Here is a 55,977-nt window from a genome sequence, read left to right on the forward strand (position 1 = left end):
TCGAAGGATCCACCTGGTGGCCGCGCCTACGTTGGAGGCACGCGCTCACTCAGGTCCGTCGTACACCACTCTGCTGGGACTCCACTGGGGCGGTTCACACCCACCCTGCAGGGCGACGGCGTAACGACAGCATCGAGGAGCTCCCTACGAGGGGATGAGCAAGAGAAGTGGGCAGGCAGGCAAGGCCTCGCGCGCCGTAAGACAGCGCAGTGTCAAGCACACGCCAATCACACATTATCCTGCTTTGCGCCCAGTTGCTCACGCTCACATAACAATCCGCCCGAAGAGCGATCCCACTCGGTCGTCACATGGAGGCGGCACAGGACTTAAGACCCCAGGCGAGTTGTGCGCTGAATTGAGCGAAAGGATCCTGCCCGGCGTGCTAGCTCTCACCACCCAAGGCCGCCGACGCTGACGGTGGGCATGAGCGCGGGCCCGGCCTGCGGCGTGATGGTCTGGGCGGCGCTCTTGTCGAGGGCCGCGGCGTGCAGCCACGCCTCAAGGATTTGGCGGGCGGACTGGCGCCAGAACGCGTCGTCGTGGTCCCGCGGTTGCCGTCCTCGCTGCCGGCCACCCGGGTCGCGGCGGCGGGTAGCGACCGAGAGGGTCCTCGCAGCGGGCGATCGGGTTCCAGGCCACCTCGGTGTAGCCCTCGGTGGTCCGGTCGCTCGGCGGGCTGAAGGCGACCACGCGCACGACGGTGCGTCCTTGGCGCGCGGAGACGGTCGCTTCGGACAGGTCGACCTTGGCCGACCGATCAGCGCGGCGCCCGGCACTCCGCGGGCGACAGGAAGCGCTCGCGCGCTATGGTCCGGACGGCGCTCTGAAGGGTCACCTCGCAGAACGCGACCCAGCCGACACGGGGAGGTGGCGTGGCCGTTCGACCAGGCATCCTCGGCATCGATGAGGGCACCACCGGCACGCGCGCCGCCGTCGTTCTCGCGGACGGCTCCATCGGGCCGGTCTTCTACGAGCCACTAATGGTCTCCACGCCGGACGGCCGACGGGTCGAGCAGGACGCCGGCGAGATCTGGGCGAAGACCAGCGACGTCGCGCGGCAAGCCCGCGCCTGGGCCGAGGCGAACGGCGTGCAGCTCGCGGGGCTCTCCATCGCCAACCAGCGGGCAACGAGCGTGCTGTGGGACCTCCGCGACGGGACGCCGCTGGCCCCGGCCGTCGTGTGGCAGGACCGCCGGTACGCCGACGAGCTCGCGGACCTCGCGGCCGAGTGGGACGACCGGCTGATCGCCGCGACCGGGCGGCCGGTCGGCACGCGGTCCCCGCTGCTGTGGCTCACCCGCTGCATCCGCGAGGTGCCCGCCGTCGCGGACGCGTTCCGTGCGCGCCGGCTCGCGTTCGGCACGGTCGACGCCTGGCTGCTGCACCAGCTCACCGCCGGGCAGACCCGCACGTTCTCGGCCACCAACGCGCAGTCGATCGGTGGGCTCGTCCTCGACGACCTGACCTGGCTGCCGGGCTGGTTGGCGGCGCTCGGCGTCCCCGGCGGCGTCCTCCCGGTCGTCACCAACGACGCGGGAACGCTCGGCACCACCGATCCTGGGGTCCTCGGGGAACGGCTCCCGATCGCCGCAGCCGTCGGCGACCAGCACGCCGCCTGGGTCGCACTGGGCGCGGACCGCGCTGGCGACACGACCGTCGTGCACGGCACCGGCAGCTTCGTCAGCATGCTCACCGGGGCCCCGCCGGCGGCGTCGCACGAGATCGACAACGCGCTGTACGAGATCGCCTGGCGGACGCCCACCGACAGCCGCGATGCCGTCGAGGCGTTTGCCGCCACCACCGGCGCGGCCGTCGACTGGCTGTGCACCGGGATCGGGCTGTTCAGCGGCCCGGAGCAGCTCGGCGCGCTCGCCGCGAGCGCTCCGCACGCCGCCGCGCCCTGGTTCGAGCCGTCGCTCGCCGGCGTCCGCACGCCGGTGGCCGACCCCTCAGCCACCGGGCTGCTCGGCGGCCTGACCCTGGCAACGGACAAGGCAGCGATTGCCCGCGCCGTCGTTGACGGCGTCGCGCACACGGTCGGCGACCTGGTGGAGGCACTCGCCACCGTGTCGGGCGCCGCGCCGCGGATCCTGCGGTGCGGCGGCGGGCTCGCGCGCAGCGACGTGCTCGCCCAGGCACAGGCCGACCTCCTCGGCGTCCCGGTCGAGCGCGCCGCCGATTTCGACACCGCGAGCCTGCGGGGCGCTGCCTACCTCGCCGGGATCGAGCTCGGCGTCTGGCCGGATCGCGCCGCCGCGCTCGGTACGCTCCCTGGGGGCGACTTGTTCGAGCCGCGGATCTCCGCGCAGGAGCGCGCCGACCTGCGCGGCGCGTGGCAGGTCGCGACCCGACGCCCGACGACCGAAGGGGAGCGATGAGCCGCCATATCCAGCTGCCGGGCCGGCGCGCCAGAACGGGCCGCTTCACGTCGATCCGCCGCACCCCGCTGCAGCTGCCACGGGAGCAGGCCATCGCCGACGTCGACTCCGGCGGCGAGTACGACGTCCTCGTCATCGGCGGCGGCGTCACGGGCAGCTACGTCGCGCTCGACTGCGCCACCCGCGGGCTGCGCGTCGCCCTGGTCGAGAAGGACGACTTCGCCTCGGGCACGTCGTCGAAGTCCTCGAAGATGGTGCACGGCGGCCTGCGGTACATCGAGCAGGGCAACCTCGGCCTGGTCCGGCACGCGCTGCTGGAACGACAGCGGCTGCGGACCAACGCGCCGCACCTGGTCCAGCGGCTGCCGTTCCTGTTCCCCGTGCTCGCCCACGACGGCGTGTTCGACCCGCGGCTTGCGAAGGCCTTCGAGGGTCTGCTGTGGACCTACGACCTCGCCGGCGGCTGGCGCATCGGTCGCCTGCACCAGCGGCTGACCGCGGACGAGGTGCTCAGCCGCGCCCCGCTGCTGGCCGGCGCCGACGTCCGCAGCGGATTCCTCTACTACGACTGCCGGGCGGACGACGCCCGCCTCACGCTCACCATCGCCCGGACCGCCGCGCACTACGGCGCGACCCTGCTCAACGGCGCCCGCGTCACCGGGCTGATCGAGGTCGACGGCCGGGTGCGCGGCGCGCGCGTCGACACCGGCGCCGGCCAGGTCGACGTCCGGGCCCGCGTCGTCGTCAACGCGACCGGCGTGTGGAGCGACACCGTCGACGCCCTCGCCGACCCCGCCCACGAGCCGCGGGTACGGCCCGGCAAGGGCGTGCACCTCGTGCTGCCCTGGACCCGGCTGCGGATCGACGGCACCGTCACCGTGCCGATCCCCGGCCGCAGCCGGCGCGCGACCTGCACCCGCTGGGGCGACTGCGTCATCGTCGGGCTCACCGACACCGACTACGACGGCCCGCTGGACGACGTGCAGTGCACCGGCGACGAGATGCGGTTTCTGCTCGACGGGGTCAACGCCGCGTTCGGCACCGACCTCTCCGACGCGGACGTGGTCGGCAGCTACGCCGGCCTGCGGCCGCTCGTCGGCAGCAAGGAGGGCGCCACGCTCACCATGAGCCGCGACCACTCGATCACCGTCGACGTCCGCGCCATGGTGACCGTCACCGGCGGCAAGCTGACCACCGCCCGCCACATGGGCGAGCTGGTCACCGACCAGGTGGACCGGCTGCTCGAGCGCAACGGCCGGTGCCGCACCAAGACCCTGCCGCTGCTCGGCGGCGCAGGTTACGACGCCGAGGCCACCACGGCCACCGGCGGCCTCGCCGCGCACCTGAGCGGGCGGTACGGCACCGAGGCCGCCTTCGTCAGCGCGCTGATCGCCGAGGACCCCGCGCTCGGCAAGCCCATCGTGGACGGGGCGCCGCACGTCATGGCCGAGGTCGTGTACGCCGCACGCTGCGAGCTCGCCCGGTCGGTCGACGACGTGCTGTCCCGCCGCACCCGGCTGCGGCTGTTCGCGCGCGACCGGTCGGTGGACGCGGCCCCCGCCGTTGCCGAGATCCTCGGTCGCGAGCTCGACCTCGACGCGGCGGAGCGTGACCGGCAGGTCGCCGAGTACGCCGCGAGCATCGCGCACGAGAAGCAGTGCCTGACGACGACCAGCAGCGCCTCGTGAAGGAGAACGCATGATCAGCCGCCAGACGATCACCACCGGGTTCAACCACGGCAACTACCTGCCGAGCCGGCCCAACCCGCCGCGGTACGGCGATGCGACGCCGCCCGGCACCGGCGACGCGTCGCTGCAGCGGGACGTCGTGCCGATCCCCGACGAGGTGCTCGCGAAGCTGCGCGATGCCGCCGAGGCCGTGCACACCGACCGCGACACCGTCGTCCTGCGCACCCGCGACTGGTGGGCCGGATCGATGATCGGCGAGACCGCGGGGCACCCGGCGACGCCGGACGCCGTCATCGTCGAGGCCGGCTCGGCCGACCAGGTCGCGCAGGTGCTGCGGATCTGCCACGAGGCGCGGATCCCGGTGACGCCGTCCGCCGGACGCAGCAACGTCACCGGCGCGGCCCTGCCGGTGCACGGCGGCGTGGTCCTCGACCTGTGCCGACTGAACGCGATCGTCGGCTTCGACCGCGACTCGCTGGTCGTCGACGTCCAGGCCGGGATGTTCGGCGACGCCTTCGAGCAGCAGCTGCAGGAGACGTACGGCGTGACCACCGGCCACTGGCCGTCGGCGTTCGCGATGTCGACGGTGGGCGGCTGGGTCGCCTGCCGCGGCGCGGGCCAGCTGTCCACGCGCTACGGGAAGATCGAGGACATGGTCGTCGGCCTCGACGTCGTGCTCGCCGACGGCCGGCAGGTGACCCTGCAGGACTACCCGCGGGCGGCCACCGGGCCGGACCTGCGCCAGGTCTTCATCGGATCCGAGGGCACGCTCGGCGTCATCACCGCCGTCCGGCTGCGCACCCATCGGCTGCCCGGGTACGCCAAGGCGATCGCGTTCGGCTTCGAGTCGTTCGCCGCCGGGCTGGACGCCTGCCGCGAGATCATGCAGCGCGGCGCCACCCCCGCCGTCCTGCGGCTGTACGACAAGAAGGAGAGCGGCACCCACTTCGGGCACCCCGACACGAACCTGCTGCTGATCGCCGACGAGGGCGAGCCCGCGATCGTCGACGCGATGATCGCGACGAGCGAGGCGGCGTGCGAGGGCGCCGCGCGGCTCGACGACCATCAGGTGTTCGACGACTGGCTCGACGACCGGATGCGGCTCGGCAAGTCCGCCGCGGGCTTCACGCCGGGCCCCGGCTTCGTCGCGGACACCCTCGAGATCGCCGCCGAATGGTCGGCCCTGCCGGCGATCTACGACGATGTCGTCGCGGCGATCGAGTCCGTTCCCGGCACGCTCCGTGCCTCGGCGCATCAGTCGCACGCCTACACCGACGGCGCGTGCGTGTACTTCTCGCTGCGCGGCGACGTCGAGGTGGACCGCCGCCGGGAGTGGTACCGCGCCGCGTGGGACGCCGCGAACGACGTGCTGATCAAGCATCGCGCGGCGTTGAGCCACCATCACGGCTGCGGGCTGCTGCGGGCGCCGTACCTGCCCGAGTCCCTCGGACCCGCGTTCGAGATCCTCGTGTCGATCAAGCACGCGCTGGATCCGCACGGCATCATGAACCCGGCGAAGCTGGGGCTGCCCAGCCCGTTCGGACGCTCGCCCCTCGACTCGTGAGCGCCGCGCCGGAACGGTCATTCCCGCGTCAGTTGTTTCACATTGCTAACGAAACTGTCCACAGCGTAGGTTCGAGGCAACTACAGGAGGTGCCCGATGAGACTCGAGGCCACTGAGCTCACCGACGACGAGCGCGCGCTGCAGCAGGAGGTCCGCTCCTGGCTACGTAAGCGGTTGCCCGTGGGGAGCTATCCTCTCGGGCTGGGCATGTCCGGCGAGATCGATCCGGAGTTCTCCCGGGACCTCGGCGCGCAGGGCTGGCTCGGCATGGCGCTGCCGACGGAGTACGGCGGTCACGGCCGCACCGCCGTCGAGCGGCTGATCGTGGTCGAGGAGCTGCTCGCCGTCGGTGCTCCGGTGGGCTTCCACTGGGTCGGCGACCGGCAGAGCGGCCCGAGCATCGCCAAGCACGGCACCGAGGAGCAGAAGCGCGACCTGCTGCCGCGGATCGCCCGCGGCGAGGTCTCGTTCGCGATCGGGATGAGCGAGCCCGACTCGGGCTCCGATCTCGCCTCCCTACGCACCCGCGCGGTGCGCGAGGGCGACGGCTGGCGGGTCAACGGCACCAAGATCTGGACCTCCGGTGCCTACGAGTCCACGCACATCCTGGCGCTGTTCCGCACCTCCGAGGACAAGCACACCGGCCTCACGCAGTTCATCGTCCCTCGCGAGACCGAGGGCATGTCGATCAACAAGATCCCGTTCATCGACGGCACCCGGCACTTCTGCGAGATCAGCTTCGAGGACATGTACCTCCCGGACTCGCTGCGCATGGGCGAGGTCGGCGGCGGCTGGGGCCAGAACACCGCCGAGCTCGTGCTCGAGCGGGGCGGCGTCGACCGGTGGATGTCGGTCATGCCGATCCTGGAGAACTGGGCGACGTCCCGCTCGGTCGAGGGGGACGCCGCGGCCGCGGCCGATCTCGGCGCGATCGCGGCCCGGTCCTGGGCGTTCCGCGGCATGTCGCTGTCGGTCGCCCGCATGGTCGACGAGGGCAAGAGCCCGGTCACCGAGGCCGCGCTGATCAAGGAGATGGCGACCCGCTTCGAGCAGGAATGCACCGACATCGTCGCCCGCCACTACGGCCGTACGCCGGACCTGCACTCCGACGATCCGCACGAGTCGCTGCTGGCGCGGGCGATCCTGGTGTCCCCGTCGTGGTCGATCCGCGGCGGCACGAACGAGATCCTGCGGACCGTCATCTCGAAGGGACTGAACAAGCGATGAGCGACGTACGAGCCGACCGCGACCTGGTCGCGACCGTCCGCGAGCTGTTCCGCGAGCGGTGCCCCCACGAGGTCGTCACCCAGGCCGAGGCCGACGGCGCAGCACCGGAGAAGCTGTGGGCCGAGGTCGTCGGCATGGGCCTGCACCTCGTCGGCATCCCGGAGGAGGCCGGTGGCTCCGGTGGCACGATCCTCGACGCGCTGGCGATCCTGCACGCCGCCGGCGAGCAGGCGGCGCCGCTGCCGCTCGCCGAGACCATGCTGGCCGCGATGATCCTGGCCGACGCCGGAGCGCAGATCCCCGAGGGCGCGCTGGCCGTCGTCCCACCGACCGCCGAGCTGCGCGTCGAGGGTGACCAGGTGAGCGGCGCGGCCGCACGGGTGCCGTGGGCACGCGGCGCCGAGCTGCTCGTCGGCGTCGTCGACGGCAAGGCGTTCACCGCTCCGGTCGAGGTCACCCGGGAGGGCGTCGACATGGCCGGGATGCCATGCGACGACGTCCGCATCGACGGGACGGTCGTCGGCGACACCGCCGCCGACCTCGGGCTGCTGGGCGCCCTCGCGCGGTCCGCGCAGCTCGCCGGAGCCCTCGAGGCCGCGAGCGACCTCACCCGGCAGTACGTCGGCGAGCGCGTGCAGTTCGGCCAGCCGGTCGGCCGCTTCCAGGCGGTGCAGCAGCACGTCGTGACGCTCGCCCAGATGGCGGCGATGGCGTCGCTGTCGGTCGATCGCGCCGCGCTGGCGACCCTCCGCGGCCCCGCGCCGTTCGAGATCAAGGCGACCAAGCAGGTCATCGACAAGAACGCGACGGTCGCGGCACGCGCCGCCCACCAGGCGCACGGCGCGATCGGCATGACGCAGGAGTACCGCCTGCAGCAGCTCACCCGCCGGCTCTACGCATGGCGCGGTGAGTACGGCGACGAGAAGCAGCTGGCGCTTGAGCTCGGCACCAAGATCGCGGCGCACGGCAAGCTGCACGAGGTCATCGTCGCGGGCTCCGAGATCATCAAGTAGCACCCGGCGGACGTCGCTGCTAAGCGGCAGCGGCGGACCGGCCGGCGAATCCGAGCACGTCTTATCGAGATGGAGTGATCGACGCATGGGAGATCTGCAGGTATCGAAGGAAGGCTATGTAGCGGTTTTCCGGGTGAACCGGCCGCCGCACAACTTCTTCGACCACGCGATGATCAGCGAGCTCGTCGAAGCCGGCGCCCAGGCGGACGCCGATCCGGACACCCGGGCCATCGTGCTGTGCTCCGAGGGCAAGAACTTCTGCGCAGGCGCCAACTTCGGCGACTCCGGCGGTGGGTTCGGCCCGGAGCGCGCCGAGACCTCCCGCAAGCTCTACACGCACGCCGCCGAGCTGTTCCGCATCCAGACCCCGATCGTGGCGGCGGTGCAGGGCGCGGCCGTCGGCGGCGGCCTCGGCCTCGCAGCGATGGCCGACTTCCGCGTCGCCAGCCCGGCGTCCCGGCTGCACGCGAACTTCGCGCGGCTCGGCTTCCACCAGGGCTTCGGGCTCAGCGTGACCCTGCCGCGGCTCATCGGCGAGCAGAAGGCCAGCGAGATGCTGCTGCTTGCCCGCGCGGTGAAGGGCGAGGAGGCGCTGGCGATCGGCCTGGTCGACCGGCTCGCCGACGACCCGTACGCCGGTGCGCTCGAGCTGGCGGGGCAGATCGCGGCCAACGCGCCGATCGCCGTCCGCTCGATCCGCGAGACGCTGCGCGGCTCACTGGCGGACGACGTCAAGGCGGTCCTCGATCGCGAGCTCACCGAGCAGACCGCGCACTGGGCCACCGAGGACTGTGCCGAGGGCATCAAGGCGAACCTCGAGCGCCGCGAGGCGGCCTTCCACAACCGCTGACTTGCCGCCGGCGGCGACGCCGAGAAGCACCCTCGGCGGCGCCGCTGCTGGCAGGATCAGGGGATGTTCACCACCAGGCCTGAGCTCACCGGAACCTTCGGCGCGGTTGCATCCACGCACTATCTCGCGTCGTCCAGCGGGATGGCGGTGCTGGAGACCGGCGGCAACGCGTACGACGCGGCGGTGGCGACCGCGTTCGTGCTGCACGTCGTCGAGCCGCACCTGAACGGGCCCGGCGGCGACGCGCCCATCATGCTGGCGCACGCCGGCAAGGAGCCCGTCGTGCTGTGCGGGCAGGCGCCCGCGCCGGCCGGCGCCACGATCGCGCACTACCGGTCCGAGGGCCTGGAGACCGTGCCCGGCACCGGGCTGCTCGCGCCGTCGACGCCCGGCGCGGTGCCGGCCTGGCTGACCCTGCTGCGCGATCACGGCACGCTGCCGCTGGGCGAGGTGCTGAAGTACGCGATCGGTTACGCGCGGCACGGCCACCCGGTGATCGCCCGCGTGGCGGGGACCATCGCCTCGATGGCCGACTACTTCACGACGCATTGGCCGACGTCGGCCGCGCAGTGGCTGCCGCACGGACGCGCGCCGCAGGCCACCGAGCTGGTCACCAACGAGCCGTACGCGCGGACGCTGGAGCGGCTGTGCGCCGAGGCCGCCGCCGTCGCCGACCGGGCCGAAGGGATCGACGCCGCCCTGCGCGCGTGGAGCCACGGGTTCGTCGCCGAGGCGATCAGTCGCTTCGTCACCACCCCGGTGCGCGACTCCTCCGGCGCCGACCACGCCGGGGTCATGACCGCCGACGACCTCGCCTCCTGGAGCCCGACGTACGAGGAGCCGGTGAGCTATGTCTGGCGGGGGAGCCAGGTCTACAAGTGCGACCGGTGGTCGCAGGGCCCGGTCCTGCTGCAGCAGCTCGCGCTGCTCGATCCGCTGCTGCCGGAGCGCGCCGACGACTGGACCGTCGACATCGTGCACCACGCGATCGAGGCGGCCAAGCTCGCCTTCGCCGACCGCGATGCCTACCACGGAGACTCGGGAGACGACCTGCTCGACGTGGCGGAGCTGCTCGACCCGGCCTACCTCGACCAGCGCCGCGCGCTGATCACCGGCGCCGCGTCCGAAGAGCTCCGCCCCGGCCGGCCCGGTGGCCGGGAGCCACGGCTCGCCTCGGCCGTCCGTCGGGTGGGCGCCAAGCCGCCCTCGAAGGCCGGCATCGGCGAGCCCACGGTCAAGCAGGACGACGTCCCGCGCGGCGACACCTGCCACATCGACGTGGTCGACCGGTGGGGCAACGTCGTCAGCGCCACGCCGAGCGGCGGGTGGCTGCAGGCGTCGCCGTACATCCCCGAGGTGGGCTTCTGCCTCGGCAGCCGGCTGCAGATGTGCTGGCTCGAGGAGGGCCTCCCGTCGTCCCTGCAGCCCGGGCGCCGCCCGCGGACGACGCTGTCGCCGTCGATGAGCGTCGACCTGGACACCGGCCGGACGACGGGATTCGGCACGCCGGGCGGCGACCAGCAGGACCAGTGGCAGCTCGTCTTCCTCCTCGCGCACACGGTCCTCGGCCGCAATCTGCAGGAGTCGATCGATTCGCCGGCCTGGCACAGCGAGGCGGTCGTCTCCTCGTTCGACCCGCGGGTGTGGCGCCCCCTGGTCGTCGCGGTCGAGTCCCGGATGCCCGCCGGCGTCCTCGACGGGCTGCGCGAGCGCGGCCACACGCTCGAGGTCGGCGACCCGTGGTCGCTCGGCCGGCTCTCGGCGGCGTCGTACGAGCCGCGCACCGGGCTGATCCGCAGCGCCGCCAACCCGCGCGGCATGCAGGGCTACGCCGTCTCCCGGTAAGCCGTCTTGAGAACCGTTCCCCAGCGCGGACACCCCTGATGCGGTGGCTTCCGCCTCGCTCACGCCTGTGGCGGTGGCTTGTACCCCGCTATGTAGCCGAAAGCGGGGTGCAACCCACCGCGAGAGGGGAAGCGGTCAGGTCTCGTCGTACTGGTAGAGGTCGTACTGCTGCATGAGCTCGATGAGCTTGTCGGCGTACGCCGGATCGGTTGCATAGCCCGCTTTCGCGACTTCCTTGGCGAACCGGTCGGGATCGTCGACGTGCTCGAACGCCGTCTCGTAGCGCGAGTTGGTGGCCAGGAAGTGCCCGTGGTCGCGGAACGAGTCCTCGGCGCTGCCGTAGGTGCGGAAGCTCGCCACCTGGTTGTGGCAGGCGCCGTCGTCGGTGCACTCCTGCGTGACCTTGTCCATGCAGCCGGTCGCGTACGGCGAGTCGCCGCTGCACTTGATGCCGAAGTAGTTGCGGCCCTTGACCGTGAGCTCCGACTTCGCCCAGTGCGACTCGACGATCGCCTGCGCCAGCGCCACCGAGGCGGGCACGTCGTACTCGTCCATGCCCTCCTGCGCCGGCACGACGGCGTACTCGATGAACGCGGTCGGGTCGGTGGGCGCGCGGCCGGTGCGGACGTCGTCCTCGCCGGAGATCGTCCAGATCGCGGTCGCCGCCACGACGGCGGCCAGCCCGGCGACCGTCCGCCGTCGGCGCCGCAGCATCGCCTCCCGCGCGGCCTTGGTGCGGCGCGGCCGCGCCCGTCCGGATAGGGTGCTGCTCGACTTCTTCGTCGCGACCCGCGACGTGGAGCTCCGGCTAGAGGACGTCTTCGCGGCCTGCGTCCGGGAGCGCGGCGGCGCCGCCGTCGACCGTGCGGTGGCGCTGGTCGACCGGGCAGTGGCGCCGGTCGCCCGGCGGCTGCCGGCGGAGGTGCGGCCGGCGGCTGCGGTGCGGCTGCCGGCGGAGCTGTGGCCGGCGGCTGAGGTGCGGCCGCCCGAACGCTGGGCGACCGACGCCTCAGGCCTTCGCCGCGTAGTCATCGATCTGCTGCAGGATCCGGGTCTTGGTGGCATCGGGCGCGAACGAGCGGCGTACCGCCTCCCGCGCCAGATCGGCGACACCGTCGCGATCGAGCGACAGCAGGTCGGCCGCGATCTCGTACTCGCGGCACAGCGTCGTGCCGAACATCGGCGGGTCGTCGCTGTTGATGGTGACCGGCACGCCCGCCTCGACCAGCGTCCGCAGCGGGTGCGCCTCAAGGGTCTCGACACAGCGGGTGGCCACGTTGGACGTCGGGCAGACCTCCAGGGAGATCTGCCGCTCCGCCAGGACCTCCATCAATCGAGGATCGTGCACGGCGGCGATGCCGTGCCCGATGCGTTCGGCGTGCAGGTGGTCGATCGCGTCCCACATCGTCTGCGGGCCGGTCGACTCGCCGGCGTGCGGGACCGACCGCAGGCCGGCCGAGCGGGCCGCGTCGAAGTGCGGCTTGAACTGCGGGCGCGGCACGCCGATCTCGGGACCGCCGAGCCCGAAGCCCACCAGCGACGAGGGGCCGTGATCGAGCGCGACCATCAGCGTCGTGTCCGCGCCGGGTACGCCGTTCTCGCCCGCGATGTCGAAGATCCACTGCAGCTCGATGCCGAACTCGCGTTCCGCGCCGAGCCGCGCATCCTCGATGGCCTCGACGTACGCCTCAGGCGCGATGCCGCGGATCACCGATGTCTCGGGGGTGCAGGTCAGCTCGGCGTACCGCACGCCCTGGGCGGCCAGGTCCCGCGCGACGCCGAAGGTGAGGGACCGGACGTCCTCAGGTGTGCGCACGAGGTCCACCACGGAGAGGTACAGCTCGACGAAGTGCGCGAAGTCGGTGAAGGTGAAGTACGCGGCGAGCTCGGCGGGGTCGGTCGGGACCGCCCCCGGGTGACGGGACGCCAGCTCGGCCACCACCGCCGGCGACGCCGACCCCACGTGATGCACGTGCAGCTCGGCCTTCGGCAGGCCGGCGATGAACTCTCGCAGCGGATGGTGTGGGGGAACCGTCATGCGGTCTAGTGTGTCTCATACCGGTGCGCATGTGGCGGAACGCCCGCCCGCGGACACCGGCGGATCGCCCGCCATCCCTCGAAGCAGCTCGACGACAAGGTTGATGCACGCAGATGTCGACACCTCCCCGCAACGGCGGCTACCAGCCCGATCCGTACCAGCAGCAGTACGACGCGTACACCGCGCCCCACCAACCGCAGCCCGGGCCCGGCGGCTGGCCGCCGCAGCAGCAGGGCCAGCCGCAGTACGGGGCCGCGCCAGGCTGGCAGCAGCCGGGCCAGCCGCCGTACGCCGCCGGACCCCAGGGGCCGGGGTGGGGCCACGAGCCGCCGAAGAACAACAACAAGCTGCCGATCATCGTCGGGGCGGCGCTCCTCGTCATCGGCGCGGTCGTGGCAACCATCATCATCGTCACGAACAAGTCCGACAGCTCGAGCAGCGCGGCGTCCACGTCGACCAGCGAGCAGGCCTCCGCACCGGACAGCGGCGGCTCCTCCGAGCCGACCGGCTCCGAGCCGACCGACTCCGGATCCGAGCCGAGCGGCGGTTCCGGTGGGTCGAGCAACGGCACGCTGCCGGCCGACTTCCCGGTCCCGCCGAGCGTCCAGGTCGACGACAGCGGCACCTACTGCTCCGGCAAGACGTGCTTCGGCAGCTTCAAGACGGACGATCCGGCCGCGGCGTACGACGACTGGGTCGCCGCGCTCGAGGACGCCGGGTACTCCATCTCCTCGAAGAACATCGCCGGCAAGGGCAAGGACACCATCTGGACGATCGAGGCCGAGGGCCCGCTGTCGATCGCGATCTACTACGCCTCGCAGGGAGCGTTCACCAGCTCCTGATGCCGGCGACGGTGGGGAAGGATCGGCCATGAGAGCGAGCACCGCAGTGGAGCAGCTGCTCCCGTGGCTGCTGGACACCGACGTCGCGCTGCGCTGGCGGGTGGAGCGGGATCTGGCCGGGGCGCCGCCGTCCGTCTGGCAGGCGACTCGCGCCCGCGTCGGCACCGAGGGGATGGCCGCGCGCCTGATCGCCGCCCAGGATCCGGACGGGCAGTGGGCCGGGGGCGCCTACTTCCCGTCCGACGCGACGCCGGACGAGCCGGGCCAGCCGTGGACCGCGACCACCTGGACGCTGACCACCCTGCGCGAGTGGGGCGCCGATCCCGCCGACCTGCGGTACCGCGACACCGCGGGACTGCTCGAGCGGAACGCGCGCTGGGAGTACGACGACCTCCCGTACTGGGACGGCGAGGTCGACTGCTGCATCAACGCCATGACCGTCGCCAACGGGCTGTGGCTCGGCCGGGACATGCGCGCGCTCGCGCACTGGTTCCCGGAGCACCGGCTCGCCGACGGCGGCTGGAACTGCGAGTGGGTGGAGGGCTCGAGAAGGTCCTCGGTCCATTCGACCCTGAACTCGCTGAAGGGGCTGCTGGAGTACGAGCGCACCGTCGGCGCTGCCGATCCGCGGATCGACGCGATCCGGGAGGCGCGTCGTGGCGGCGAGGAGTACCTCCTCGAGCGGCGGCTGCTGCACCGGCTGCGCGACGGCCGGCCGTTCGGCGACTGGGTCACCAACTCGATCTACCCGATGCGCTGGAAGTACAGCGCGCTGCACGCGCTGAACTACTTCCGGGACGCGGCGGCGTTCGACGGTACCGAGCCCGACGCGCGCTGCGTCGAGGCGATCGAGCTGCTGCGCGCGCAGCAGCAGCCCGACGGCACCTTCCTGCAGGGCGAGCTGCTGCCCGGACGCACCTGGGTGGACATCGACGTTCCCGCCGGCCGACCGTCGCCCTGGGTCACGTACCACGCGCTGCGGGTGCTGACCTGGTGGGACGACCGGCCGGCCTGAGGGCTACTTCGCGCTCTGCCCGTCGTCGATCTGGACGGTGGTGCCGGTGACGGCCTCCGACGCGGGGGAGATGAGGAACAGCAGCGTGCTGTCCATCTGCGCGGGCTGCCCGATCCGCTTGCGGGGCGTCCGCGCGGCCAGGTCGCCCATCCGCTCGAGCATCCCGTCCATCATCTCGCTGGCGAACATCCCGGGCGCGATGGCGTTGACATTGATGTTGAACCGCGCCCACTCGACCGACAGCGCGGCGGTCATCCGGACGACCGCCGCCTTGGTGATCGAGTACAGCGCGGCCCCGTGCCCGTCATAGCGGAACGCCGCCATCGAGGCGACGTTCACGATGCGGCCGCCGCGCTTCTCGGCGATCAGCCGTCGCGCGAACTCCGAGGCGAGGATGAACGGGCCGCGCAGGTTGGTGCCGATCACCGAGTCGATGAGCTCGACCGACATCTTCGTCGCGTACTGCGCGTCCGGGATGCCGGCGTTGTTGATCAGGATCGTCGGGACGCCGACCTGATCGACCGCGCTCTGGTAGGCCGCGAAGATGGAGTCGGCGTCGGTCACGTCCATCTCGATCGCCACCGCCCGCCCGCCCGCGGCGGTGATCTCCTCGACCAGCTGGTCCAGCTTGGCCTTCCGCCGCGCGGTGACCACGACCGTGGCACCCGAGGCGGCGATCACCTGCGCGAACCGTCGTCCGAGGCCCGAGCTCGCACCGGTCACGAAGGCGATGTCGCCGGTCAGGTCGGCCGCGTTGTTCGGCAGCGGGTACTGGGTCATGAAGTCCTCCGAGAGTCGATAGTTCGCACTGCTAGGAATTCTTATCAGCAAACCCGCCGAGGCGCTGCCTTTGCGGCGATCCGGGGCACGGAACGCCGTGGCGCCGCGCGGCCCGCTCCTCCGGCTACCCGGGGATGATCGACTTCGTCACCGTCGCGGTGGCCACGACATGTCCCTCGGCCCGCGCCTCGGCGCGCAGGAACGCCAGCGACCTGCCGACCCGCACCACCTCGGCGGTGAGCCGGACGGTCGATCCGCCGGGTACGCCCTTCATCAGCGAGATGTTCACGGCATGCGACACCGCGATCTTGTCCTCCGCGAGGTGCGGGAGCAGCGCCAGGTAGCAGGTCATGTCGAGCAGGGTGTAGACGACGCCGCCGTGCAGCCAGCCGCCCGGTCCCTGGGTGGGCTCATCGACCACGAAGGTCGCGCCGGCCGCCGGGTCGTCCGCGTCGATGAGCGAGACGCCCAGAAAGCGGTGCAGCGGTAGGTCGATGATCGCGGCGACGCGCGCCTGCAGGGCCGAGCTGTCCATAGGTTGTTCCTCCGGTCGCCACGATACGGCCCGGCGCATCGGAGGATCGAGCCGATCTCGGGTGGGTGCCCCGACCGGCGCCCCTCGGGTCCGGTCAGCGGTCTCCGCCAAAACGTCGCCGAGTCGGGGCACTGTCCACCCCGAATGCCCAATGCCCCTCCAGGACGTCGATCTCCGGAGCGCGCGGCGCCGGACTATGCTGGCCGCAGCACAACGACAGGGGAGCGCCACGCGGCGCTGAGAGTGCGGATCGTCCGCAGACCCTCGAACCTGATCCGGTTAGCACCGGTGTAGGAAGTCGGGAAACTCAGTCGAAGACCCCGCGCCAGCGGGCGATCGAGCTCCCTCGCAGCAATGGAGGGAACATGTCGAAGCACAGTGCGGCGCTCGCCGCGATCACCATCACCGCCGCGGTGACGCTCAGCGCCTGCGGCGTCGGCGGCGGCGGCTCGTCCGACGCCAAGACCGTCACGGTCATGACGCACGACTCGTGGGCGGCGCCGGCCGAGCTGATCAAGAAGTTCGAGAAGGACTCCGGATACACGGTCAAGATCCAGACCGCCGGCGACGCAGGCGAGCTCACCAACAAGCTCATCCTCAGCAAGGACAACCCGAGTGCCGACGTCGTCTTCGGCATCGACAACACCCTCGGCATCCGCGCCGTCGACGCCGGCGTGTTCAGGCCGTACTCCTCGGCCAAGGCGACCGATCAGGCGAAGAGCCTCGCGCTGCCCGGAGCGGACGACGACCTGACGGCCATCGATTACGGCGACGTCTGCCTGAACGTCGACAACGGCTGGTTCGCGTCGCACGGGCTGGCCGCACCGACCTCGCTGGACGACCTGATCAAGCCCGAGTACCGGGACCTGCTCGTCACCCCGAGCGCTGTCACCTCGTCGCCCGGCACCGCCTTCTTCCTCGCCACGGTGGCGAAGTACGGCGAGAACGGCTGGCAGGGCTACTGGACCAAGCTGCGCGACAACGGCGTCAAGATCACCAGCGGGTGGACCGACGCCTACTCGGTCGACTTCTCCGGCGGCGAAGGCAAGGGGTCCCGCCCGATCGTGGTCTCGTACGCGTCCTCGCCACCGTTCACCATCCCCAAGGGCGGCGGCGAGCCCACGACCTCCGCCGTGCTGTCCACCTGCTTCCGGCAGATCGAGTACGCCGGGGTCGTGAAGGGCACCGACAACACGAAGGGTGCCGAGGCGTTCATCGACTTCATCAGCGAGCCGGCGTTCCAGAAGTCGATCCCTGACAACATGTACATGTACCCGGCCAGCGGGGCCGCGCTGCCCGCGGACTGGGCGAAGTACGCTCCGCTGGCCACCGACCCGCTCACCGTCGACCCGTCGACGATCGCGGCCAAGCGTGACGGCTGGCTCAAGGAGTGGGCCGACGTCACCACCGGCTGACCGGCGGCACCACAGGACAGGGGCTGGATGAGCACTCGCGTACGGGCGGCCCGCCCGGGAGCGCCCGCCTGGCTCCTCGTCCTGATCGCCGCCGTGCCGTTGTGCTTCCTGGCGGTGTTCTTCCTGCTGCCGGTCGGCGGCATGCTGCACCGCGGGTTCTTCGCCGACGGCGCGCTCGACCTGTCCGGGTTCACCGAGACCCTCGCCCGGGCCCGCATCCGACGGCTGGTGTGGCTCACGATCGCCCAGTCCGGGCTGGCGTCGGCGATCTCCGTGGTGCTCGGCGTGCCGGTCGCGTACTGCCTGTACCGGTTGTCGTTCCCCGGCCAGGCGGTGCTGCGGGCGATCGTCACGATGCCGTTCGTGCTGCCGACCATCGTCGTCGGCGTGGCGTTCCGCACGCTGCTGAGCGAGGCCGGACCGCTCGGCTTTCTCGGCCTCGACGGCACCTGGACGGCGATCATCCTGGGGCTGGTCTTCTTCAACATCAGCGTGGTCGCCCGAACGGTCGGTGTGGCATGGCAGGGACTCGGGAGCCGGGCGGAGGAGTCGGCGTCCTCCCTCGGCGCCGCACCCCTGACGGTCTTCCGCACGATCACGCTGCCCGCGCTGCGGCCGGCCATCCTGTCCGCGGCCTCCGTCGTGTTCCTGTTCTGCGCCACCTCCTTCGGCGTCGTGCTCACGCTGGGCGGTCTGCGCTACGGGACGATCGAGACGGAGATCTACCTGCAGACCGCGCACTTCCTCGACCTCAAGACAGCGGCGGTCCTCTCGGTCGTGCAGCTGGTCGTGGTGCTCGCCCTGCTCGCGGTCATCGAACGTGCCCGCCGCACGACGACGACGCGCGCGTCGACCGGCCGATCGAGCCGGCGCCGTCCGGCGGCTGCCGAGTGGCCGGTCCTCGGGGTCACGGCCGGCGTCGTGCTGTTCCTGCTCGCCCCGATCGCCTCCCTGGTCGGCCGGTCGCTGCAGAAGGACGGCGCGTGGACGCTCGCCAACTACGCCGCCCTCGGGACCACCGGAGCCGGCAACGCGCTCCTGGTCACCGTGTGGCAGGCCTTGCAGGTGTCCCTCGTCATCGCCGCGAACGCGACGGTGATCGCGGTGCTGCTCGGGGTGCTGGTCGCGTTCGTGGTGTCTCGCGCTACGCAGACCCGCACCGGACGGCGGTGGGTGTCGGCGTTCGACGCCGCCTTCATGCTGCCGCTCGGGGTCTCGGCGGTGACCGTGGGATTCGGCTTCTTCATCACCTTGAATCACCCGCCGCTCGATCTGCGGACGTCGTCCGTGCTCGTCCCGATCGCGCAGGCGACCGTCGCGCTGCCGCTGGTGGTCCGCACCATCACCCCCGCGCTGACCCAGATCGACGACCGGGCCCGCCAGGCGGCGATGGTGCTCGGCGCGTCGTACGGTCGCGCGCTGCTCACCGTCGACCTGCCGGTCGTGTGGCGACCGTTGCTCGCGGCAGCCGGATTCGCCGCCGCCGTGTCGATGGGGGAGTTCGGCGCCACCTCCTTCCTGGCGCGCGCCGACAACCCGACCCTGCCGGTCGTCATCTACCGGCTCATCTCCCGGCCGGACGCCGAGAACTTCGGGATGGCGATGGCCGCGTCCGTCGTGCTGGCGCTCGTCACGGTCGCGCTCATGGGTCTGGTCGACCGGTTGGGCGTGGGCGCGGTGGGAACGTTCTGATGAGCGAGCTGGTGGTGGAGAACCTGAGCGTGTGCTTCGGGCGGCTGCGAGCCGTCGACGGCGTGGACCTCGGCGTGCGGGGCCCGGAGATCGTCGCGGTGATCGGGCCATCGGGGTGCGGCAAGTCCAGCCTGCTGCGGGCGGTCGCCGGGCTCGAGGTGCTCGCCTCGGGGCGGGTGCTGTTCGACGGCGTGGACCAGGCCGCCGTCCCCGTGCACAAGCGGCGCTTCGGTCTGATGTTCCAGGACGGCCAGCTCTTCGAGCACCTGTCGGTCGCCGACAACGTCGCGTACGGACCGCGCCGGCACGGGGCCGGCCGCGCGTCGGCCGCCGCGACGGCCCGGCGGCTGCTCGGCATGGTGGGGCTGGCGGACTACGGCGACCGCGCGCCGGCGACGCTGTCGGGCGGCCAGCGGCAGCGCGTCGCGCTCGCCCGCGCGCTCGCACCGCGACCGGGCCTGTTGCTGCTCGACGAGCCCCTGTCGGCGCTCGACGCCTCCCTTCGCACCCGGCTCGCCGCCGACCTCCGTACGGCGCTGCGCGAGACGTCGACGATGGGGCTGCTGGTGACCCACGACCACGAGGAGGCCTTCGCCGTCGCGGATCGCGTGGTGCTGATGCGCGACGGCCGGTTCGTGCAGGACGGTACCCCGCGGCAGGTGTGGTCGCATCCGGTGGACGAGGACGCGGCCCTGTTCCTCGGCTACGTGCGAGTGCTGCGCGGGGCGCAGCTGCGGCCGCTGCGGGAGGCCTTCGCTGTCACTGCCGCAGCGCTCGCGATGCGCCCGGGCGCGTTGCGGTTGTCGGGCGCCGAGGGTCGGCCCCCGGAGGGTCGGCTGGCCGCGACGGTGCTGGCGAGCACGCCGACCGTCGACGACCAGCGGATCGTCGTCCGCCTCGCCGACGGGCAGGAGCTGGACGCCGTCGCGCCGATCGAGGCGCTGCTGCAGCCCGGCGATCCGGTCACCCTCGAGCTCGACCGCGGAGCCGTCGCGCCGTTGCCGACGTGATCGTCAGCGCGGGGGCAGCGGGCGATCAGGGCAGGGCGATCGGCTCTGTGCGGGCCGAGCCCGCGCCTGTCGGCCGCCCGTCCGCCGCCGGACCGCCGGCCACCGGGATCAGGTCGGCGATGACGATGGTGACGTTGTCCGGTGCACCCGCCTCGAGCGCCAGGGAGATCAGCCGGTCGGCTGCCTCGTCGATGTCGTCGAGATCCAGTGCCGCGGTGACGTCCGCGGTGTCGACGTAGTCCGTGAGCCCGTCACTGCACACCAGGTAGCGATCACCGTGGATCCGCATGAGCGTCGTGAACCGGGGCGTGACTTCCTTGCCGTTGACCGACTTCAGGACGATGTTGCGGTACGGGTGGTGCTGCGCCTGGTCGGCGGTGATGTCGCCGTTCTCGACCATCATCTGCACGTAGGAGTCGTCGTGGGTCAGCTGCGTGAGCTTGCCGCTGTCGCGCTGGTAGAGGTAGGCCCGCGAGTCGCCGATGTTCGCCACCGCGATCCGGCGGGCTCCGAACAGCACCGCGGTGAGCGTGGTGCCCATGCCCTCGAGATCGGGGTCGTGCTCGACCCGGCGCGCGATCTCGGCCGTCGCGGCCGCGGTGGCCTCGGCGAGCGCCTTGGTCAGCTCGTCGTCGCGCTCGACCTCGTCGAGCGCGGCGAACTGGTCGGCGGTGATCCGCGACGCGACCTCGCCCGCGGCGTGGCCGCCCATCCCGTCGGCGACGACGAGCAGGCGCGGTCCGACGAAGTAGTTGTCCTCGTTGTTCTCGCGCACGAGGCCCTCATGGGTGCGCGCGGCGGTTCGCAACGTGTAAGGCATCTCGCGCTCCTTCGCGGGGCGTGTGGCACTGGCGGACCGCTCGATTCTACCGATTGCGCTGTTGCGCCGCCGTAACCTCGCGCGGGCGGTCGGCGGAAGTGCTTCGGGCGTACCGGCACCTCCGCCGACGCCGTGCTCAGGCGAGCGTGAGGAAGAGCTTCTCCAGCGTCGCCTGATCCTCGGCGCTGATTCCCTCGGGGGACGCCAGGCACTGGCGCATTCCCGAGGACACGATCGCGAAGCCGGCGCGATCCAGCGCGCGGTTCACCGCGGCGAGCTGGTTAACGACGTCCTTGCAGTCGCGGCCCTCCTCGATGAGGCGGATCACGCCGCCGATCTGGCCCTGCGCGCGGCGCAGCCGGTTGATGACGGGGGTCAGGTCGTCGCTGTTGAGAGTGACCATGAGGGGCTCCTGGGGGTCGGGCTGATCAGCCGGTGAGGGTGCTGAGTGCGGTGCTGAGCCGGTCGCGGGCGTCGGCCGCGACGTCGGTGAGGTTCTCGTTGCCGGTCAGGCTGACCATGACGTCGGGATCCATGGCCTCGACCACGGTCGTCGAGTCGTCGACGGCGCGAACGACGACGTTGCAGGGCAGCAGCAGGCCGATCGAGGGCTCGGCCTCCACCGCGGCGTGAGCCAGCGGCGGCCGGCACGCCCCGAGGATGACCTGGGGCGCGATGTCGGCGCCGATCTTCTCCTTCAGGGTGGCGGCGAGGTCGATCTCGGTCAGCACCCCGAAGCCCTGCTCACCCAGAGCGGCACGGGTGGCTTCGACGGTCTCGCCGAACGGGCGACGAACGGTGGCGGACAGGGCGTAGCTCATGGCGGACTCCTCGATGCGCGGGCGGGCTCTGAGAACGCCCATATCATATACCGGCTGGGGTATGTCTGCCAGTTCGCGCATCGCGGCGTGCACCGGCCCTACAAATACCCCGTGGGGTACATCACGAGCCGGCCGGGACCAGTGGCGGAAATACCGCTCCCGGTATTACGGTTAGACGGTCACATACCCCTGAGGGTATCCGCGCCACTCGGCGGCGGCCCTCGGCACCCGTACGAGACAGCGAAGGAAGTAGCCATGAGTGCAGCCCCGGTCATCGTTCCCATCGAGACGCCGACGCTGGGTGACCGTTCCTACCTCGCGCACGACGGCGAGGTTGCAGTGGTCGTCGACCCCCAGCGTGACATCGACCGTGTCCTGTCGATCGCGGAGTCCGCCGGCGTGCGGATCACCCACGTCCTCGAGACGCACATCCACAACGACTACGTCACCGGCGGCCTGGCGCTCGCGCAGGCGACCGGTGCGGCGTACCACGTGAACGCCGCCGACGACGTCTCCTACGACCGGGTCCCCGTCTCCGACGGTGACGTGGTCGAGATCTCCCCGACGATGCGCGTCCGGGTCATCGCGACGCCCGGCCACACGTTCACCCACCTGTCCTACGCCCTGGAGGCCGGCGATCCGCTCGAGCCGGTCGGCGTGTTCACCGGTGGCTCACTGCTGTTCGGCGCGACCGGCCGTCCGGACCTGCTCGGCCACGAGCACACCGACGACCTGGTGCACCACCAGTTCGCCTCCGCCCACCGGCTCGCCGAGGAGCTCCCGGAGCACACTCACGTGCTGCCGACGCACGGCTTCGGATCGTTCTGCTCGGCCGGCTCCACCGGCGACGTCACCGAGTCGACCATCGGCCGGGAGAAGCGGCAGAACCCCGCGCTCACGCAGGACGAGCAGCAGTGGGTCGCCGACACCCTCGCCGGCCTCGACGACTACCCGGCGTACTACGCCCACATGGGGCCCGCCAACAGCGCCGGACCGTCCGGAGCAGATCTGAGCACCCCGGAGGCCGCCGACAAGGAGACCCTCGCGGCGCGGATCGCGGCGGGCGAGTGGGTGGTGGACCTGCGCAGCCGCACGGCGTTCGCCGCCGGCCACGTCACCGGCACGCTGAACTTCGGCATCGACGGCCAGTTCGCCACGTACCTCGGCTGGCTCATCCCCTGGGGCACCCCGCTGACGTTGCTCGGCGACAGCCCCGAGCAGGTGGCGGAGGCGCAGCGCGAGCTGGTCCGGATCGGCATCGACCGGCTGGCCGGCGCCGCCACCGGCAGCCCCGCCGACTGGTCGGACGCCGACCCGGGGACGTTCGAGCGCGCGGAGTTCGCCGACCTCGCCCAGGTCCGCCACCACCGGCCGGTCGCCGTGCTCGACGTGCGTCGCTCCTCGGAGTACGCCGACGGCCACATCGACGGCGCGACCCACATCCCGCTGCACGAGCTGCTCGGTCGTCTCGACGAGGTGCCCGGCGGCGAGGTCTGGGTGCACTGCGCCGCCGGCTACCGCGCGTCCATCGCCGCGTCGGTGCTCGCCGCACACGGGATCCGTCCGGTGGCGATCGACGACAGCTTCGACGAGAGCGCCGCGGCCGCGGGCCTGCCCCTCACCCACTGACCCACCCCACCTTTCCCGCAACACCCACCACGAAGGAGAACTCTCATGTGCCGTCCCGCTACCTGCAAGGTCTGCGGCAAGACCACCTGGGCCGGCTGCGGCCAGCACGTCGACCAGGTGATGGCCGGCGTCCCCCGCGCCGACCGCTGCCCCGGCCACACCGTCGAGCAGAAGGACGCCGCCGCCGGCGGCGGATTCATGTCTCGGCTCTTCGGCCGCTGACCCACCCACCGCCGGCGCAGCGGGCTACCGGCCCGCGCGCCGGCGGTGCCGCCTTGCCCCGATCGCCATGGGCGACGCCGCCCGTGGCGCGCCCCACCTCGCCCGCTGCATCTGCCGTATCTCACCAGACAAGGAGCGATCCCCTCGTGTCACCGCTCGTCCTGCCCGTAGCGCTGCTGATCGGCCTGTCGCTGGGCGCCCTCGGCGGCGGAGGGTCGATCCTCACCGTCCCCGCGCTGGTCTACCTGCTCGGCCAGGACGCCCGGCAGGCCACCACCGCCTCCCTCGTCATCGTCGGTCTCACGTCGCTGATTGCGTTGATCCCGCACGCTCGCCGCGGCAACGTCCGGGTGGGGCAGGGGCTGGTCTTCGGCATCCTCGGCGTCGCCGGCTCCTTCGCGGGAGCCGCCGCGTCGGGCCTGGTACCCCCGGCCGTGCTGCTGACCGCCTTCGCCGCGCTCATGCTCGTGGTCGCGGTCCTCATGCTGCATCGCACTCGCCGGCGAGCCACCGACACCGGTCATGCCCACGCCACGGGCACGGCTGCGCCGATGCTCACGTGGAAGCCGTTCACCATCGCGTGGCCGCGCGTCGCGAAGGTCGTCCTGACCGCTACGGCGGTCGGCCTGCTGACCGGGTTCTTCGGGGTCGGCGGGGGGTTCGCGCTCGTCCCGGCGCTGGTGCTCGCCCTGTCCTTCTCCATGCCGGTCGCGGTCGGCACCTCGTTGCTGGTCATCGCCGTCAACAGCGGCACGGCGCTGATCGCCCGCGCCGCCGGCGGCGTCCACCTCGACTGGACGGTGATCGCGGTGTTCACCGGCGTCGCGATCGTCGGCAGCCTCCTCGGCGGCCGCATCGCCGGCCGGGTCTCCCCCCAGCACCTGACCCGCGCGTTCGCGGTGCTGCTCATCGCGGTCGCGCTGTACACCGCCGCGCGCAGCATCCCCGGCCTGTTCTGATCGGCCGCCGTCCGCGTCGGCGACGGCTGCGCAGCCTCAGTCCTGGCCGGGCAGCCCCACCGGGCAGGAGACCCCGTTGAAGCCGTGGTTGCAGTAGCCGCCGGGGTTCTTGTGCAGGTACTGCTGGTGGTAGTCCTCCGCCAGGTAGTACTCGCGCAACGGCTCGATCTCGGTCGAGATCTCGCCGTACCCCCGGCTGGTCAGCTCCTGCTGGTACGCCGCGCGCACCCGCTCCGCGGTGGCCGCCTGCTCCGGTGAGCCCACCAGGATGATCGACCGGTACTGGGTGCCGACGTCGTTGCCCTGCCGCCACTTCGTGGTCGGGTCGTGGTTCTCGAAGAACGTCTTCAGCAGCTGCTCGTAGGAGATCTGCGCCGGGTCGAACACGACGCGGACGACCTCGGCGTGACCGGTGCGCCCGGTGCAGGTCTCCTCGTACGTGGGGTACGGCGTGTACCCCCCGGCGTACCCGGCGGAGGTCGACAGCACGCCCGGCAGCTGCCAGAAGATCCGCTCGACCCCCCAGAAGCAGCCCATGCCGAACACCGCCACCTCGCTGCCCGCGGGCCACGGCGCCTCCAGCGGCGCTCCCTCGATGACGGCATGCTCGTGCGGCACGGCGTACGGGTAGGACATCCGCCCCGGCAAGGCCTCGTCCTCGGTCACCATCGTCGGCCTAGCGCCCCACATCATCATGCGATCCAGCGTACGACCAGACCAAGACGCCTGCCCGGAGCGCGGAACGATGACAGAATCGCTGCGGACGAAGGAGGCTTCATGGGAGTACGGGACATCGTGATGAGCAGGGTCGTCGCACCGGCCATCAAGAAGGCCGCGCCGGACAAGGCCGCCGGGCTCATGCGCGCGGCCTTCGGCAAGGCCGTCGACGGGGTCGGCCCGCTCAAGGGCGCTGCCGAGGACGCCGACCGCAGGCTGCAGAAGGCGCACGGGGACGTCGAGCGGGCGATCGACGACGTCATCGGCGATCACGTCCGGATGGCTGCCGCGGAAGGGTTCGTCACCAACATCGGCGGACTGGCCTCGATGGCGGTGCTGGTGCCGACCAACATCGCCGGAATCGCGCTCATCCAGTGCCGGATGGTCGCGGAGATCGCGCATCTGCGCGGCTACGACCTCGCCGACCCGCACGTGCGCACCGCCGTGTTCGCGACGATGCTCGGCGCCAAGGCGGTGCGGGCGCTGGAGAAGGACAAGCAGCTTCCGTCGCGCCCGCGCGCCATCGCGACCGGCCCGGCGCTCGATCAGGCGACAACCGACCGCATCTCGGCCGCCGTGACCGGCGAGATCATCGCCCGGGCCGCCGGGCGGTCGACCGTCACGATGATCGGCAAGCGAGTTCCCGTGCTAGGTGGCGTCGTCGGTGGCGCGACCGACTCGTGGACGACGCGCCAGATCGGCAAGTACGCCGCGCGCGAGCTCACCCAGCGGGTGATCCAGAGCTGACGCCGTCGCCGAATCGATCCGTCGGCGAACCCGACGGCCGGACGGCCGGTCACGGCAGATATACATGCGCCAGAACCCGTTCTCGATACTTGCCGTGGATCGAGGCCGATAGGAGGAGCATGATGAGCGCGATCCAGGACGAGATCGACGAGATCGACACCCCTGCGCTGCACCGCCCCGACGTGTACGACGGGTTGGCGGATGCCGTTCGTGAGCTGCTCGACGCCACGGTGCGCACGAGAATCGCCGCGGCGGAGGTCGAGGCGCTGACCGCTCGGCTACGCGGGGTGTCTCGGGAGCTCCTGGTCGACGCGCATCCCGGGTCGCTCGGTCGGGTGCGGGGCGCGGACGAGTGGGGCGGCAACCCGGCCAATCCGGTGGACGGTCGGCGCAACGCGTTCGCCCAACCGCTGCAGATCCATCGCGACTACGAGAACCAGCGAGCCGCGGCCCGGTTCAGCCTGGGCGCGCCCTACGAGGGGCCGCCGGAGCACATCCACGGCGGTGTCATCGCGATGCTGCTGGACCAGGTCATGGGGATGGTCCCCGCGTTCACCGACACGCCGCGGATGACCGCCTATCTGAACGTCACCTACCGTCGGCCCAGCCCACTGATGGCCGAGCTGGGCGTCGAGGCATGGGTCGACCGGATCGAAGGACGCAAGACCTTCGTCACCGGCCGGATCGCCGACGCCGACGGCCGCACGACGGCCGAGGCCGAGGCACTGTTCGTCGCGCTCAAGCCCGGAGGCTAGCCCGGTTCCGAGGCCGGCCTGCCCCTCCCGCGCAAGCCTCGGGGCGGCGGCCGTACCGGTGGCGCGTCCCGGCGCGGACCGGTGATACTGGCGGTTGACGATGGGAGGGCTGATGGCCCGGTTCGAGCACGAGACCACACTTCCGCACCCCCGCGAGGACGTCTTCGAGTGGCACGAGCGTCCCGGCGCGCTCGTCCGGCTCAACCCACCCACGCTCGGCCGGGTGAAGAGCGCACCGAACGGCGTCCGCAACGGGGAGCAGGCCGTGCTGCGGATGTCGATTCCCGGCACGGTAGGGCAGGCCGGTATCACCTGGAAGGCGCGGCACCTCGGCTACGACCGGCCGAACAAGTTCGAGGACGTCATGGAGTCCGGGCCGATGCACTCGTGGCATCACAAGCACCTGTTCCGGGACGCCCCCGGCGGCGGCACCGTCATCCACGACGAGATCACCTTCGAGCTGCCGTTCCCCGCGGTCGGACCGGCGGCCGGGTTCGGTGAACGGGTCGCGCTGCGCGAGCTGTCCAAGGCCTGGGGGTACCGCGACCGCCAGCTGCGCTTCGACCTCGACTTCCACGCCGCCCACCCGACGCCGCGCACCATCGCCGTCACCGGCGCCACCGGGCTGGTCGGCACCCAGCTCGTCGCCTTCCTGGGCGGCGGGGGACACGACGTACGGCGGGTGACCCGCGGCTCGGGGAGCGGCGACGACATCAGGTGGGATCCCGCGCGCGGCGAGCTCGACGCCGAGCAGCTGCGCGACGTCGACGTGGTGATCCACCTCGCCGGGGAACCGGTCGCGGGGCGGTTCACCGAGGCCCACAAGAAGCGGGTGCTCTCCTCCCGCCGCGACGGAACCCGGCTGCTCGCGGAGGCGCTCGCTGCCCTCGCCGGCGACGGTCGGCAGCGGGCGCTGATCAGCTCGTCCGCCTCGGGCTACTACGGCCCGAACCGCGGTGACGAGTGGCTCACCGAGGACATGCCCGCCGGCGACGGCTTCCTCGCCGAGGTGTGCCGCGAGTGGGAGGCGGCCTGCCAGCCGGCCCGGGACGCCGGGGTCCGGGTGGTCAACGTGCGCACCGGCATCGTGCAGTCGGCGGCCGGCGGCCAGCTCGCCATCCAGGCCCCGTTGTTCCGCCTCGGCGCCGGCGGCCCCCTGGGCGGCGGCGCGCAGTGGATGCCGTGGATCGCCATCGAGGACCTGCTCGGCATCTACGGGCACGCCGCGCTCACCGACGGCCTCGAGGGTCCCGTCAACGCCGCGGCTCCGGGCATCGTGCGCAACGAGGAGTACTCGAGGATCCTCGCCCGGGTGCTGCATCGTCCGTCGCTGCTGCGGGTCCCGCGCCTCGGGCCGCGGGTGCTGCTGGGCGCCGACGCGGCCGAGGAGTTCGCGCTCGCCGGGCAGCGGATGTCCAGCGAGAAGGTCCGCGGCTGGGGCTACGAGTTCGGCTATCCCGACCTCGAGCCGGCGCTGCGCCACGTGCTGGCCCGCTAGCCGGCGCCGGCTTGCTGCCCTACGGTGTCTTCCCACGGCGCCGGCTTGCTGCCCCACGGTGTCTTCTCCACGGCGCCGGCTTGCTGCCCCACGGTCGTCGAGCGAGCGGAGCCGATAGGCGCAGCGACGTCGAGACGCCGTGAGCCGCCGCTCGGTCGCGCGGGACCACCGCCCCATCGCGGACCGTCGGCCGGTGCCGGTCCGCTCCCGACGGTGCTTGTCCACGGCGCCGGCTTGCTGCCCCACGGTCGTCGAGCGAGCGGAGCCGATAGGCGCAGCGACGTCGAGACGCCGTGAGCCGCCGCTCGGTCGCGCGGGACCACCGCCCCATCGCGGACCGTCGGCCGGTGCCGGTCCGCTCCCGACGGTGCTTGTCCACGGCGCCGGCTTGCTGCCCCACGGTCGTCGAGCGAGCGGAGCCGATAGGCGCAGCGACGTCGAGACGCCGTGAGCCGCCGCTCGGTCGCGCGGGACCACCGTCCCCGGGGCGGCCGATTCCCCTACGATCGGGGCATGAAGATGAAGACCCCGCTTGAGAAGGCATTCTGCGACCAGATCACCCTCGAGTTCGAGGCGTCGATCGTGTACCGGCAGCTCGCTATCGAGATGGACGTCCTCGCCCTCCCCGGCATGGCGGCGTGGCTGCGCCACCAGGCCGACGAGGAGATCGTGCACGCCAACAAGTTCATCGACCATCTCGTCGACCGCGACAACCACCCGTCGATCGGGACGATCGAGCCGCCGCCGACCAACGTCGAGGACCCGCTGTCGGCGTTCCAGGCCGCGCTCGCGCATGAGCAGAAGGTCTCGGAGTCGATCCGCACGCTGTACCGCACCGCGGAGGCCGACGGCGACCTCGACTCGCGTCCGCTGCTGAACTGGTTCCTCACCGAGCAGATCGAGGAGGAGTCCACGGTCAGCGACATCGTCGACCGGATCAAGCTGATCAACGACGACGGCCCCGGCCTGCTGCGGCTGGACTCCGAGCTCGGCTCGCGGCCGACCCGCACGACCGAGGACAGCCAGGGCTGATCGCAGCGCGAGAGATTCCGGAAATCGTCGCCCTGCAGGCGTGCAGTCCACCCCGAGTGGCCAGCGCTCCTGCAGGGCGACGTTCTGTCGGGCGCAGGTCCGCCCGCTCGTGGGGGCTCGGTCGTCGAGGGCCGTCACAGCGACCGACCGGCTCGCCGCGCCCGGGCCCGGCCTGGGGCTCCGGCTCGGGTCAGCCGAGGGTCTCGTCGAGGTAGCACCAGCGCCACAGCTCGCCCGGCTCGAAGCTGCGCATCACCGGATGCCCGGTGCGCTGGAAGTGCCGGGTCGCGTGGGTGCCGACCGACGAGTCGCAGCAGCCGACATTGCCGCAGGCCATGCACACCCGCAGGTGCACGGGCTCGGTGCCCTCGCGCACGCAGTCCTCGCAGATCCGCGATGTCGGGACCGGGCAGTCGGCCAGCGCGCTCGCCTGCAGGTGCGCGCACTCGCCCGCGACGACGGCGGGTGTCGCGAGGGTCGAGCCGCGCAGCTGCTCGGTGTAGTCGGTGACCGCCTGCAGGATCGTCTCCTCGACGTCCAGCCCGGCGAGCTCCTGCTGGAGCACCTCGTGATCGGCGCCGCCGGCATCGCGGATCCGCAGGACCTCGTCGCGTTCGGCCTGGATCATCAGCAGCCGCGCCCGGCGGCGCAGCTCGTTCGGGGTCTCGGACGTCGACCCCAGCTGTTCCCAGACCCGGTAGGTCTTCTGCCGGGCCTGGGTCCGCAGTTCCTCGCCGAGGTCTTCGGAGACGGTCAGGGCGCCCGCCGCGATCGCGTCGTCCAGCGCCCGGATGCCCGCGGCGGCTGCCGACTCGGTGATCTGCGCCTGCTGCAGCGCGTCCTCGGTGGCGATCGGGCCCCGCACGCCGAGCCGCCGCGCGACCCAGGGCAGGCTCAGCCCCTGCAGCAGCAGGGTGCCGGCGGTGACCACCATCGCGGCGAAGATGAGCACCTCGCGGTGCGGCGTCTGCTGTGGCAGCACCAGTGCCGCGGCGAGGGTCACGACGCCGCGCATCCCCGCCCAGGCCGTGACGGCCGTGTCGCGGGCGGGCAGCGGACGGCGCTTGCTCGGCAGCAGCCGGTATCCGCTGAGCCACAGCGGCCGGGCGAGCAGCACGGTCAGCAGGACGGCGCCGCACGCCAGCAGCACCCGCGGCCAGCCCAGCGACGACGAGGCGACCGCGGAGATGACGGGGTGCACCTGCAGCCCGATCAGCAGGAAGACGGCGTTCTCGAGGACGAACTGGATGGTCTTCCACGTCTGGCCCAGCGTCGATCGGATCGCGGGCGACTGCTCGCGGTACGCGCGGTAGGCCGTCAGCAGCCCCGCGACGACCGTCGCGACGACGCCGGAGGCATGGATCAGCTCCGCGGGGACGTACGCGATGAACGGCACCAGCAGGGACGCCGCCGTCGCATGCACCGGGCCGGCGGCGTGCCGGTACATCCAGCCGGAGAGCCGCGCGACGACCCAGCCGATGAGCACGCCGCCGACCACCGAGACGGCGAACGACAGGGCCACCTCGCCGAAGGTGACGACGCCGGTGATCCCCACGATGGACAGCCGCAGCAGGACGATCGCGGTGGCGTCGTTGAGCAGCGACTCGCCCTCGAGGATCGTCACGACTCGCCGCGGCAGCCCGATCCGGCGGGCCACCGCGGAGGCCGCGACGGCGTCCGGCGGACCGACGATGGCGCCGAGGGCCAAGGCGGCGGCGAGCGGGATCGGCAGCAACCAGTACGCGATCGCGCCGACGGCGAGGGCCGTGAAGACCACGAGCCCGACGGACAGCATCGCGATCGGCCGCTTCTCGGCGCGGAAGTCGGTCAGCGAGGCGCCGATCGCCGCGGCGTACAGCAGCGGCGGCAGCAGCCCGAGCAGGATCAGCTCCGGATCGAGCTCCACCCGCGGCACGATGGGGACGTAGGACGCCGCCGCCCCGGCCGCGACGAGCAGCAGCGGAGGGGGAACGCGCAGCCGCCCGGTGATCGACGTGCCGGCGACGATGACTGCGCCGAAGGCGACCAGCCACTCCACTACATGCATGCGCTGATTATGGCCGCCGGGCGAAGGGCGACTTCAGTAGTGTTCCAGGCAGCGTCGGCCCACGCGCCCGGCGAGCCGCCCCGACGAGAGGAGCTGCGTCCGTGAGCACTCCGGAGCACCGCCCCCAGCGCGGGGAGCCAGAGGGGGCGCGCCTGCTGGACGCCGTCCGACGCCTGCGCGCAGTCGTCGATCGCGTCCGGCTGCCCCTGGAGCTGCCGGCGATCGCAGCGGCCCGCTCCGAGCGGCGGCAGCTTCTCGACCAGCTCGACGACTACGTCCTGCCCCGGCTGTCCTCGCTCGACGCGCCGCTGCTGGCGGTGATCGGTGGGTCGACCGGCGCCGGCAAGTCGACGCTCGTCAACTCCCTCGTGGGCCGCGTCGTCTCCCGGTCCGGCGTGCTGCGCCCGACCACCCGCGCATCGGTGCTGGTGCACCACCCGGCCGACGAGCGCTGGTTCAGCGACGACCGGGTGCTGCCCGGCCTCGGCCGGCTGACCGGGGCGCAGGGGCCGGACGACGACCCGGGCGCCGTCCGGCTGGCTGCTACCGGCGCCGTCCCGCAGGGGATCGCGCTGCTCGATGCACCAGACATCGACTCCGTCGTACAGGCCAACCGCGACCTCGCCCGCCAGCTGCTGAGCGCCGCCGACCTGTGGCTGTTCGTCACGACGGCCGCGCGGTACGCCGACGCGGTGCCGTGGGAGCTGCTGCGCCAGGCCGCGGCGCGCGGCACCTCGGTGGCGATCGTCCTCGACCGGGTCCCGACCGACGCGGTGGCCGAGATCCGCGACCACCTCGCCGGCATGCTGCGCGAGCAGGGGCTGGGCAGCGCACCGGTGTTCACCGTGAGCGAGGCCCGGCTGGGTGCGGACGGGTTGCTGCCGGTCGGCGAGATCCAGCCGCTGCGCGACTGGCTCGGCGGCCTGGCGCACGACGCGAAAGCGCGCGCGCAGGTCATCCGCCAGACGCTGACCGGCGCACTCGACTCGCTGTCCGCGCGCAGCACCGCCCTGTCGAGCGCCGCGCGCGAACAGGACGCCGCGCTGCAGAGCCTGCACGACAGCTCGTGGAAGGCCTACGGGGAAGCGGTCGACGGCGTCATCGCCGGGATGGCGGACGGGACCCTGCTGCGCGGTGAGGTGCTCGGCCGGTGGCACGAGCTGGTCGGCACCGGTGAGCTGTTCCGCCAGATCGAGTCCGGCGTCGGCCGGATCCGCGACCGGCTGAGCGGGATGCTTCGTGGGAGGGCGAACCAGGTGCCTGCGGAGCGGCTCGGCGAGGCGCTGCAGACCGGCGTCGCCGCCCTCATCACCGCCCAGGCCCAGGGAGCCGCCTCGACGACGAGCCGGCAGTGGCGCACGCTGCCCGGCGGCGGCGACCTCCTCGCCGACCACCCGGGCCTCTCCCGCTCCAGCGAGGACTTGACGAAGCGGGTCGACGCCCTGGTGCGCGAGTGGCAGAGCGAGCTGCTGGAGATGGTTCGTGCCGAGGCCGGTCCCAAGCGCTCCACGGCCCGCTTCCTCGCGCTCGGCGTGAACGGCGTCGCCGTGCTGCTGATGCTCGTCGTGTTCATGTCGACCGCCGGGCTGTCCGGCGCGGAGGTCGGGATCGCGGGCGGGTCGGCGGTGCTGGCGCAACGGCTGCTGGAGGCGATCTTCGGTGACCAGGCCGTCCGCACGCTGGCCGCCAAGGCCCGCACGACCCTGGTCGAGAAGACCAAGCAGCTCTACCTCGCCGAGCAGCGGCGGTACGACGACGTGCTGCTGGCACTCGGGGTCGATCGGCAGCTCGCCGGCGAGCTCACCGCGGCGGCGTCCGACGTGCAGGCGGCGCGGTGACCCGCCGGCGCCGCGCGGACGCCGGCCTGCAGCAGCGCCGCGACGCCCTCGCCGAGGCCCTCGAGATCGGTGGGGCGCGGCTCGACCCGGCGGCCGCGGACCGGGCGCGCAGCACCGTGCGCAAGATCGGCGAACGCTCCGCGCTCGGCGCCGGCTACACCGTGGTCGCGCTCGCCGGTGCGACCGGCAGCGGCAAGTCGTCGCTGTTCAACGCGCTGGTCGGCGCCGACGTGGCGCGCGCCGGCGTCCGACGTCCCACGACGTCGACCGCCACGGCGGCCACCTGGGGTCCCGGCTCGGCGGCCGAGCTGCTCGACTGGCTCGGGGTGGGCGCGCGCCACCAGGTCGAGCAGCAGCCGGGCCCGCGCGACGGTCTGGTGCTGCTGGACCTGCCCGATTTCGACTCGCGCGAGCTGCGCAACCGGGCCGAGGCCGATCGGGTGCTGGCACTCGCCGACGTGTTCGTCTGGGTGACGGACCCGCAGAAGTACGCCGACGCGGTGATCCACGACCAGTACATCAAGGCGCTGTCGAGGCACGACGCGAAGACCGTCGTGGTGCTCAACCAGGCCGACCGGCTCACCGGCGAGCAGGTCGAGGAGACCGTCGCGGACCTGCACCGGCTGGTCACCGGGGACGGCGTACGCGACGTGCAGGTGCTGCCGACGTCCGCGAGCGCCGGCGGCGGCGTCGACCGGCTGATGGCGATGCTGACCGAGATCGCCCGGTCGCGGGCCGCCGCCGAGGCCCGGATGCGTTCGGACGTGCGGGCCGCCGCCGAGGAGCTGCGCGGCGGGGTCGGCGACACCGAACGGTCGCTCGGCGAGGACGCCGACGACCGGCTCGTCGACGCGCTCGCCAGGGCGGCCGGCGTCCCGGTCGTGCTGGACGCCGTACGCCGCGACTATCTGGCGCAGGCCACGGCGCGGGCGGGCTGGCCGTTCACCAAGTGGCTGCGGCGGCTGCGCCCCCACCCCCTGGGCCGGCTCGGCCTGAACCGCTCCGCGGCCGGCGCCGGGGCGCAGGCGGAGGACGTCCGGACCGCGCTCGGCCGCTCGTCGCTCCCGCAGGCGACCCCCGCCCAGCGTTCCGCGGTCGACCTCGCGACGCGCGATCTGGCCGACCGGGCCGCCGACGGGCTGCCGCTGCGGTGGGCGCAGGACGTCGAGCGGGTCGCCGTCCCCGACCACTCGAGCCTCGCCGACCAGCTGGATCAGGCCGTCCTGGGCACGCCGCTCGGCTTTCGCAAGCCGATCTGGTGGAGCGTCGTCGGGGTGCTGCAGTGGTGCTTCGCGCTGGCGGCGGTCGCCGGGCTGGTCTGGCTGGTGGTCCTCGTCGTCCTGGGCTGGCTGCAGCTGCACGTCGAGACGCCCGCGTGGGGCCCGGTGCCGTACCCGACGCTGCTGCTCGCCGCGGGGGTGGTCCTCGGCCTGCTGACCACCGCGGCGCAGCGCGTCCTGGCCTCGGTCGGCGCCCGGCGGCGCCGGGAACGGGTCCGGGCGCTGCTGCACGCGGCGATCGCCGGCACCGCGCGCACCCACATCATGGCGCCGGTGCGGCACATCCTGGCCGAGCACCGCCGCACCCGCGAGCTGCTCGACGTCGCCGGCCGCTGAGCCCCGGAGCCCGGCGGTTCTGCGGTGGAGTAGCACACGATATCCGGCCGATACCGTGCACTACTGCACCGCAGAACGGTCCCTCAGCGGCCGCGTAGCTCGCGGCGCAGGATCTTCCCGGTCGCGGTGCGCGGCAGGTCGTCGACGAACACCACCTCGCGCGGCACCTCGTGCGCGGCCAGCCGGGTGCGCACCTGCCGGCGCAGCTCGTCGGCGAGCTCGGGCGTGCCGCTCTCACCGGCGCGCAGGACGACGAACGCCTTCGGCGCCTCGCCGCGCTTCTCGTCGGGCACGCCGACCACCGCGGCCAGCGCGACCGCCGGGTGCGCGCACAGGCAGTCCTCGATCTCGGTGGGGCCGATCCGGTACCCGGAGGCGTTGATGACGTCGTCGTTGCGCATCTGGAACCAGAGGTAGCCGTCCTCGTCCATCACGCCGAGGTCCCCGGACAGCAGCCAGCCGTCCCGGAACTTCGCCGCGGTGGCCTCGGGGTTCTTCCAGTACTCCAGCATCACCAGCGGCGTACGGCGCGCGACGACCTGGCCGACCTGGCCGATCACCGGGTTGAAGTCGTCGTCCACCACGGCGATGGTGTTGCCCGGTCCGGGACGGCCGCCGGCCCCCGGCTTGGTGGGGTAGACCTTCGAGGAGTGCAGCACGAAGCCGTTCATCTCGGTCTGCCCCCACGCGTCGTTGATGTCGCCGCCGAAGTAGTCCTGGGCCCAACCGCGCAGCTCCGCGCCGAGCGGCTCGCCGCCGGACATCATCACCCGCATCGAGAAGTCGCCGCCGGGCACGCCGGAGGCGCGGAAACCGCGCAGCGCCGTCGCCGGCAGCAGGCTGATCGTGACCCCGAACTCGCGCATCAGCCACGCCGAGCGCGCCGGATCGAACCCCTCCGTGCGATCGACGACGACCGGGACGCCGTACAGCAGCCCCGGGCACATGATGCACATGATCCCGGCGATCCATGCCCAGTCGGCCGGCGACCAGAATACGTCGCCCTCCTGCGGCAGGAAGTCGTAGCAGGCCTCGATCAGCGGCATCTGCCCGTACACCTGGCGGTGCGCGTGCAGCGCGCCCTTGGGATGCCCCGTCGTGCCGGAGGTGTACACCAGGAAGGCAGGGTCCTCGGCCAGGGTGTCGACCGGGGTCAGGTCCGGCGAGGCGGCCGCGACGGCGCCCTCGAAGCTCTCCTCGCCCTCGCCGCCGATCACCAGCAGCGCGACGTCCCGCTCGCCGATGCCCTCCCGCACCTTCTCGGCGTGCGCGGCGAAGGTGATCACCGCCTTGGCCTCGGAGTTCGCGAAGCGGTAGTCCAGCGCCTCGGGACCGAACAGCGTCGACACGGGCAGGATGATCGCGCCCATCCGCCAGGCGGCGAGGAAGGCGGTGGCGGTGTGGAAGGACTGCGGGTTGATGACCATCACCACGTCACCGCGGCCGACGCCGCGCTCCCGCAGCGCGTTGGCCAGGCGGTGAGCCTGCTCCTGCAGGTCGCCGTACGTGAAGTCGCGGTGCGAGCGGTCGGCGTACACCTCGGTGATCGCCCGCTGCGCGAGGTCGCGGCCCTCGAGGATCGCCGCGGCGATGTTGAAGTGCTCGGGGATCTCCAGGGTCTCGAAGTCCACCTGGGACCACAGGTCGTCGTAGTTGTCGACGCGGGTGAGCAAGTTCTGCCAGGACATGGGCACTCCAACTGGGCGGGGCTTCGATAGGTTCGCTGTATTAACTATGACGCGGTTCACTGCGTCAACCCACACCAGGAGTGCGCCGATGGAACTGACTGACGCGATGAGCACGCTACGTGCGGTACGCCGGCTGCGTCCCGACCCGATCCCGGACGGCGTGCTGGGCCGGTTGCTGCAGGCGGCGACCTGGGCGCCGTCCGGCGGCAACGCGCAGGCGTGGCGGATCATCGTCGTGAAGGACCCGCGGACCAAGAAGGCGCTCGCGGATCTGTACCGTCCGGCGTGGGACGACTACATCGCCCAGGGCCGGGCGATCCGTACGCCGGGGCAGTCGGAGGAGACCCAGGACGCGGCCAAGAAGATGATCAAGGCGGGGCACTACCTGGCCGCCCACATGCACGAGGCGCCGGTGCTGCTGGTCTGCTGCTTCGACCCGCGGCGGATGGCGTTCACCGACGCCGGGCAGGACCGCCCGAGCGTGACCGGCGGCGCGTCCCTCTACCCGGCCGTGCAGAACCTGATGCTGGCCTGCGTCGAGGAGGGCATCGGCTGCACGCTCACCACCCTGCATTGCCGCTCGGAGCCGGAGGTCAAGCGGTTGCTGGGCATCCCGGAGGAGTGGGGGACCTCGGCGCTGATCCCGCTCGGGTATCCGGTCGGCGGCGGCCACGGGCCGATCACCCGCGCCCCGGTGGCGGAGATGGCGTGCGCCGAACGCTTCGGCGAGCCGTGGGCGCCGGCGCAGGGCTGAGGTCGGCCCGGACCCGTGTGCGCCGGTCACCCGCGCCGGCGCGCTCAGTCGAGGAGGTGCGGACCCCGCGTGCGGAGCTGCTCGAGCAGCGCGGCCGGGTCGGCGTACGTCGCCGCCGCGCCCGCCTCGGTCAGCTCGGCGGCCGGCGTGCCGCCGCAGGTGAGCCCGATCGCCGGCACGCCGGCCTCGACGGCCGAGCGCATGTCCCACACGCTGTCGCCCACGACGGTGCAGCGCTGCGCGGGCAGGCCGGCCTTGCGCAGCGCGACAACGAACGGCTCGGGGCTGGGCTTGGACTCGTCGACGTCGGCGGAGGTCACCACCAGGCTCGCCGCCGAGCGGCCGCCGATGAGCGGCAGCATCCACTCGAGGTCGTGCTCGTCGGCGCTGGTCACCAGGACCGTCGCGAAACCGGCCTGGGCGGCCTCCTGCAGCAGGTCGGCGACACCGGGCAGCGCCGCCACGTGCGGCGCCATCCCCGCGAGGAGCTCGTCATGGCGGTCGGTCACCCGGTCGTCGACCGAGCCGATCAGCGAGGTCAGCAGCCGGTCGCTGGCCATCCCGATCGCGTGGTGCACCGTCGCCGTGGGGATCCCGTAGTACCCGTTCTCCTGGAGCGCCTGCGACCAGGCCAGGGCGTGCTGCCAGTTCGAGTCGATGAGCGTCCCGTCGACGTCCAGCAGCAGCCCGCGCGGCTCGCTCATCGCGCCGCCCCCGGGCTCGACGGGTGGCGACGGGCCAGCTCGGGCAGCACCTCGTTCTTGTACAGCGCGAAGAAGCCCCGGTAGTCCGGCCCGACGTTGGACACGTGGATGTCGTCGAACCCGGCGTCGACGTACTGGGCGAACGCGGCCAGGTGCGTCTCGGCGTCCGGGCCCAGCGGTGCCGGCCCGTCGGCGACCATGTCGCGGGTGACCAGCTGCGCCGCCTGCTCGAAGTGCTGGGGGGACGGCAGCACCTGCGGCAGCTCGCCCGGCAGCAGGTCGTTCGGCCACAGGCGGTGCATGTGGTCGACGGCCTCGTCCCGGGTCGCGGCGTACGACGACTTGAACCCGGCCTGGGTGGGTGCCTGCGGCCCCTTGGCGTCGCGGAAGGCGGCGACCGAGTCGGCGTCCGGCTGCACCGACACGAAGCCGTCGGCGATCCGGCAGGCCAGCTCGAGCGACTTCGGCCCGAACGAGCTCAGGAAGATCGGCGGGAGCTGCTCGGGCAGCGTGTAGAGGCGTGCCGAGTCGACCGTGTAGAACTCGCCGGAGTGCGACACGACCTCACCGGTCCACAGCGCGCGGATGATGCCGACGGCCTCCTCCAGCATCGCCAGACGACGCTCGGCGTGCGGCCACGGGTCGCCGAGGATGTGCTCGTTGAGCGCCTCGCCCGAGCCCAGGCCGAGCGTGAACCGGCCGGGGCCGAGCAGTGCGGCGCTGGTCGCGGCGGCCTGCGCGACGATCGCGGGGTGCACCCGCACCGTCGGGCAGGTCACCGCCGTCGTCACCGGCAGGTCGGTCGCCTGCGCGAGCGCGCCGATCATCGTCCAGACGAACGCCGCGTTCCCCTGCTCGTCGTTCCAGGGATGGAAGTGGTCGCTGATCCACAACGACTCGAACCCGGCGTCCTGCGCGAGCACCGCCTGCTCGACGAGCTCGCCAGGGGCGTGGTCCTCGGCGGAGAGGAAATAGCCGAAACGGGGCATGATGCCCTCCCGGAGATAGGGGTGCGTGCGGTGGCTGCTCACCGGTCTCGTGACCCGTGGGCAACCCTACGCGGGTCGGCGGGCGCGGCGTGCGGCTCGCCACGGTCCGCAGTCGCCCGGCGCCGGTGCTGGGTAGGGTGTCCGGATGCAGATTGCACACCGTCGGCTCGGCGAGATCGGGCCGGAGATCAGCGTCGTCGGGCTCGGCTGCAACAACTTCAGCCGCAAGGGGACGGCCACCGAGACCCTCGAGGGAACCCGCGCGGTCATCGACGCCGCGGTGGACGCCGGTATCACGTTCTTCGACACCGCCGAGATGTACGGCAACCCGCCCGGCACCAGCGAGACCCTGATGGGTGAGGCGCTCAAGGCGCACGACCGCGAGAAGGTCGTCATCGCGACGAAGTTCGGTCACCAGCAGGTGCACACGCACGGCGCCGACGTCTGGGGGCCGAAGGGCGGTCGCACCTACATCCGCAACGCCCTCGAGGGCTCGCTGCGGCGCCTGCAGACCGACTACGTCGACCTCTTCCAGATGCACAACCCCGACCCCGACGTCCCGATCGCGGAGACGCTGTTCGCCCTCAACGAGCTGATCGACGAGGGCAAGGTGCGCCACATCGGGCACACCACCTTCTCCACCGAGCAGCTCGTCGAGGCCAACGAGATCGCCGAGTCGCACGGCCTGCGCCCCTTCACCTCCGCGCAGAACGAGTACTCCCTGCTGGTGCGGGACGCCGAGACCGGCGTCCTGCCGGAGGTGCTGCGCGCGGGCATGGGGTTCCTGCCGTTCTTCCCGCTCGCCAACGGCCTGCTGACCGGGAAGTACACCGAGGACCACCGCCCGGAGGGTGCCCGGCTCACGACGCTGCGCCCCGAGGCCCTGGACGCCGCGAACTGGGAGCAGCTGCAGGAGTTCCAGAAGCTGTGCGACGAGGTCGGGCTCACGATGCTGCAGGCGACGTTCGGCTGGTTGCTGGCCCGCGAGGGACTGACGTCGGTCATCGCGGGAGCCACTCGTCCCGAGCAGGTCCGCGACAACGCGCAGGCGGGCACCGTCGAGCTCGAGCACGAGGTGATCGCGGCGATCGAGGACATCTTCCCGATCGTGGGCCGGGAGAAGGCGCCGGTCCCGACGCCCGCGCGGTAGCGCGCGGGCTCAGCGTCGCACCGAGCCGCGCGGGTAGGGCCCGAGCTCGGCCAGCGGGGCGGCGAGCGACGCGACCGCGCCCGGCGTGCCGCGATCGGCCAGCAGCCCTGCGAGCGCGCCGAGGCGCCCCCGCAGCCGCACCTCCGGCCCGGGGCCGCCGAAGGTCGCGGTGTACGGCGTGTCCGTCGCCTCCAGCCGCACGCTCTGATCGGTGGGCAGCCGCACGCGGACATAGCCGATCAGCAGCTCGCTGAAGTCGGCGCCCCAGTCCAGACAGGTGTAGGTCGGCAGCCCGAGATCCACGGCGTGCACCAGCGACTCCATCCACCGGCCCGCAACCACGTCGGCGACGGTTCCGTCGCGGTACGCCACCGGCGCCGCCGCCAGGTCCGCGTCCACGTGTGCCACGGCCCTCTCCCAGCCGGCGTGCGCGTCGCGCAGCAGCGTGGCCAGCTCGGCCGGCGGCAGCCCGGACCGGCGCTCGATGTCGCTGTCGCGGGCCTGCTGGCCGCCGGTGTAGACCTCGATCTGCATCCCGCGCAGCGCGTACTCGACTTGCCGCGTCTGCGCGAGGGCGTTGCCGACGAGGTGCGCGACGACGTGCGCGCGGGTCCAGCCCGGCAGGCGGGACGGCTCGCCGTACTGCTCGTCGCGCAGCGCCGCCACCAGCCGCATCGCCTCTCGCTGGCCGTCGAGGCTGCCGCGGACCAGGGCCGCCGGCGTGAGCGTCGTCATGAGCCCTCCCAGGAGCTGCGCTCGCGACGGCTCGGGGTGAGCCCGCGATCCCACTGCTCGAACGGCGCGCTGAGCCGGTAGCGGTCGTCGGGCTGCTTGTTCAGGACGACGTACGTGCCGTTCTCGGGGTTGGAGATCGACTCGAAGTACTCGACGCTCCAGTGGAACCAGCGCATGCAGAACAGCCGCATCGTCAGCCCGTGCGTCACGATCACGACGTTGCGCTCCATGTCCGGATCGTCGAAGTTGCGATGCAGTGATTCGAGGAAGGTCGATACGCGGTCGTAGACATCCGAGCCGGACTCCCCGTGGGTGAAGCGGTACCAGAAGTGCCCGTACTCGTTGCGCAGCCGCTTCTCGTGGGCGATCTGCGCCGGGTCCTGGAAGTTCGCCCAGTCCTGCTCGCGCAGCCGCGGCTCCAGCCGCATGTCGTCGGGGTCGACGCCGAGGTCGAGCAGCCGCGCGCTCTCCTGGGTCCGCACGTACGGCGAGACCCACATTCGCAGCGACTCGCCGCCGATCAGGTCGCGCAGCCGCCGTCCGGCGTCGACCACCTGCCGGCGGCCGAGCTCGGTGAGGTGCAGCGCGTGATCGGGCACCGTCTCATATAGCGAGTCGTCGATGTTTCCTTCGCTCTCGCCGTGCCTGACCAGGATGATCCGCTGCGGACGCTGCGCGATGGCCATCCGCCAACCCTAGCCGTCGCAGCCTCCCCGTTGTGTTGTTGCCGCTTCGGGCGACGTCGCCCGGAGTAGGCACAACACAACGGGAGAAAGCGCGGTGCTCAGCCGCCCCCGGTCCGCGGGACTGCACCCAGGTCACCGGTGAGGTAGCGCTGCAGCGTCGGACCGACCCCGCGGACCACCTCGTCGACCTCGGCGTCGGCCAGCGGGGCGAACGGCACGATGTACCGCGTGACCAGCAGCCCGACCAGCTGCGAGGCGACGAGCGACGCGCGCCAGCGGGCCTCCGGCGTCCAGCCCATCAGCTGGGTCAAGCCGTGCCGCATCACCCGGTTGATCAGGAAGTCGTGCAGGGCGGCACCGGCCTCGGGTGAGCCGACCGCCGTGCGCACGGTGGACGTCGCCGCAGCGCCGCCGGCCGAGTCCCACATCGTCAGGAAGGTCGCGGCCAGCCGGTTGCCGAGCTGGTCGCGATCGCCGCGGAGCACGTCCGCGACGATCGCTCCCGGATCGAACGGCAGCTCCACCGCCGCGGCGAACAGCCCTTGCTTGGAGCCGAAGTAGTGCTTGATCATCGCCGGGTCGACGCCCGCGCGTGCGGCGATCGACCGCAGCGTCGCCTTGTCGAATCCCGCCGCGCCGAACTCGGCGCGGGCCGCGGCGAGCAGGTCCTCGCGTGCCGTGCTCTCGCCCGGACGCCGGCCCGGGCTGCGGTCGGTCGTCATCGGTGGGCCGCGGACGGTCTCACGCCGAGCGCCGGCGCAAGGTCAGCGCACCCAGGCCCAGGCACAGGACCGAGACGACGACCACCACGATCACGCTGTTCCACAGGGACGCCGTGGCGCTGGAGTGCCGCGCGACCTCCTGCATGCCCTGGACGGCGTAGGTGACCGGCAGGTAGTCGGAGATCGCGTCCAGCCAACCCGCCATCTGGGTGCGCGGGATGAACAACCCGCACAGCAGCGTCTGCGGGACGATCAGCGCGGGCACGAACTGCACGGCCTGGAACTCGGTCCGCGCGAACGCGCTCACGAACAGGCCGAGCGCGACGCCGAGCAACGCGTCGGCGAGGGCGACCAGGTAGACCAGGCCCAGCGGCCCGGCGACGTCCAGGCCGAACACCCAGATCGCCACGGCGACCATCACGCTGACCTGGACCAGCGCGAGCAGCGCGAACGCGATCGCGTAACCGGCCAGCAGGTCGAGCTTGGCGATCGGGGTGGTCAGCAGCCGCTCGAGCGTGCCGCTGGTGCGCTCGCGCAGCATGGTGATCGAGGTGATCAGGAACAGGATGAAGAAGGGGAAGTAGCCGAGCATCACGGCGCCGACGTTGTCGAACACCCCTGGCTGCCCCGACGGCACGGGCGAGTCCTCGAACATGAAGTACAGCAGCGTCAGCAGCACGACCGGGACGACCATGATGAGGGCGATCGAGCGGTGGTCGTGGGCCAGCTGGCGCAGGATGCGGTGGGCAGTCGCCGCCGTGATGCGGGCGTGCTGCGGGCGAGCCGCGGCGTGGGTCGTGCTCATCGCGGTACCTCCTCGTGCGGGCGTACGCCGGCGAAGTGGATGAAGACGTCGTTCATGTCGCTGCATCCGGAGCGGGCGCGCAGCTGTAGCGGCGAGCCGTCGGCGATCAGCCGGCCGTCGCGCAGGAACAGCACGCGCTCGCAGCGGTCGGCCTCGTCCATCACGTGGCTGGAGATCAGCAGCGTGGTGCCGTCGTCCGCGAGCCGGCGGAACGAGTGCCACAGCGCCTCGACGACGAGCGGGTCCAGCCCCACCGTGGGCTCGTCCATGATCAGGATCCGTGGGCGGCCCACCAGGGCGCAGGCCAGGGACACGCGGCCGCGCTGGCCACCGCTGAGGTTTGCGACCAGGTCGCGGCCGCGGTCGCCCAGACCCACCACCTCCAGGGTCTGCGCGGTCTGCGCCGGCCCCGCGCCGTACAGCGCACCGAAGTAGTCGACGTTCTGCGCCACCGTCAGGTCGGGGTAGATCGCCGGCGACTGTGTCACGTAGCCCACGCGCGACCGCAGCTCGCGACGGCCGGCGGGCAGGCCGTCGACGGTGATCGTGCCGTCCTGGATGCGCTGGACGCCGAGCAGCGCCCGCATCAACGTCGTCTTCCCCGCCCCCGAGGCGCCCAGCAGGCCGGTGATCGAGCCGGGCGCGAGCTCGAAGCCGATGTCCTCCAGCACTCTGCGGCCCGCGCGGGTGACCCCCAGCCCTGCGACGGTGATCATCGACGACCCCCTAATTCAACAAGTGATGAATTAAAGGTACGACCGACCCGGTCTACCGTCAACGCCACCTACTTTCGGATGATTCGCCGGCGTGCGGGCGCCGTTAGCGTGGAGGCCGACCCCGACCAAGGAGAAGCCATGCTCACCCGGCTCGCGTACGCCGCCGCCACCTACACCGGACTCGGACTGATCGGCGGGCTGCTCTATCGCGAGCTCACCCGCGGCCGCGACTGGCAGTTCACCCAGCTGAACGTCGTCCACACCCACCTGCTCGCGCTCGGCACGCTGGTGATGCTCATCGCGCTGGCGCTGGAGAAGCTGTTCGCGCTGTCGCGACGCCGCGAGACGACCTACTTCTGGTGGTTCTACAACGCCGGTCTGGTGCTCGCCTCGGCGATGATGACCCTCAAGGGCATCCTGCAGCTCGACGGACCGGTCGACTCGAAGGCGCTCGCCGGCGTCTCGGGACTGGGCCACATCATGCTGACCGTCGGGCTCGTGTTCCTGTTCATCGCGCTCATCAAGCAGGTCAAGGCGGCGGACGCCGCGCGGACCGCGGTTCCGCGGCCGTAGCGGGGCGATCTGTCGCCATCGACGTGCCCAAATAGGCTGGGGCGCATGTCCACTCTTCCCGCGCCGGTGGCGGCTGCGAAGATCCTCGATCACATCGAGCCCGGCACCGACCTGATCGTGCCGATCGCCAACGGCGAGCCGCGCGACGTGCTCGACGCGATCGAGGCGGCGAACGAGTCGCTGGAGGGCGTGCGCGTCCACCAGATGCACTGCCTGCACGACCGGCCGTACCTGCACGGCGCGTACGGCGACCGGATGCGGCACATCAGCTACTTCCTCTCGCACATCACCCGCGCGCCGTACGCCGAGGGGCATCTGGACTACGCGCCGGCCAACTTCAGCGAGGTCCCGCTGATCATGGCCGCCACAACCCGCGACCCGATCGTGATCGCGGCGTCCTCGCCGCCGGACCGGCGCGGCTACTTCAGCCTCGGGACGTCCGCCGACTACGTGTCCTCGATGATCGGCCGGCGGCCGTTCTTCCTCGAGGCCACGCCGCACATGCCCCGCACGCACGGCGCCAACGTCATCCACCACTCCCAGATCCTCGGATGGTGCGAGAGCGACCGCGAGCTGGTGGCCGTCCCGCGGGTCGCGCCGAAGCAGGTCGAGGAGACGATCGCGGCGCTGGTGGCCGAGCAGATTCCCGATCGCGCCACCCTGCAGGTCGGCATCGGCGGCATCGCCAATGCCATCCTCGCCGGGCTGTGCGACCACCGGGACCTGGGCCTGCACACCGAGCTGCTGCACGACGGGGTGATGGACCTGGTCGACGCCGGCGTGATCACGGGCATCGCCAAGGAGCATCGGCGCAACCGCGCGGTCGCCACCTTCGCGATGGGCACCACCGACCTCTACCGGTGGCTCGACGAGAACGCGGCGGTGGAGATGCTGCGGGTCGAGTACGTCAACGACCCCCGGGAGATCGCCGGTCTCAGCAACTTCGTGTCGGTCAACGCGACCCTCGAGGTGGACCTGCTCGGGCAGTGCGCCTCCGAGTCGATCGGCACGCGGTACTTCAGCGGCTCCGGCGGGCAGGCCGACTTCGCGCGCGGCGCGATGTACTCGCCGGGCGGCAAGGCCTTCATCGTCCTTCCCTCGACGACCCGTGAGGGTGCCTCGCGGATCGTCTCGACCCTGGCCTCCGGAGCCGCCGTGACCACCCTGAAGAACACCGTGGACCACGTCGTCACCGAGCACGGCATCGCCCGGCTGCGCGGCAAGACCCTCGCGCAGCGAGCGCGCGCGCTGATCGCGATCGCCGCGCCGCAGCACCGCGACGGCCTGAGCCGGCAGGCTCACGAGCGTTGCCTGCTGCACGACTGAGCACCGCCCGCGCGTGCCGCTCGACCGGAGCGGACGGTGGTCCGGAATGTGAGATCGCGCGCTCGTGGCGCAGGCCACCCCCGCTTCCGGCGTAGCCTCGGGGAGGTTCCCACTTCTCGTGTCCGGGAGGACGAGCGTGACCACTGGCCAGACCGCCAAGACGCAGGTACTGCTGCTGGAGAACATCCACCCGTATGCCGTGCAGCACTTCGAGTCGCTGGGCTACGAGGTCCGCACCCACAAGTCGGCGATGACCGAGCCGGAGCTCATCGCGGCGCTCCCCGGCGTCCAGCTGCTCGGCATCCGCTCCAACACCCACCTCACCGCGAAGGTCTTCGAGCACGCGCCGCAGCTCGAGGCCGTCGGCGCGTTCTGCATCGGCACCAACCAGATCGACCTCACCGCGGCCGCCACCCGCGGCATCCCGGTGTTCAACGCGCCGTACTCCAACACCCGCTCGGTCGTCGAGCTGGTGATCGGGGAGATCATCTCCCTGGCGCGGCGGATACCCGAGAAGAACCAGAACATGCACGCCGGCGTCTGGGACAAGTCGGCCGCCGGGTCGCACGAGGTCCGCGGGCGCACGCTCGGCATCGTCGGCTACGGCAACATCGGCGCCCAGCTGTCGGTGCTCGCCGAGGCCCTCGGCTTCTCGGTGATCTTCTACGACATCGCCGACAAGCTGGCACTGGGCAACGCGCGGCGCGTCGGCACGCTCGACGAGCTGCTGGCCGAGGCCGACACCGTCACCCTGCACGTCGACGGCCGCCCCGGCAACGCCGGCATCTTCGGCGCCGAGCAGTTCGCCAAGATGCGGCCGCGGGCGATGTTCATCAACGCATCCCGAGGAATGGTCGTCGACCACCTCGCGCTGCGCGAGGCGGTGCTGTCCGGGCACATCTCGGGCGCCGCCATCGACGTGTTCCCGGTCGAGCCGAAGAAGCCCGGTGAGGAGTTCCTCTCCGAGCTGCGCGGACTCCCGAACGTCATCCTCACCCCGCACGTCGGCGGGTCCACGCAGGAGGCGCAGGAGGACATCGGCCGGTTCGTCTCCGGCAAGCTCGGGTCGTACGTCGAGGACGGCGCCACGTCGCTGTCGGTCAACATGCCGACCATCGAGGTCGCCCCGCGGCGCGACGTGCACCGCCTGGTACACGTGCACGAGAACGTGCCGGGCGTGATCGCCGAGATCAACCGGATCCTCGCCGAGCACGGGCAGAACGTCGAGTCGCAGTCGCTGACCACCCGCGGCCACCTCGGGTACGTCGTCACCGACGTGAACGGCACCATCGCCGGGCCCGCCCTCGCCGAGCTGGAGTCGATGCCGCACACGATCCGGCTGCGCGTCCTCTCGTAGCGATGACGGCGACCGTGGACGTGCCGACCGAGGCAGGTCCGGGACGTCTCGTGCTCGACGTGCCCCGCGCGCCGCGCGCCGTCCTGCTGCTCGGGCACGGCGCCGGCGGCGGTCTGGACTCGTTCGACCTCTCGACCCTGGCCGCGCAGCTACCGGCCGGGGGGATCGGCGTCGTCCGGTTCGCGCAGCCGTGGCTCGTGGCGGGACGCAAGATCGCCGGACCGCCGGCATCCCTGGACAAGGCGTGGGCGGCCGCCTTGGCCGTCGCCACGAGAAAGTGGCGCGGCACGCCGCTGGTCGTCGGCGGCCGGTCGGCCGGGGGGCGAGTCGCGTGTCGATGCTTCGCCGCGCCCGCGGTCGGGGTACTGGCCCTCGCCTTTCCGCTGCACCCACCGGGTAAGCCGGAGAAGAGCCGGCGCGACGAGCTCGCCGCCGTCCCCGCGCCGGTGCTGATCGTGCAAGGCGAGACCGACCCGTTCGGCACGCCGCACGAGATCCGTGCGGCGATCCGCGCCAACGCGGGAAAGCGCACCCTGGTCACGGTGAACGCCGGGCACTCGCTACAGCCGGCGAAGCGTGCGGACCCGGCTGCGGCGTCCCGCCGCATCGTCGATGCCGTGGCCGGCTTCGTCGACCAGATCACCTGAGGCACCGCCGGGGTGGTCCGGTCGGCCCGTTGTGTTGTGGCGACTCCGGGCGACGTCGCCCGGAGTCGTCACAAGTCAACCGTCCGGCGCGAACGAATAGACTGGGCGCCATGCCTCCCACCACTCCTGTCGCTTCCCCCGCCACCCGCAACGTCCGTACCAGCGCGCTGATCCTCTCGCTGCTGGCCCTCGTGCAGGCCGCTCTCGGCGGCACCGTGCTCAGCGGTGGTGGTGGCATCAAGACGGTGCACGGCTACGTCGGCTACCTCACCTTCGTCGTGGCGCTCGTCGCCGCGTTCTTCGCCTGGAAGGCCGCGCAGGTCACCGGCAACAAGGGGACCTTCTTCCACGCGCTGTCGCTGCCGATCCTGGCGCTGATCCAGATCGGGCTCGCCGAGATGGACCTCAAGTGGGTGCACGTCATCGTCGGGATCCTGTTCCTCGTCGCCGCCTTCGGGCTGTACGCGATGGCCGACCGGCCCGCGAAGCACGGCGCAGCCGACCGCCCCGCCGGGGACGCCGTCTAGCCGTCGCCTGACCGCCGCACCGTCGCCGTCCGGCGGTGCAGCGCGGCAGGACGTCGCCTGCTCGACCGCCCGACCAGCGCGCAGCCGTCCCCGGGCGGGGTTCGTCGCCCAAAGCGGACTAGCTTCCCCGCTTTCGCCTGGGAAGCCCGTCCGGCCGGGGGAGTGCCTCGACCTAGTACTCGAAGCGTTCGATGTGCAGGTGCACGCTCGGTACGCCGGCGTCCAGCGCGGCGCGGCGGACGGCGTCCATCCAGGGGCCGCTACCGCACACGTACACGTCCCGCTCGGCGACGTCCGGGCACACGCGCAGCAGCGCCTCGGTGTCATCGAGGTGGCGGAGGTCGGCCGGCAGCCAGCTGTCGCGGCCGCGCACCCGGCGCCCCACCAGCGGCTCGTAGAACGCGCCCCGCTGTGCCGCGAGCGCCCGGATCTCGTCGTGCATCAGCAGCGCGTCGGCGGTGCTGGCGCGGTTCACGATGGTGACGTCACCGGGGCGCTGCGGCAGTGCCTCGAGCAGCGCGCGCATCGGGGTGATGCCCACGCCGGCGCCCATGAGCAGGACCTTGTCCCGGGTCCGCGTTCCGGCGTGCATCCGCCCGAACGGGCCCTCCAGCAGCACGCGGGTCCCCGGCCGGATGTCGGCCAGCCGCGCCGAGCCGTCCCCGACCGCCGCGGCGGTGAGGCGGAGCGCATTGCCGGTGGGCGCCGCGGACAGCGAGAACGGGTTGGCGCGCATCCAGCCCCTGCCGGTGAGGAAGCGCCAGTGGAAGAACTGGCCGCCCGAGGCCTTCAGCCGGTGCACGCCGGGTCCGGCGACGGTGACGGTGGTGACACCGGGCCGTTCCTGGCGGACGTCGACGACCCGAGCCCGGCTGCGGACCGAGCGCCACAGCGGCAGCAGCACGCGGAACCCCACGACGGAGCCGGTGCAGACCCCGTAGAGCGACCACCAGAACACGCTGGACAGCGTCGAGCCGACGAAGTCCTGCCCGGTCCACAGCTGGTGCGGCAGCACCAGCCCGACGCCGACGTAGGCGTAGAGATGCAGCAGGTGCCACGACTCGTACCGCAGTCGGCGCCGCGCCACCCGCGCCGACGTGACGACCACCAGGCAGATGGCGACGGTGCCCGCCACGGCCAGCAGACCGCCGGCGTAGTTGAACGTGAAGTCGATGAACGTCGCCCAGACGCCCGCGGCGTACTGCGCCGCGTACCCGAGCATGATCAGCACGATGTGCGCCACCATCAGGGTGAACGACGAGAAACCCACCCAGCGGTGCACCCGCGCCAGCTTGTCCTGTCCCCAGGCGCGCTCGATGATCGGCACCCGCGCCATCAGGAATACCTGGATCAGCAGCAGCGCCGAGGCGAGCAGCCCCGTCAACCGGCCGACCGAGGTCAGCGCGCCGACCGTCGCCAGCTGCCCGAGGCCGCCGTTGAGCACCCACAGGGCGGTCACGAACAGCATGATCGTGCCGGCCGCGAGCGCTGTGGCGTCGCGCCACAGCGCGGAGGTACGGCGGATCCGCGGCGGCCCACCGCGTCCCGCGCCGCGCGCGTCGGGGGCATCCGTGGGGACGCGGTACGCCGGCCGGGACCGCTCCGGCCTGATCAGGGTGCCGCGCGGGGTCCTGATCCGGGCCGGGGCAGGGGGTGCTGAGGTCATTCCTCGACTATCCGCCGCCCCGGTATGGCCATCCCAAGAGAAGTCTGTCGATCCCCTGTGGCCGCGGCCGCACCGTCCGACCATCTCGACCCGGGCGGCCTCCGGCCGTTCGGCGGGAGGCGTCAGGACAGCCGGGCCGCCACGTCCGGGAAATGGGTGAGCCATTCGTCGACGATGCGCACCGCCCGCGGGTAGGAGCCGTTCAGCGGGTGTGTCGCGATCGCGGCGTGCAGGGCGTCTCGTGAACCGTCCAGGGCTGCGGTGATCGTCCACCGCTCGACGGCCTTGACCTGCCTTATCAGCCCCGCCTCGTGGTCGGACAGCGGTGCGACGGTCGCCGGCGTCGCGCCGTCCTTGCCCACCGTGCAGGGGATCTCGATCACGGCGTCGATGTCCAGCGCGTCGAGCACGGCCGCTCCCGACCGACGGTTGGGTACGTCGAGGATCAGCCGTTCGCCCGTGTCGTGGGCGATCGCCCGCATCACCGCCAGCGCGATCTGCTCGTAGCCGCCGCCCTCGACGTCCTCCTCGGCCCGCTCGGCGGCGCCGGCGGCCTCCCGAGCGACCGCCATGTAGGTGCGGTTGCGCTCGTCGACGACCCGCCGCCACGCTGCGTACGGCGCCCCCGCCGTCGCGGCCTCTGCGGCCTCGCGGTAGAACGCCGATTGCTGCTCGCGGAGGAAGGACGCGCGCGACGTCGTGGCGCGCAGGGACTCGACCACGTCGGCCGCGTAATAGAAGTAGTGCAGGTACTCGTTCGGGATCGTGCCGAGGGCCCGGATGAGGGACGCGCCGAACAGCTGGCCTTCCTCGAACCCGGTGATCGCGTCCCCGGCGATCAGCCCCGGCAGCAGGTCCGCGCCACCGACGCGGAGCGCGCGAAGCCAGCCGAGGTGGTTGAGCCCCACGTAGTCGATCTCGACGTCCGGCTCGGCCACTCGCAGCGCCCGGCACGCGCGGCGGACCAGCGCCGCGGGCGAGTCGCAGATGCCGATCACCCGGCCCGGCAGCACCTCCTGCAGCGACTCGGTGACCATGCCTGCGGGATTGGTGAAGTTGATCAGCCAGGCGGACGGCGCGACGTCGGCGACCGCCTCGCCGACCGCCCGCATGGCCGGGAGGGAGCGCAACGCGTACAGGATGCCACCCAGGCCGACGGTCTCCTGGCCGAGGACGTCGTGCCGCAGCGGGATGTTCTCGTCGTGCACCCGGCCGTCGAGCCCGCCCGGGCGGATCGCCGCGAATACGAAATCGGCGCCGCGCAGTCCGGCGTGCAGGTCGGTCGTGGTGCGGACCTCCGGCGCCCACCGGCCCTCGGCGACGCCGTCGAGGACCGCCGCGACGACCGCGAGCCGGTCGGGGCTGCTGTCGACGAGCACCACCCGATCGATGAGCCGACGGGCGTCGGCGACGAGCTGCTGGAACACCAGGGGGGTGCGGAACCCGCCGCCGCCGACGATGGTGAGCTGCATCAGCGCGCCCCGTCCTCCGTCGGCTCGTCGGCGTGGTCGTTCTTCGGGTCGGGCCCCCACGCCTCGAGGCGCGCCTCGGTGGGGTCGGCCTCGTCGTCGGTCGGGTCGTCGAGCCCCGCCTCCCTCTCGGAGGTGGGGTCGGTCAGGTCGTCGTCGAGGTCGGGGCCGATCTCGGACGCCTCCCGGCTCTCGGGCAACCCGCGGCTGGCCCGGAACAGGTCGATCACCGCCGTGTTGATGACGGCCGCGAGCGGGACCGCGATGAGCGCGCCGAAGATGCCGCCGACCACCGCGCCCAGCACCACCAGCAGCAGGGAGGCGAGCGGGTGCACCTTCAGCTGCCGGTTCATCAGCAACGGATAGATGAAGTTGCCCTGCACGGTCTGGATCACGATCATCACGATCGCCATGATGATGGCGGTGGTCAGGTTGGTCGAGATCAGCGCGAGCGCGATGACCACCAGCGACGAGATCAGGCCGCCGAGGGTCGGGATGAACGCGAACAGGAACGCGATCAGCCCGGCGGACAGGGCCAGCGGTACGCCGAGGATCAGGCAGGACATCCAGGTGAGGACGCCGACGATGAGCGCGACGACCAGCGTCACGTTCATGTAGGTGACCAGCACCTCCCAGGAGCGGCGACCCGCGCGGTTCACCTTCCAGCGAGCGCTGCGCGGGAACAGCTTGCACAGCCAGGTCCAGATCGCCCCGCCGTCGCTCAAGAAGAAGAAGATGATGAACATCGACAGCAGGATCGCCGAGAGGATGCTGCCGGTCGTCGAGATGACGGTCAGCGAGGTGGTGAGGACGTCGGTCGGGTCCTTCTGCAGCTTGCTCAGCGCCTCGTCGACGCTCTGCTGCAGCTGCCCCTGGTCGATCTGCAGGGGACCCTTCGCGAGCCAGTTCGCCACCTCGTTCAGGCCGGTCCGCACGGTGGCGTAGATCGTCTCGTAGTTCACGACCAGCTCGCGGACGATCAGTGCCACCAGCCCGAAGGTGAAGACCAGCCCGGCGAGGAAGGTGATCACCGTCGCGAGGGTGTTCGGCAGGCCGCTGCGGCGCAGCAGGCGGGACAGCGGCGTCAGGAGCGCGGCCACGAGCAGCGACACGAAGATGGGCACGATGACGATGGCCAGGACGTCGAGCAGCCACAACAGCAGGTAGATGGCGAGGCCGATGGCGATCGCCCGTACCGCCCAGCCGGCGGCGAGCTTCACGGCGCGCGGGATGGGGTCGGCGGTGATGCGTTCGTCGAACTGCTCGTCCACCGAGGCGTGTGCCTGGGCGCGTAGGTCGATGATCCGCTGCCGCAGCTGGTTCGCGACGTCCAGCGGGCGGACGCGCGGCTGCTCACGGCTCATGGATCCTCCTCGTCGGCGCGGGCTGATCGCAGTCGCCCGGCGCCGACACTACCGCGACATCCGCCGCGTCGGCCGGTCAGTCACCGGCGGCTGCGGGTCTCGCGCCCGGTCACGATCGCAGGCCGGACATGAGCCCCGTGCCACCTGGTTAACCTAGACTTCACGCATGCCACAGAGCCAGAGCCCCCTCGTCGTCGTCCTCGGAGACCAGGTCGGGAGATCACTCCTGGTCATCGGGGCGCTCCTGATCCTGGGCGCGCTGTTCTACCTGGGATTCCGCCAAGGCGCTGCGAAGGCGACCAATGCGATCACCCAACGGCTGCAGCAGGAGCGGGCATCGCGCATCGAGCGCTGGACGCCGCACCCGGCGCGGTCGGGCGGCGAGCCGGGCTCGGCGATGCGCCTGCTGTCGGACTACGAGGACGCCATCTATGCCGAGGCGCGACACGCCCTCGACGCGCAGCTCGGGAACGGTGACGAGCAGCAGCATGTGGCCTACGCGGCCCAGCTGCACGGCGACGTACGCCGGTTGCGCGGCCAGATCCTCCACCACCTGCACAACCCGCCGGCCCCGAGTGCGCCGCCTGCCGGCACTCCGGTCGACCGAGCGTGACGCCAGCCCTCGCCCGAGCCGGGAACTCCGGCACCGCCGCCGGCGACTACCGCAGTAGTTCCGCCGACCGAAGGACCCTCGTGAAGTCTCCCCGTACCGCCGTCACCCGGCCCGCCCCCGGACGGCGCGCCGCGCTCCGGCTCGTCACCGCGCTGCTGGCCACCGTGGCCGCCGTGCTGCTCGGAACGGGGACCGCGTTCGCGCACACCGAGCTGGCCTCGAGCGATCCGGCGGACGGCGCCACCCTCGACGTGCTCCCCGGCACGATCACCTTGACCTTCGGCGAGACCCTGCAGGGCCCGACCGCGAAGGTCGGCGTGCTGGTCGGCGACCGCGGGCCGGTGCAGGTCGACGCCACGGTGAGCGGCGCGACCGTCACGGTCGACACCGCCGCCGGACCCATCGCCGGCCTACTGAGCGACGGCGGGTCCGGCAAGTGGGCGATCAGCTACCAGGTCGTCTCCGAGGACGGTCACCGCGTCGACGGCACGCTCACGTTCACGGTCGCCGCTCCGGCGAGCCCGACCGGCACCGGTGCCGCCGCTACGTCGTCGGCGGAGGCCGCCACGGCTGCCGGCGCATCGGGCACGCACGCCGATCGGGGCGAGGCGGCCGGCGACCCCGCTGCGGCGGGGGACGACGAGCCGGAGCAGGTCGACCCGCTCACCTGGTTCCTGATCGTCGCGGGCGTCGCCGCCGGCGTGTTCGCGGTGGTGCGCATCGACCGCGCCGTCCGCAAGAAGAAGGCCGACGCGACGGAGAAGGACGCCTGACGCGGCCGTCTCAGCGGCCGGCGCGCACCCGGCGCAGCGACTGCCCGTGCCCGATGGCCTCGCGGAACGCGACGGGCACCTCGACGCGCGAGAACTCCGTAGCGTCGACGGTGACGTAGACGTTGCGCGCGGAGCAGACCGCCTCGCCGTCGCGCAGCGCGGCGAAGTCGACGGTGATCGAGGAGTTCCCGACGTGCACGGCCGACACCGCGATCTCCGCGGAGTCCGGCCAGCGCAGCGAGCCGTGCCAGTCGATCTCGCTGTGCACGACCATCCAGTCCACGCCTTCGGCTTGCGCGCGCTGGTTGCTGTAGCCCAGGGCCGCGGTGTACGCCGTGAACGCCTCGTCGAAGTAGTTCAGGTACCAGCCGTGGAACACCACGTTCTGCTGGTCGGCCTCGTAGTAGCGGACGGCGAGCGGCATCCGCCAGGTGTCCTCGCCGACGTGGACCTCAACGGCCATCGGGGTTCCTCATTCCTCCGTAGTGCGCGTCCCTCAGGAGCCCCGCTGTCAGGTCTGCGGGAACCCGAGGTTGATGCCGCCGTGGCTCGGGTCGAGCCACCGGCTGGTGACGACCTTGCCGCGGGTGAAGAAGTGCACGCCCTCGGTCCCGTGCGCGTGCGTGTCGCCGAACAGCGAATCCTTCCATCCGCCGAACGAGTAGTACGCGACGGGCACCGGGATCGGCACGTTGATACCGATCATGCCGACGGTCGCCTCGTTCTGGAAGCGGCGTGCCGCGCCACCGTCGTTGGTGAAGATCGCGGTGCCGTTGCCGTACGGGTTCGCGTTGATCAGGGCCACTCCCTCGTCGTACGACGCCACCCGCACCACCGAGAGCACCGGGCCGAAGATCTCGTCGCGGTAGATCGACATCTCCGGCGTCACCCGGTCGAACAGCGTCGGGCCGAGCCAGAATCCAGTGTCCGACCCGTCGAACGTCCCGTCGCGGCCGTCGACCACCAGGTCGGCGCCGGCGTCGGAGCCGGCGGCGACGTACGCGGTGACCTTGTCGCGGTGCGCGCCGGTCACCAGCGGCCCCATGTCGGTGCCGCGGGTGCCGTCCCCGGTGCGCAGGCCGGCCATCCGCTCGCGGATCTTCGCGATGAGCTCGTCGGCCACCGGCTCCACCGCGACCAGCGCCGAGATCGCCATGCACCGCTCGCCGGCGGACCCGAAGCCGGCGTTGACCGCCGCGTCCGCGGCCAGGTCGAGGTCGGCGTCCGGCAGCACCAGCATGTGGTTCTTCGCGCCGCCGAGGGCCTGCACGCGCTTGCCGTTGGCGGTCGCCGTCTCGTAGACGTACTTGGCGATCGGGGTCGACCCGACGAACGACACCGATGCGACGTCCGGGTGGTTCAGCAGCGCGTCGACGGCCTCCTTGTCGCCGTGGACGACGTTGAGGACGCCGTCCGGCAGCCCAGCCTCCGTCCAGAGCTGCGCGATCAGGTTGGCGGCGGAGGGGTCCTTCTCCGAGGGCTTGAGCACGACGGCGTTGCCGCAGGCGATCGCGATCGGCACGAACCACAGCGGCACCATCGCCGGGAAGTTGAACGGCGAGATGACCGCGCAGACGCCGAGCGGCTGGCGCAGCGAGTAGACGTCCACGTCGGTCGATGCGTTGGCGGAGTACGAGCCCTTGAGCAGGTGCGGAATGCCGCAGGCGAACTCGGCGACCTCGAGCCCGCGGATCACCTCGCCGCGGGCGTCCGAGAGCACCTTGCCGTGCTCGCCGGTGATCAGCGCCGCGACTTCGTCGGCGCGCGCGGACAGCAGCTCGCGGAACTTGAACAGCACCTGGGTCCGCTTGGCGAGCGAGGTGGCCGCCCACGCCGGCGCCGCATTCGCGGCGCTCGCGACGACCCGCTCGACGTCGCCGGTGGCCGCGAGCGCGACCTGCCGCGCCACCTCACCGGTGGCCGGGTTGTAGACGTCGCCGACCCGCGGCTCCGCGGGCGCCCAGGCCCGACCGTCGATGTAGTGGGCGAGCATCGGCTGGTCCATCGGATCTCCTTTGCAGGTCGCGAACTGCGGCGCCGGACGTCGTCATCCGGCGCGGCCTCCTACACGCTAGCGGCTCGTGGCCGCGGGCGAGTATCGCGCAGCCGGGCGATCGAAT

52 protein-coding genes and 1 riboswitch are annotated in these 55,977 nt (G+C 72.0%); of the genes, 30 read left to right on the top strand and 22 right to left on the bottom strand.

All coding sequences use genetic code 11. The features are described 5' to 3' along the window. Positions 1-872 precede the first annotated feature (872 nt). From F8A92_RS07285 to F8A92_RS07315, 7 genes are all read left to right on the top strand, one after another. On the top strand, positions 873-2,378 hold the full coding sequence (locus F8A92_RS07285) for an FGGY family carbohydrate kinase (RefSeq protein ID WP_153504504.1): 1,506 nt from the start codon (positions 873-875) through the stop codon (positions 2,376-2,378). Then, the gene (locus F8A92_RS07290) at positions 2,375-4,066 is read left to right on the top strand and encodes a glycerol-3-phosphate dehydrogenase/oxidase (RefSeq protein WP_153504505.1); all 1,692 of its coding nucleotides are present in this window, start codon (positions 2,375-2,377) and stop codon (positions 4,064-4,066) included. Before F8A92_RS07285 ends, F8A92_RS07290 begins: the two co-directional genes overlap by 4 nt. 10 nt (positions 4,067-4,076) lie before the next feature. Further along, the gene (locus F8A92_RS07295; protein ID WP_153504506.1) at positions 4,077-5,630 is read left to right on the top strand and encodes an FAD-binding oxidoreductase; all 1,554 of its coding nucleotides are present in this window, start codon (positions 4,077-4,079) and stop codon (positions 5,628-5,630) included. Positions 5,631-5,726: 96 nt separating this feature from the next. Then, positions 5,727-6,857 carry an acyl-CoA dehydrogenase family protein gene (locus F8A92_RS07300; protein ID WP_153504507.1) on the top strand — a complete coding sequence of 377 codons (1,131 nt, stop codon included), beginning with the start codon at positions 5,727-5,729 and terminating at the stop codon, positions 6,855-6,857. Then, complete coding sequence (locus tag F8A92_RS07305) at positions 6,854-7,870, top strand: acyl-CoA dehydrogenase family protein (RefSeq protein WP_153504508.1); 1,017 nt, start codon at positions 6,854-6,856, stop codon at positions 7,868-7,870. Before F8A92_RS07300 ends, F8A92_RS07305 begins: the two co-directional genes overlap by 4 nt. An 85-nt stretch (positions 7,871-7,955) precedes the next feature. After that, entirely contained in the window at positions 7,956-8,720 is a 765-nt protein-coding gene (locus tag F8A92_RS07310) for an enoyl-CoA hydratase/isomerase family protein (RefSeq protein ID WP_153504509.1), read from the top strand. 63 nt (positions 8,721-8,783) lie between these two features. After that, entirely contained in the window at positions 8,784-10,565 is a 1,782-nt protein-coding gene (locus F8A92_RS07315) for a gamma-glutamyltransferase family protein (protein ID WP_153504510.1), read from the top strand. Positions 10,566-10,700: 135 nt separating this feature from the next. On the opposite strand, the gene F8A92_RS07320 is transcribed toward F8A92_RS07315, so the two are convergent. Then, positions 10,701-11,597: a glucosaminidase domain-containing protein gene (locus F8A92_RS07320; RefSeq protein WP_194291398.1), complete on the bottom strand. Its 897-nt coding sequence runs from the start codon at positions 11,595-11,597 to the stop codon at positions 10,701-10,703. Then, the gene (locus F8A92_RS07325; RefSeq protein ID WP_153504512.1) at positions 11,575-12,603 is read right to left on the bottom strand and encodes an adenosine deaminase; all 1,029 of its coding nucleotides are present in this window, start codon (positions 12,601-12,603) and stop codon (positions 11,575-11,577) included. Before F8A92_RS07325 ends, F8A92_RS07320 begins: the two co-directional genes overlap by 23 nt. Before the next feature lie 113 nt (positions 12,604-12,716). On the opposite strand from F8A92_RS07325, the gene F8A92_RS07330 reads away from it, so the two are divergent. Further along, complete coding sequence (locus F8A92_RS07330) at positions 12,717-13,445, top strand: hypothetical protein (RefSeq protein WP_153504513.1); 729 nt, start codon at positions 12,717-12,719, stop codon at positions 13,443-13,445. A 28-nt stretch (positions 13,446-13,473) separates the two neighbouring features. After that, on the top strand, positions 13,474-14,460 hold the full coding sequence (locus tag F8A92_RS07335) for a squalene cyclase (RefSeq protein ID WP_153504514.1): 987 nt from the start codon (positions 13,474-13,476) through the stop codon (positions 14,458-14,460). A 3-nt stretch (positions 14,461-14,463) separates the two neighbouring features. Here F8A92_RS07335 and F8A92_RS07340 read toward each other — a convergent pair whose 3' ends face one another. Then, the gene (locus F8A92_RS07340; protein ID WP_153504515.1) at positions 14,464-15,240 is read right to left on the bottom strand and encodes an SDR family NAD(P)-dependent oxidoreductase; all 777 of its coding nucleotides are present in this window, start codon (positions 15,238-15,240) and stop codon (positions 14,464-14,466) included. A 124-nt stretch (positions 15,241-15,364) separates the two neighbouring features. Then, the gene (locus tag F8A92_RS07345) at positions 15,365-15,775 is read right to left on the bottom strand and encodes a PaaI family thioesterase (protein WP_228389281.1); all 411 of its coding nucleotides are present in this window, start codon (positions 15,773-15,775) and stop codon (positions 15,365-15,367) included. Positions 15,776-15,983: 208 nt separating this feature from the next. Then, positions 15,984-16,089: riboswitch (TPP riboswitch) on the top strand. Positions 16,090-16,140: 51 nt separating this feature from the next. On the opposite strand from F8A92_RS07345, the gene F8A92_RS07350 reads away from it, so the two are divergent. The 3 genes from F8A92_RS07350 to F8A92_RS07360 are packed head-to-tail and all read left to right on the top strand — an operon-like array spanning position 16,141 to position 19,892. Continuing rightward, a complete protein-coding gene (locus tag F8A92_RS07350) occupies positions 16,141-17,190 on the top strand; it encodes a thiamine ABC transporter substrate-binding protein (RefSeq protein WP_153504517.1) in 1,050 nt (349 codons plus the stop codon). Between the two features lie 27 nt (positions 17,191-17,217). Further along, the gene (locus F8A92_RS07355) at positions 17,218-18,882 is read left to right on the top strand and encodes an ABC transporter permease (RefSeq protein WP_153504518.1); all 1,665 of its coding nucleotides are present in this window, start codon (positions 17,218-17,220) and stop codon (positions 18,880-18,882) included. After that, entirely contained in the window at positions 18,882-19,892 is a 1,011-nt protein-coding gene (locus F8A92_RS07360; protein WP_153504519.1) for an ABC transporter ATP-binding protein, read from the top strand. The genes F8A92_RS07355 and F8A92_RS07360 overlap by 1 nt, the downstream gene beginning before the upstream one ends. A gap of 25 nt (positions 19,893-19,917) precedes the next feature. On the opposite strand, the gene F8A92_RS07365 is transcribed toward F8A92_RS07360, so the two are convergent. The 3 genes from F8A92_RS07365 to F8A92_RS07375 form a co-directional block, all read right to left on the bottom strand. Further along, on the bottom strand, positions 19,918-20,712 hold the full coding sequence (locus F8A92_RS07365; RefSeq protein ID WP_153504520.1) for a PP2C family protein-serine/threonine phosphatase: 795 nt from the start codon (positions 20,710-20,712) through the stop codon (positions 19,918-19,920). Positions 20,713-20,848: 136 nt separating this feature from the next. Then, a complete protein-coding gene (locus F8A92_RS07370) occupies positions 20,849-21,115 on the bottom strand; it encodes a metal-sensitive transcriptional regulator (protein WP_153504521.1) in 267 nt (88 codons plus the stop codon). 25 nt (positions 21,116-21,140) lie between these two features. Continuing rightward, on the bottom strand, positions 21,141-21,533 hold the full coding sequence (locus tag F8A92_RS07375) for a DUF302 domain-containing protein (RefSeq protein ID WP_153504522.1): 393 nt from the start codon (positions 21,531-21,533) through the stop codon (positions 21,141-21,143). Between the two features lie 255 nt (positions 21,534-21,788). Between F8A92_RS07375 and F8A92_RS07380 the strand changes: the two genes are divergently transcribed. The 3 genes from F8A92_RS07380 to F8A92_RS07385 all read left to right on the top strand — a co-directional run bounded on the left by F8A92_RS07380 (position 21,789) and on the right by F8A92_RS07385 (position 24,343). Further along, a complete protein-coding gene (locus F8A92_RS07380; protein ID WP_153504523.1) occupies positions 21,789-23,162 on the top strand; it encodes an MBL fold metallo-hydrolase in 1,374 nt (457 codons plus the stop codon). A 45-nt stretch (positions 23,163-23,207) separates the two neighbouring features. Next, positions 23,208-23,384: a hypothetical protein gene (locus tag F8A92_RS18565; protein ID WP_194291399.1), complete on the top strand. Its 177-nt coding sequence runs from the start codon at positions 23,208-23,210 to the stop codon at positions 23,382-23,384. Between the two features lie 146 nt (positions 23,385-23,530). Continuing rightward, the gene (locus F8A92_RS07385; protein WP_194291400.1) at positions 23,531-24,343 is read left to right on the top strand and encodes a sulfite exporter TauE/SafE family protein; all 813 of its coding nucleotides are present in this window, start codon (positions 23,531-23,533) and stop codon (positions 24,341-24,343) included. A gap of 36 nt (positions 24,344-24,379) precedes the next feature. On the opposite strand, the gene msrA is transcribed toward F8A92_RS07385, so the two are convergent. Then, complete coding sequence (gene msrA, locus F8A92_RS07390; RefSeq protein WP_228389282.1) at positions 24,380-25,039, bottom strand: peptide-methionine (S)-S-oxide reductase MsrA; 660 nt, start codon at positions 25,037-25,039, stop codon at positions 24,380-24,382. 81 nt (positions 25,040-25,120) lie between these two features. Here msrA and F8A92_RS07395 point away from each other — a divergent pair, with 81 nt between their 5' ends. The 4 genes from F8A92_RS07395 (at position 25,121) to F8A92_RS07410 (ending at position 29,092) form a co-directional block, all read left to right on the top strand. After that, positions 25,121-25,807, top strand: coding sequence for an EcsC family protein (locus F8A92_RS07395; RefSeq protein ID WP_228389283.1), 687 nt, complete (start codon positions 25,121-25,123; stop codon positions 25,805-25,807). A 122-nt stretch (positions 25,808-25,929) separates the two neighbouring features. Beyond that, on the top strand, positions 25,930-26,562 hold the full coding sequence (locus F8A92_RS07400) for a PaaI family thioesterase (protein WP_153504525.1): 633 nt from the start codon (positions 25,930-25,932) through the stop codon (positions 26,560-26,562). Positions 26,563-26,674: 112 nt separating this feature from the next. Further along, positions 26,675-28,060 carry a TIGR01777 family oxidoreductase gene (locus tag F8A92_RS07405; protein WP_153504526.1) on the top strand — a complete coding sequence of 462 codons (1,386 nt, stop codon included), beginning with the start codon at positions 26,675-26,677 and terminating at the stop codon, positions 28,058-28,060. A gap of 513 nt (positions 28,061-28,573) precedes the next feature. Continuing rightward, a complete protein-coding gene (locus F8A92_RS07410; protein WP_153504527.1) occupies positions 28,574-29,092 on the top strand; it encodes a ferritin in 519 nt (172 codons plus the stop codon). Positions 29,093-29,282: 190 nt separating this feature from the next. On the opposite strand, the gene F8A92_RS07415 is transcribed toward F8A92_RS07410, so the two are convergent. Further along, a complete protein-coding gene (locus F8A92_RS07415) occupies positions 29,283-31,139 on the bottom strand; it encodes a Na+/H+ antiporter (protein ID WP_153504528.1) in 1,857 nt (618 codons plus the stop codon). Positions 31,140-31,240: 101 nt separating this feature from the next. Here F8A92_RS07415 and F8A92_RS07420 point away from each other — a divergent pair, with 101 nt between their 5' ends. After that, positions 31,241-32,977 carry a GTPase domain-containing protein gene (locus tag F8A92_RS07420; RefSeq protein WP_153504529.1) on the top strand — a complete coding sequence of 579 codons (1,737 nt, stop codon included), beginning with the start codon at positions 31,241-31,243 and terminating at the stop codon, positions 32,975-32,977. Next, positions 32,974-34,593, top strand: coding sequence for a GTPase (locus tag F8A92_RS07425; protein ID WP_153504530.1), 1,620 nt, complete (start codon positions 32,974-32,976; stop codon positions 34,591-34,593). The genes F8A92_RS07420 and F8A92_RS07425 overlap by 4 nt, the downstream gene beginning before the upstream one ends. An 83-nt stretch (positions 34,594-34,676) precedes the next feature. Here the strand turns inward: F8A92_RS07425 and F8A92_RS07430 are convergent, their stop codons facing one another. Next, positions 34,677-36,281, bottom strand: a complete 1,605-nt coding sequence (locus F8A92_RS07430; protein WP_153504531.1) for an AMP-binding protein — start codon at positions 36,279-36,281, stop codon at positions 34,677-34,679. An 88-nt stretch (positions 36,282-36,369) separates the two neighbouring features. On the opposite strand from F8A92_RS07430, the gene F8A92_RS07435 reads away from it, so the two are divergent. Beyond that, the gene (locus F8A92_RS07435) at positions 36,370-37,035 is read left to right on the top strand and encodes a nitroreductase family protein (protein ID WP_153504532.1); all 666 of its coding nucleotides are present in this window, start codon (positions 36,370-36,372) and stop codon (positions 37,033-37,035) included. Positions 37,036-37,079: 44 nt separating this feature from the next. Here the strand turns inward: F8A92_RS07435 and F8A92_RS07440 are convergent, their stop codons facing one another. Next, positions 37,080-37,739: an HAD family hydrolase gene (locus F8A92_RS07440; RefSeq protein ID WP_153504533.1), complete on the bottom strand. Its 660-nt coding sequence runs from the start codon at positions 37,737-37,739 to the stop codon at positions 37,080-37,082. Next, a complete protein-coding gene (locus F8A92_RS07445; protein ID WP_228389284.1) occupies positions 37,736-38,770 on the bottom strand; it encodes a TIGR03557 family F420-dependent LLM class oxidoreductase in 1,035 nt (344 codons plus the stop codon). The genes F8A92_RS07440 and F8A92_RS07445 overlap by 4 nt, the downstream gene beginning before the upstream one ends. Before the next feature lie 103 nt (positions 38,771-38,873). Here F8A92_RS07445 and F8A92_RS07450 point away from each other — a divergent pair, with 103 nt between their 5' ends. Next, on the top strand, positions 38,874-39,878 hold the full coding sequence (locus tag F8A92_RS07450) for an aldo/keto reductase (protein WP_153504534.1): 1,005 nt from the start codon (positions 38,874-38,876) through the stop codon (positions 39,876-39,878). Positions 39,879-39,887: 9 nt separating this feature from the next. Here F8A92_RS07450 and F8A92_RS07455 read toward each other — a convergent pair whose 3' ends face one another. From F8A92_RS07455 to F8A92_RS07475, 5 genes are all read right to left on the bottom strand, one after another. Further along, complete coding sequence (locus F8A92_RS07455; RefSeq protein WP_153504535.1) at positions 39,888-40,613, bottom strand: maleylpyruvate isomerase family mycothiol-dependent enzyme; 726 nt, start codon at positions 40,611-40,613, stop codon at positions 39,888-39,890. Further along, the gene (locus tag F8A92_RS07460; protein WP_153504536.1) at positions 40,610-41,299 is read right to left on the bottom strand and encodes a histidine phosphatase family protein; all 690 of its coding nucleotides are present in this window, start codon (positions 41,297-41,299) and stop codon (positions 40,610-40,612) included. Before F8A92_RS07460 ends, F8A92_RS07455 begins: the two co-directional genes overlap by 4 nt. Before the next feature lie 98 nt (positions 41,300-41,397). Next, on the bottom strand, positions 41,398-42,021 hold the full coding sequence (locus F8A92_RS07465; RefSeq protein WP_153504537.1) for a TetR/AcrR family transcriptional regulator: 624 nt from the start codon (positions 42,019-42,021) through the stop codon (positions 41,398-41,400). Between the two features lie 19 nt (positions 42,022-42,040). Further along, positions 42,041-42,826 carry an ABC transporter permease gene (locus F8A92_RS07470; protein WP_153504538.1) on the bottom strand — a complete coding sequence of 262 codons (786 nt, stop codon included), beginning with the start codon at positions 42,824-42,826 and terminating at the stop codon, positions 42,041-42,043. Then, complete coding sequence (locus F8A92_RS07475; RefSeq protein ID WP_153504539.1) at positions 42,823-43,542, bottom strand: ABC transporter ATP-binding protein; 720 nt, start codon at positions 43,540-43,542, stop codon at positions 42,823-42,825. The genes F8A92_RS07470 and F8A92_RS07475 overlap by 4 nt, the downstream gene beginning before the upstream one ends. Positions 43,543-43,680: 138 nt before the next feature. Between F8A92_RS07475 and F8A92_RS07480 the strand changes: the two genes are divergently transcribed. From F8A92_RS07480 to F8A92_RS07500, 5 genes are all read left to right on the top strand, one after another. Further along, positions 43,681-44,115 carry a DUF2871 domain-containing protein gene (locus F8A92_RS07480; RefSeq protein ID WP_153504540.1) on the top strand — a complete coding sequence of 145 codons (435 nt, stop codon included), beginning with the start codon at positions 43,681-43,683 and terminating at the stop codon, positions 44,113-44,115. 45 nt (positions 44,116-44,160) lie between these two features. Then, a complete protein-coding gene (locus F8A92_RS07485) occupies positions 44,161-45,441 on the top strand; it encodes an acetyl-CoA hydrolase/transferase family protein (RefSeq protein ID WP_153504541.1) in 1,281 nt (426 codons plus the stop codon). A gap of 136 nt (positions 45,442-45,577) precedes the next feature. Continuing rightward, entirely contained in the window at positions 45,578-46,798 is a 1,221-nt protein-coding gene (gene serA / locus F8A92_RS07490; RefSeq protein ID WP_153504542.1) for a phosphoglycerate dehydrogenase, read from the top strand. A gap of 2 nt (positions 46,799-46,800) precedes the next feature. Next, positions 46,801-47,445: an alpha/beta hydrolase family protein gene (locus F8A92_RS07495; protein WP_153504543.1), complete on the top strand. Its 645-nt coding sequence runs from the start codon at positions 46,801-46,803 to the stop codon at positions 47,443-47,445. 110 nt (positions 47,446-47,555) lie between these two features. Then, on the top strand, positions 47,556-47,972 hold the full coding sequence (locus F8A92_RS07500; RefSeq protein ID WP_153504544.1) for a hypothetical protein: 417 nt from the start codon (positions 47,556-47,558) through the stop codon (positions 47,970-47,972). 172 nt (positions 47,973-48,144) lie between these two features. Here F8A92_RS07500 and F8A92_RS07505 read toward each other — a convergent pair whose 3' ends face one another. The 3 genes from F8A92_RS07505 to F8A92_RS07515 form a co-directional block, all read right to left on the bottom strand. Further along, positions 48,145-49,638, bottom strand: a complete 1,494-nt coding sequence (locus F8A92_RS07505) for a ferredoxin reductase family protein (protein WP_153504545.1) — start codon at positions 49,636-49,638, stop codon at positions 48,145-48,147. Between the two features lie 122 nt (positions 49,639-49,760). Beyond that, complete coding sequence (locus F8A92_RS07510; RefSeq protein WP_153504546.1) at positions 49,761-51,110, bottom strand: family 4 glycosyl hydrolase; 1,350 nt, start codon at positions 51,108-51,110, stop codon at positions 49,761-49,763. Next, complete coding sequence (locus F8A92_RS07515; RefSeq protein WP_153504547.1) at positions 51,110-52,471, bottom strand: AI-2E family transporter; 1,362 nt, start codon at positions 52,469-52,471, stop codon at positions 51,110-51,112. The genes F8A92_RS07510 and F8A92_RS07515 overlap by 1 nt, the downstream gene beginning before the upstream one ends. Before the next feature lie 166 nt (positions 52,472-52,637). Between F8A92_RS07515 and F8A92_RS07520 the strand changes: the two genes are divergently transcribed. Together F8A92_RS07520 and F8A92_RS07525 are read left to right on the top strand one after the other, a co-directional pair. After that, positions 52,638-53,084, top strand: coding sequence for a hypothetical protein (locus F8A92_RS07520; protein WP_153504548.1), 447 nt, complete (start codon positions 52,638-52,640; stop codon positions 53,082-53,084). 80 nt (positions 53,085-53,164) lie between these two features. Continuing rightward, positions 53,165-53,857, top strand: a complete 693-nt coding sequence (locus F8A92_RS07525) for a copper resistance CopC family protein (RefSeq protein ID WP_194291401.1) — start codon at positions 53,165-53,167, stop codon at positions 53,855-53,857. A gap of 10 nt (positions 53,858-53,867) precedes the next feature. Here F8A92_RS07525 and F8A92_RS07530 read toward each other — a convergent pair whose 3' ends face one another. Beyond that, on the bottom strand, positions 53,868-54,320 hold the full coding sequence (locus F8A92_RS07530) for an acyl-CoA thioesterase (RefSeq protein ID WP_153504550.1): 453 nt from the start codon (positions 54,318-54,320) through the stop codon (positions 53,868-53,870). 48 nt (positions 54,321-54,368) lie between these two features. After that, positions 54,369-55,862 (bottom strand): CoA-acylating methylmalonate-semialdehyde dehydrogenase, encoded by a 1,494-nt coding sequence (locus tag F8A92_RS07535; protein WP_153504551.1) that lies wholly within the window; start codon positions 55,860-55,862, stop codon positions 54,369-54,371. Positions 55,863-55,977: the final 115 nt, after the last annotated feature.

It is taken from the genome of Cumulibacter manganitolerans (genome assembly GCF_009602465.1).
GTDB classification, from domain to species: Bacteria; Actinomycetota; Actinomycetes; order Mycobacteriales; family Antricoccaceae; genus Cumulibacter; species Cumulibacter manganitolerans.

Excerpts from the sequence above, each read along its gene's own strand:
- F8A92_RS07290 (WP_153504505.1), top strand. The coding sequence starts at position 2,375 with ATGAGCCGCCATATCCAGCTGCCGGGCCGGCGCGCCAGAACGGGCCGC.
- F8A92_RS07295 (WP_153504506.1), top strand. The coding sequence starts at position 4,077 with ATGATCAGCCGCCAGACGATCACCACCGGGTTCAACCACGGCAACTAC.
- F8A92_RS07300 (WP_153504507.1), top strand. The coding sequence starts at position 5,727 with ATGAGACTCGAGGCCACTGAGCTCACCGACGACGAGCGCGCGCTGCAG.
- F8A92_RS07305 (WP_153504508.1), top strand. The coding sequence starts at position 6,854 with ATGAGCGACGTACGAGCCGACCGCGACCTGGTCGCGACCGTCCGCGAG.
- F8A92_RS07310 (WP_153504509.1), top strand. The coding sequence starts at position 7,956 with ATGGGAGATCTGCAGGTATCGAAGGAAGGCTATGTAGCGGTTTTCCGG.
- F8A92_RS07315 (WP_153504510.1), top strand. The coding sequence starts at position 8,784 with ATGTTCACCACCAGGCCTGAGCTCACCGGAACCTTCGGCGCGGTTGCA.
- F8A92_RS07320 (WP_194291398.1), bottom strand. The coding sequence starts at position 11,597 with ATGACTACGCGGCGAAGGCCTGAGGCGTCGGTCGCCCAGCGTTCGGGC.
- F8A92_RS07325 (WP_153504512.1), bottom strand. The coding sequence starts at position 12,603 with ATGACGGTTCCCCCACACCATCCGCTGCGAGAGTTCATCGCCGGCCTG.
- F8A92_RS07330 (WP_153504513.1), top strand. The coding sequence starts at position 12,717 with ATGTCGACACCTCCCCGCAACGGCGGCTACCAGCCCGATCCGTACCAG.
- F8A92_RS07335 (WP_153504514.1), top strand. The coding sequence starts at position 13,474 with ATGAGAGCGAGCACCGCAGTGGAGCAGCTGCTCCCGTGGCTGCTGGAC.
- F8A92_RS07340 (WP_153504515.1), bottom strand. The coding sequence starts at position 15,240 with ATGACCCAGTACCCGCTGCCGAACAACGCGGCCGACCTGACCGGCGAC.
- F8A92_RS07345 (WP_228389281.1), bottom strand. The coding sequence starts at position 15,775 with ATGGACAGCTCGGCCCTGCAGGCGCGCGTCGCCGCGATCATCGACCTA.
- F8A92_RS07350 (WP_153504517.1), top strand. The coding sequence starts at position 16,141 with ATGTCGAAGCACAGTGCGGCGCTCGCCGCGATCACCATCACCGCCGCG.
- F8A92_RS07355 (WP_153504518.1), top strand. The coding sequence starts at position 17,218 with ATGAGCACTCGCGTACGGGCGGCCCGCCCGGGAGCGCCCGCCTGGCTC.
- F8A92_RS07360 (WP_153504519.1), top strand. The coding sequence starts at position 18,882 with ATGAGCGAGCTGGTGGTGGAGAACCTGAGCGTGTGCTTCGGGCGGCTG.
- F8A92_RS07365 (WP_153504520.1), bottom strand. The coding sequence starts at position 20,712 with ATGCCTTACACGTTGCGAACCGCCGCGCGCACCCATGAGGGCCTCGTG.
- F8A92_RS07370 (WP_153504521.1), bottom strand. The coding sequence starts at position 21,115 with ATGGTCACTCTCAACAGCGACGACCTGACCCCCGTCATCAACCGGCTG.
- F8A92_RS07375 (WP_153504522.1), bottom strand. The coding sequence starts at position 21,533 with ATGAGCTACGCCCTGTCCGCCACCGTTCGTCGCCCGTTCGGCGAGACC.
- F8A92_RS07380 (WP_153504523.1), top strand. The coding sequence starts at position 21,789 with ATGAGTGCAGCCCCGGTCATCGTTCCCATCGAGACGCCGACGCTGGGT.
- F8A92_RS18565 (WP_194291399.1), top strand. The coding sequence starts at position 23,208 with ATGTGCCGTCCCGCTACCTGCAAGGTCTGCGGCAAGACCACCTGGGCC.
- msrA (WP_228389282.1), bottom strand. The coding sequence starts at position 25,039 with ATGATGATGTGGGGCGCTAGGCCGACGATGGTGACCGAGGACGAGGCC.
- F8A92_RS07395 (WP_228389283.1), top strand. The coding sequence starts at position 25,121 with ATGGGAGTACGGGACATCGTGATGAGCAGGGTCGTCGCACCGGCCATC.
- F8A92_RS07400 (WP_153504525.1), top strand. The coding sequence starts at position 25,930 with ATGAGCGCGATCCAGGACGAGATCGACGAGATCGACACCCCTGCGCTG.
- F8A92_RS07405 (WP_153504526.1), top strand. The coding sequence starts at position 26,675 with ATGGCCCGGTTCGAGCACGAGACCACACTTCCGCACCCCCGCGAGGAC.
- F8A92_RS07410 (WP_153504527.1), top strand. The coding sequence starts at position 28,574 with ATGAAGATGAAGACCCCGCTTGAGAAGGCATTCTGCGACCAGATCACC.
- F8A92_RS07415 (WP_153504528.1), bottom strand. The coding sequence starts at position 31,139 with ATGCATGTAGTGGAGTGGCTGGTCGCCTTCGGCGCAGTCATCGTCGCC.
- F8A92_RS07430 (WP_153504531.1), bottom strand. The coding sequence starts at position 36,281 with ATGTCCTGGCAGAACTTGCTCACCCGCGTCGACAACTACGACGACCTG.
- F8A92_RS07435 (WP_153504532.1), top strand. The coding sequence starts at position 36,370 with ATGGAACTGACTGACGCGATGAGCACGCTACGTGCGGTACGCCGGCTG.
- F8A92_RS07440 (WP_153504533.1), bottom strand. The coding sequence starts at position 37,739 with ATGAGCGAGCCGCGCGGGCTGCTGCTGGACGTCGACGGGACGCTCATC.
- F8A92_RS07450 (WP_153504534.1), top strand. The coding sequence starts at position 38,874 with ATGCAGATTGCACACCGTCGGCTCGGCGAGATCGGGCCGGAGATCAGC.
- F8A92_RS07455 (WP_153504535.1), bottom strand. The coding sequence starts at position 40,613 with ATGACGACGCTCACGCCGGCGGCCCTGGTCCGCGGCAGCCTCGACGGC.
- F8A92_RS07460 (WP_153504536.1), bottom strand. The coding sequence starts at position 41,299 with ATGGCCATCGCGCAGCGTCCGCAGCGGATCATCCTGGTCAGGCACGGC.
- F8A92_RS07465 (WP_153504537.1), bottom strand. The coding sequence starts at position 42,021 with ATGACGACCGACCGCAGCCCGGGCCGGCGTCCGGGCGAGAGCACGGCA.
- F8A92_RS07470 (WP_153504538.1), bottom strand. The coding sequence starts at position 42,826 with ATGAGCACGACCCACGCCGCGGCTCGCCCGCAGCACGCCCGCATCACG.
- F8A92_RS07475 (WP_153504539.1), bottom strand. The coding sequence starts at position 43,542 with ATGATCACCGTCGCAGGGCTGGGGGTCACCCGCGCGGGCCGCAGAGTG.
- F8A92_RS07480 (WP_153504540.1), top strand. The coding sequence starts at position 43,681 with ATGCTCACCCGGCTCGCGTACGCCGCCGCCACCTACACCGGACTCGGA.
- F8A92_RS07485 (WP_153504541.1), top strand. The coding sequence starts at position 44,161 with ATGTCCACTCTTCCCGCGCCGGTGGCGGCTGCGAAGATCCTCGATCAC.
- F8A92_RS07495 (WP_153504543.1), top strand. The coding sequence starts at position 46,801 with ATGACGGCGACCGTGGACGTGCCGACCGAGGCAGGTCCGGGACGTCTC.
- F8A92_RS07500 (WP_153504544.1), top strand. The coding sequence starts at position 47,556 with ATGCCTCCCACCACTCCTGTCGCTTCCCCCGCCACCCGCAACGTCCGT.
- F8A92_RS07505 (WP_153504545.1), bottom strand. The coding sequence starts at position 49,638 with ATGACCTCAGCACCCCCTGCCCCGGCCCGGATCAGGACCCCGCGCGGC.
- F8A92_RS07510 (WP_153504546.1), bottom strand. The coding sequence starts at position 51,110 with ATGCAGCTCACCATCGTCGGCGGCGGCGGGTTCCGCACCCCCCTGGTG.
- F8A92_RS07515 (WP_153504547.1), bottom strand. The coding sequence starts at position 52,471 with ATGAGCCGTGAGCAGCCGCGCGTCCGCCCGCTGGACGTCGCGAACCAG.
- F8A92_RS07520 (WP_153504548.1), top strand. The coding sequence starts at position 52,638 with ATGCCACAGAGCCAGAGCCCCCTCGTCGTCGTCCTCGGAGACCAGGTC.
- F8A92_RS07530 (WP_153504550.1), bottom strand. The coding sequence starts at position 54,320 with ATGGCCGTTGAGGTCCACGTCGGCGAGGACACCTGGCGGATGCCGCTC.
- F8A92_RS07535 (WP_153504551.1), bottom strand. The coding sequence starts at position 55,862 with ATGGACCAGCCGATGCTCGCCCACTACATCGACGGTCGGGCCTGGGCG.